Here is a 54505-nt window from a genome sequence, read left to right as displayed (position 1 = left end):
GGCTGACGCCGCCGGTCGGAATCCGAGCGGTGTCGGTGTCGCCGAGTGTGCCCGAATCGAGCGGTCCCGGTTCGTTGTTGACGATGATCGCGGCGGCCGCTCCCAGTTCCGCTGCAACAGTTTGCTTCACACCGAACGGGCACACTCGGCGACACCGACACCGCTCGGATTCCGACCGGCGGCGTCAGCCAGGAGGACGCGGCGGCCGTTCTGGCCGCACCCGAGGTGACGCTGACCCTCGTCACCGAGACCGAAACGACCACCAGCCGCAACATCATTGCGCAGACCACCACCGGTTCGACCGAGAACGTGGTGGTCACCGGTGCACATCTGGACAGCGTCCCCGAGGGTCCAGGCATCAACGACAACGGAACCGGTACCGCGGCAGTACTCGAGACCGCACTGCAGATGGGTAGCGCCCCCGAGGTGACCAACGCGGTGCGCTTCGCGTTCTGGGGTGCCGAGGAGAACGGACTCGTCGGTTCCACCGAGTACGTCGAGGGCCTGTCCGACGAGGACAAGCGAAACATCGCGCTGTACTTGAACTTCGACATGATCGGCTCGAACAATGCCGGTTACCTCGCCTACGACGGAGACGACTCCGACCAGGTGGGTGAGCCCGCCGGACCGGCCGGATCCGACGCCATCGAGCGCACCTTCGTCGAGCGACTGGCGACCGAGGGCGTAGCCGTCGACGGCACCGATTTCGACGGTCGCTCGGACTACGGCCCGTTCATCGAGGTCGGCATCCCGGCCGGTGGTGTGTTCAGCGGAGCGGACGAGAACAAGACCGCCGAGCAGGCCGAGAAGTGGGGCGGCACCGCGGATCAGACCTTCGACGAGAACTACCACACCGATCAGGACACCCTGGCGAACGTCGACCGCGCAGCATTGGCGAAGAACGGCGCGGCGGTGGCCTATGGAATCGGCGTCTACGCGCAGTCGGTGGAAGGGCCCAACGGGGTTCCGGTGGGTGCCGCGCGCGAGGCCGCTCGCGCCGAAGGATGAGGGTAAGTATGTGTAACCGTGGGTTACGCTCGATGCTGTGAACGCAGTCGTCTCCTCGGTCGTGGAGTGGGTCCGCACCACCAATCGAGCGCCCGCGGTGGTCGGGGCGGTTCGGCGTGTGCGCCGCGCACTACCCGGTGACCCCACGTTCGGCGATCCACTGTCGATCGACGGTCCGGGCAGAGCCATGGCCGTCGCTCGCGTCGCCGACAGGTTTCTGGCTGCGAACGGCCTCGACGACGAACCCGGTGCGTCCCGCGAAGTGGGCCTCGGAGCATTGCAGGTGTGGCAGGCGATCCTCGAACGAGCCGGCCGAGGCTGCGGCGAGCACGACGTCACCATCGTGTTCACCGACCTCGTCGGTTTCTCGTCGTGGTCGCTGCGGGCCGGTGACACCGCCACCCTGACCCTGCTGCGCAAGGTCTCCAAAGCCGTCGAACCCGAGGTCGCATTCCGCGGTGGCCACGTCGTCAAGAGACTGGGCGACGGCATCATGGCCGTGTTCGCCGATCCGGGCAAAGCAGTCGACGCGGTCTTCGCGGCGCGCGAGGCACTGAAAAGCGTCGACGTCGACGGCTACACCCCGACGATGCGCGTCGGCATCCACACCGGCAGCCCGCGGCAGGTGGGATCGGACTGGCTGGGCGTCGACGTCACCGTCGCCGCCCGGGTGATGCAGACCGGCGGCAACGGCAACATCATGATCTCCGCGGCCGCCCTGGAGGGGGTACCGCCGGAGGTGCTCGACGCCTTGCGCGTGGTCTCCAAGCCCTATCGACGCAGCTTCTTCGCTCCGAAGATCAAGGGCGCACCCGACGACCTACGCATCCTCCGACTCGTGCAGTCGCCACAGCGGTGACACCGGTCCGTGGCCCGCGCCCAGATCGTAGGACGCGGCCAAACAGCGGGTGACCCACTCCTTGCCGAACGCCACCGCGTCGGGCATGGAGTATCCGTGCGCCAGCGCCGATGCGATCGATGCGGCGAGGGTGTCGCCGCCGCCGTGATCGTTGCCGGTGTCGATGCGTTCGCTGGTGAATTCGAGGAAGGTGTCGCCGTCGAACAGCAGGTCGGTGCTGTGGGTCGACGTCCGCAGGTGACCGCCCTTGACCAGGGCCCACTGCGCGCCCAACCCGTGCAGGGCCTCGGCGGCGCGGTGCGCGCTGGAGTCGTCGACCACGTCGATGCCGGTGATGAGCCGCACCTCGTCGAGGTTGGGGGTCACCAGCGAGGCGATGGGAAACAGGGTGTGGCGGATGGCGTCGAGGGCCTCGGCGTGCAGCAGAGGATCGCCGTGCATCGACGCGCACACCGGATCGACGACCAACGGAACCGGCTGATCGCGGCCGATACCGACTTCGGTGCAGACTGCCGTGACCGCGTCGATGATCGCGGTGGAGGCCAGCATTCCGGTCTTCGCTGCGCCGACGCCGATGTCGGAGACGACGGAGCGAACCTGCGCGGCGACGACGTCCGGCGGAATCTCGTGGAAGCCCGTCACGCCGACGGTGTTCTGGACCGTGACCGCAGCGACCGCGACACAGGCGTGCACGCCGAGCAGTGCCATCGTTCGGCTGTCCGCCTGGATTCCGGCACCGCCACCGGAGTCGGTTCCGGCGATGGTCAGCGCGCGGACTGGAGTCTCGCCGTTGGGCGTGAGCGGTAGGAACTTCACGAGAGAAGACAGTACCGGCGCGAGGGGAGACGGGGGTCGCGCCCGCGTAATCGGATTGCCGAGTCCGTGGCGAAAACTTGGGCAGGTCTTGAATGTTGTTGTATCACAACGTCGAACAGGGCCACTTATGATCCGTACCAGCATTCGTGTCGGGTTCGACGGACAAACCTACGCATCCGAAGGTTTGTTGGTAGAAAAGGTGACAGAGCTACCGTGCGCATGTTTAATAGTGGTGCACGTCACATCGGTTTCACTCGTTCATCACTCCACACACAGCGAAGGAGGCGTCCCATGCTGGCAAGTTCTCCTAGCGCTGATGTCTCGATCAACAAAGACCAGAACCGATTCGAGCTTCGATTGAACGGTGATCTGGTCGGGATCGTCGGCTTCTACGAGGTCGAGGGAAACGGCACGCGTGCGACGCGTACTCACGTCGTGTCCTTCATGCACACCGTCGTCACCGAGGATTTCGGTCACCAGGGTCTGGCCGGCATTCTGGTGCGCCGCGCACTCGACAGTGCGCGGTCCTACGGCTGGAAGGTCAAGCCGGTCTGCACCTACGTTCAGCGCTTCGCTGCGGCCAATCCTGAATACAACGACATGCTCGTCGCTCTCTGACCTCGGGTTCCTGCGCGCATCGCCCGGTCACATCAAGGCTGGTCACAGTAAGGGCACGACTCGGCGACGATCGGTGCACTCGCCTCGCGTCACATGGACAACACTGGTCTCATAAGTGACATGAGTCACATACTTCCACGGCGGGTCACCGGGCCTGCTCCGGTCGACCGGCCCGTCGTTCGCATCGAGGACGACGTCGATCACAATAGGTTCGACCTCTTCGTCGACGACGAACTCGTCGGCATTCTCGGTTATCGCTTCGGTGAGGGCGACGACGGCGGCGTCGGCCCGGTCGTCGCGCTCATGCACACCGTCGTCAAGGAAGAGTACGGCGACCGCGGATGGGCGGGCGTGCTGGTACGAGCGTCCCTGAACACCGCGCGTGATCGGCAGTGGCGCATCGTTTCGATCTGCACCTACGTGCGGCGATATCTGGCGCAGCACGAAGAATTTCTGGATCTGATCGCTGAATAGAGAGCACTGCTCTTGTCTTGCGTGCCCCTTGGGTGAATACTGCTTCCTATAGAGAGCGCCGCTCTCGAAAGGTTGGCATTCCCCGATGCGTGTATCCCTGTATCTGTTCGTCGGCATCATGTTCGCCGCGTATCCCACACTGCGTCCCTACTCGGACGAGGTGGGCACGGCGGGAGCCGACTCCTTCGCATCCTCGAGCTGGGTGCTCTCGCACACCTTCGCCATGCTCGGCTTCATCGCGCTCGGGCTGACCGTGCTCTACACCGGTGGGCGGTCGGAGCTCGCGGTCGTGACCACGTGGATCGGTGTCGGGTTGGTGCTGCCGTACTACGGCGCGGAAACCTCCGCGCTGCATGTGCTGGGTGTCGATGCCGTACAGAACGCGAACCCCGGCCTGATCGATCTGGCCGACCCGATCAGGTACTCGCTCGTACAGTCCGTCATGTTCGGGCTCGGACTGGTGCTGATCGCCGTCGGGCTGGTGGCATTCGCTCTACGCAACCGCTACGCCGCAGTGCTCGCTGCCGGGTTCGTGCTCTTCCTTCCGCAGTTCTACACCCCGCCTGCCGTGCGAATTGCGCACGGAGTGCTGATCGCCGTCGGGGCGATTCTCGCCGCCAGGGCCGTGGCGGACAGGTCGGCGGACTCTGCTCAGCCGATCTCCACGATCACCGGAGCGTGATCGCTGGCTCCCTTGCCCTTGCGTTCCTCGCGGTCGATAGACGCGCCGGTTACTCGTGCCGCCAGGGCAGGGGAGGTCAACGCCATGTCGATGCGTAGGCCCTGCTTCTTGGGGAACCGCAACTGCGTGTAGTCCCAGTAGGTGTACGTCCTGGGCTCGGGGGTGAACTGCCGCGTCACCTCGGTGAAGCCGGCGTCGCCGAACGCGCTGAAGGCGTCACGCTCGGCTCGGGAGGTGTGGGTCTTGCCCTCGAAGAGCGCGGGATCCCAGACGTCGTCGTCGGTGGGCGCGATGTTCCAGTCGCCTACGAGCGCGATCTGCGCCTGCGGATCCGCCGCCACCCAGGCCTGCGCGTCGGCCTTCAGTGCAGCAAGCCACTCGAGCTTGTAGGTGTAGTGCGGATCGGCGAGTTCCCGGCCGTTGGGCACATACAGGCTCCAGACGCGCACCCCGGCGCACGTGGCACCGATAGCACGGGCCTCCTGAGCGGGATCGATCTCGGGATCCTTGCTGAAGCCGGGCTGATCCTCGAACCCGACCTGCACATCGTCCAGGCCGATGCGCGATGCGATCGCAACGCCGTTCCACTGGCTCAGCCCGACGTGGGCGACCTCGTACCCGATGTCGGTGAAGCGCTGATACGGAAACTGTGCGTCCTTGCACTTGGTTTCCTGCATCGCCAGCACATCGACATCGGATCGCTGCAGCCAATCGACGATTCGATCCTGACGAGAGCGGACGGAGTTCACATTCCAAGTAGCCAAGCGCACGGGAACGAACCTTATCGAACGCCTCCGACAGGCCGGGCATAGCGATACCGATGGTGGTCCTCGAAGCCGAGGTCTCGGTACAGGGCAACGGCTTCGGTGTTGTCGACGGCCACCTGCAGGTACGCGTGTGTCGCTCCGTGGCTGCGTCCCCAGCGCACCAGTTCTCCGCACATCAGTGTGCCGAGGCCGTTGCGGCGATGCTCGGGAGAGACCCAGAGTGAGGTGAGTCCCACCCAGCATCGACCGTCCGGGGCGGTGGTGACGGCCGCGCGACCGACGGCGGCCGCCGACGACGAGTGGGCACCGATCATGCCGAAGCCGAGGGTGCCGCCTCGGACTGCGGCGACCACCTCCGCTGCGCCCGCGGGTGCCTTGCTGCCCTGGTAGTGGAGGGAAGTCAACCACTCGGCTGTCGGCTGCGCGGTGACGTCGATAGCCGATTCGCCTTCGCGCAGAACGAGTTTCGAGATCTCCGCAGCCATGACGGCGCTCTCGTTGTAGGTCCGCCACCCGGCCGGCGCGCTGCCGAGACGGTCGGGGAGCGAGAGCGTCGGCTGCAGTCCGCGAGCGGCGTATCGATCGACGATCTGCGCGAGAGTCTCGGCCGTCGTCGAGGCTCCGGGCTCGAGCGGTGCCGCCGAGTTGGCGCGGCCGGTGAACCCGTGACCGAACCGCAGTTGCCAACCGTCGATCCATTCCCGCTCGACGCCCGGCCAACCGTCGGCGGCAGCGGCCTCGAGCGAGCGGATCTCCGACGTTCGAATCGGCTTGGGCCCCAGAGGTTTCAACGCTACGACTCGTTCGGCGGCGACCTGCACCAGCGCGCCGTCCCGGCCGCGCACCGAGACCGAGCCTGCGTCCATGGCCACCAGTTCGCCGATCACGTCCGTCATCGGGTGGGTGTGGCCGGGTGGCAACCGATAGCGAAGCATCACCCGGGTACCCACCGGGACGGTCAGTCGTCGTCCTCGTCGTCGTGCCCGAACGGGTCGTCCACCGTGCCGGGCGTCCAGCTCAGACCGGGCACGCCCCACCCGGCGCGTTTGATCGCCTTCTTCGCGGCCCGCGCATGTCGACCGATGAGCACGTCCGTGTACAGAAAGCCGTCGAGATGACCCACCTCGTGCTGGAGCATCCGAGCGAAGAAGCCGTGACCCTCGATGTCGACGGGATCACCCTTGGCATCGGTACCGGTCACCCGGGCCCATTCGGCGCGCCCGGTGGGGTGCTGCTCGCCGGGGACGGACAGGCAGCCCTCGTCGTCGTCGTCCGGATCGGGCATCGTCTCCGGAATCTCGGAGGTCTCGAGGACCGGATTGACGACCTCGCCGCGGCGGCGGAAGACCTTGCCGTCCTCGCCTTGATCGGGGCAGTCGTAGATGAACAGACGCTTGCCGACGCCGACCTGATTCGCGGCGAGTCCGACGCCGTTCGCGGCGGCCAACGTCTCGTACATGTCGGCGATCAGCTCGGCGAGCTCGGCGGGTGACTCGGTGACGGGAGCGGTTGCGGTGTGCAGCACCGGATCGCCGACGATCCGGATGGGAAGAATTGCCATGGTCGACAAGGATACCGGGAGTGGAGCCTGCGGAAGGACCCAGTGGTGGGGAGTGGAGCCTGCGGAATGACCCAGTGGTGTGCGTCGCGCATGTGGTCGAGTAGGTGGAACACGCCACGCGCGGGCAGCCCGCAGGAGCCGTGTCCCCGGCGTCGGACATGGTTGAATGATCCCCGAAGTACAACTGTGTAATTCGGTCGGCGCTCCTACGGGTGTCGGCAGTACTGGGGGAAGCAGATTTCTCCGGGTGGGTGATCCTGCCGACCCTGGGAAGTCGAGAAGTCGAGGAGTGGGATGGACGGCGCAGCAGCGCGTAACTCGAACCAGTCTCAGCAACCGGGAAGTTCGGACGGCTCTCAGGATCCGAACGAGGTCGGTGCGGACGGACTGAGTCGACGAGAGCACGACATCCTGTCCTTCGAGCGGCAGTGGTGGAAGTACGCCGGGGCCAAGGAAGAGGCCATCAAGGAACTCTTCTCCATGTCGGCGACCCGCTACTACCAGATCCTGAATGCGTTGGTCGATCGTCCCGAGGCGCTCGCCGCGGATCCGATGTTGGTCAAGCGCCTGCGCCGGTTGCGTGCGAGCAGGCAGAAGGCTCGTGCGGCACGTCGGCTGGGTTTCGACGTCTGAGCAGGTCTTGCGTTCCGTGTGCCGAGTCGCCGTCGACGGTCGGCTAGGGTCGATCAGGTGAGCAGCCCGAACCCGGAACAGACCGGGCCACCACTCCGCGCCCTGGCCATGGTGTTGATTTCGCTCGCGATCCTGTTCGCAGCGATCGGGGCGTTGTCTCTGACGGGTTCCGATTCCGACGATGCGGCCGCCGAACCCGCCGCCGAGACGACGAGCGCACCGGCCGCGGTCGCACCGACCGCACAGGCTCCTGCAGCCCAGGTTCCCGCGGGCGATTCGTCGACCGGTGCCGCGGCACCCACCACCACCTCGGGCGCACCCGCCGACGTCGAAGTGCGGGTACTCAACAACTCCAACGTCTCCGGCCTGGCCGCCGGTACCGCCAGCACGTTGACCGCCGAGGGTTGGAACGTCGCCGAGACGGGCAACTTCAGTGAAGACCAGTTCGCGCAGACCGCGGTGTACTACGGCACGACGGCAGGTGAGGAACAGGCCGCGCAGACCATCGCCACGCAGCTCGGCGTCCCGGCCGAACCCAAGCCGACCTCGCTCGAACCCACTGCAGGCGTCGTCGTCATCGTGACCCAGTAGTCCTGCAGCGGCCAGTTCCACAGCGTCGACTTCCGTGCCCGATTCGGCCGAATCGGTCGGCACGTTATCATTTCCGAGCCCGGCGAAACTGCCTGAAAGAGGAGCGATTTCCGATGGACATGTTCAAGCGACGCACTGCCGCGACCCGATCGTTGCGTTACGTGGCCCCGGTCCTCGCGATCGCAGCTCTCGGGCTCTCCGCCTGTAGCAACGGCGAGGTCCCGTCCGACGTCCCCGGCACCGTCCCGCCGGTGTGGACCGGAGAGGCCGATCCGTCGGCAGAAGCCGTCGCCGGCGACAGCCCGGCCGAGTCGAGCTCCGGCGACATCATCGAGGCCGCACTGCGCGACGCCTCCGGTGCCGAGGTCGGCACGGTGTCGTTCATGTCCGAGGGCGACAAGCTCACCGTCACCGCCGAGGTCGAGGGCATGACCCCGGGCTTCCACGGCTTCCACGTTCACACCGTCGCCGCTTGCGAGCCGAACTCCGTGGCACCGACAGGCGGGGAGCCCGGCGCATTCCTGTCCGCGGGCGGTCACCTGCAGGTCGACGGCCGCACCGAGCACCCGGCCAGCGGTGACCTGACGTCCATCCAGGTCGGCGAGGACGGCACCGGAATGCTCGTCACCACCACCGACGCGATCACACTCGACGATCTGCGTGCCGACGGTGCCGGAACCTCGGTGATCGTGCACGACGGTGCCGACAACTTCGCCAACATCCCGCCGCGGTACACCCTGCCCGACGGTGCCGCCGTGCCGGACATGACGACTCTGATGACCGGCGATGCCGGCTCGCGGGCGGCGTGCGCGGTACTGCAGTAGTTTGAGCGCTCCCCGGATCGACTTCGCGAGTTCACCGCGCCCGACGCTCGGCGTCGAGTGGGAGATCGCGCTGGTCGACAAGAACACGCGAGACCTGGTCAACTCCGCCGAGGCGGTCATGGACGGTGTCCGCGACCTGGCCGGGGACACCCCGCGGGTGACGAAGGAACTGCTCCGCAACACCGTCGAACTCGTCACCGGAGTGTGCGAGAACGTCGGGGAGGCGATGGCAGACCTCGGTGAGTCTCTATCGCTCGTCGAGCGCGCGGCGGATCCGCTGGGGATCGATCTGTTCTCGGCGGGGACCCATCCGTTCGCGGAGTGGTCCACCCAGCAGCTCACCAGTTCCCCGAGTTACGACGAGTTGATCGCTCGGACGCAGTGGTGGGGTCGGCAGATGCTGATCTGGGGTGTGCACGTGCACGTGGGAGTGTCGTCTCCCGACAAGGTCTTTCCCATTCTCAACTCAGTGCTGCTGCAGTACCCGCACCTGCTGGCACTGTCGGCGTCCTCACCGATCTGGGCGGGCAACGACACCGGCTACGCCAGCAATCGTGCGTTGATGTTCCAGCAGCTGCCGACGGCCGGGCTGCCGTTCCAGTTCGAGAACTGGCCGCAGTTCGAGGGATTCGTTCGTGATCAGCTCAAGACCGGCGTCATCGAGCAACTCGGCGGCATGCACTGGGACATCCGGCCCGCCCCCAAGTGGGGAACCATCGAGGTTCGGGTGTGCGACGGGGCGTCGACCAAGCGGGAGCTCGCGGCTCTCGTCGCGTTGACGCACTGCCTCATCGTCCATCTCGACGAACGTCTCGAAGCGGGGGAGACCCTGCCGTCGATACCGCCGTGGCACGTGCAGGAGAACAAGTGGCGGGCTGCCCGGTACGGCCTCGATGCCGAGATCATCCTCGACTCCGACAGCAACGAACGTCTGGTCACCGACGACCTGAACGACCTGCTCGAGAAGCTGACGCCGACGGCCGTCCGGTTGAACTGCGTCGACGAGTTGGCCGCGGTGGCCGACATTCCGCGGCTCGGGGCGTCCTACCAGCGTCAGCGGGCGGTGGCCGCGAAATCCAACGGTGACCTGCGAGCCGTCGTGGAATCGTTGGTCACCGACCTCCGCGCCTGATCCGGCGCGGCTCGCGCTACTCGTCGGGGTCGTTCGGTTCCATCTCGTTGACGATCAGCAGTCCGTCGCGGCCCCGCTGTTCTCGATAGGCGACGCGGCCCACGGTATGCGCGATCACCGGAGCGGTGACCAGCGTGAAGATGCCCACCAGCACGAGCATCCAGATGTCGACGTTGCCGCGAAGGCTGATGATGGCCCCGATCAGCACCATGATCAGACCGACCACCTGCGGCTTGGTGGCCGCGTGCATCCGCGAGAGGGTATCGGGGAAGCGCACGATGCCGACGGCCGCGGTGAAGGCGAGCAGTGCTCCGAACAGGATGAAGGCGGAGGCAATGACCTGGGCTACGGTGCTCATTCGTCCCTCACTGTGTCACTCATTCGTCCCTCACTCTGAATCGCGCGATGCTGACCGACCCGACGAAGCTGACCAAGGACAGCGCGACGATGGCCGGTACGAGGGTGGTGTCGCGGCTGTAGACGGCCCACACACCGAGACCGCACATCGAGACGGCCAGGATCGTGTCCATCGCGACGAGACGGTCGAGCGTGCTCGGTCCGTCGAGCAGTCGGTAGGCGGTGAGAATCGCGGCACCGATCAGAAGGGCTCCGGCTATCGCCAGGACGACGGTCACGACCAGTCCCCCTTCCTCTTGTCGTCGGTCTTCTTGTCGTCCCTCGGGGCGTCGCGGTCCGTCGATGCCGGATCGTCGCCGAGCACTCCGTGGTACTGCTCGTACTCCTGGAAATGCAGCGGGCTCGGCTTCCAGTCGGAGTCTCGCTCGAACGCCGCGATGAAGAGTTTCTCCAGGTTTCGTACGTAGGCGTAGAAGCCGTCGACGGCCTTCTGCGTGCCCATGTCCAGCACGTGCACGTAGAGCAGGCGTCGGGTTCGGTCGATCTCGAGCACCATGGTGCCGGGCACGAGGTTCATCGCGTCGACGAACAGGGTGAGCACCAGATCGGATTTGATCGCGATGCGGCAGCGCAGCACTCCGGTGACCGGCGGTGCTTTCGGGCGGATCGCCAACCAGGCCACATTGACGCTGGATTCCCCTGCGTAGTAGAGAAATACGACGGCCAGCTTGACGAGTGAGAACACGTGGATGCGGCCCTCGACCGGAACGCGAGGCAACGGCAGCAGCACCATGATGAGCAGTCCCACCGCGATGCCGCCCAGGACGTTCGCCGCAGAGACGTTGCCCCACAACAGAACCCAGATTGCCGTCAGCCACGCGAGCGTCCACAGGCGCAGCAGAACGGAGCGGTTCATCTTCATCGGGTGCCCTCCTCGTTCGTGCGCGACTGCTCGTAGGCCTGATCGCCGACCCATTCCGCACCGCGCACCGCATCGATGTACACCGACCGATCGCGAAGATCTGCCGCGGCGCGATCGCTGATGTCGATGATGGGGCCGGCGAACACCGTCATGGCCAGGCCGACGGCGACGAGCCCGATGGTCGGAAGCAACATGAAGGCGGGCATCCGGCCCACGTCCTCGCGGTCACCGAACTGGATGTCGGACGAGTCGTCGAGAAGAGCGGACGGGCTGTTGTCCGCCAGGTCGCCCTCGGGAGCGTCGGCGCGAGCTCGCCAGAACGCCTTGGTCCAGACTCGGGCGACGACGTACAGCGTCAACAGGCTGGTGACGGTTCCACCCGCGACGAGCAACCAGGCCAACACGCTGCCCTGCTCGCTACCGGCCTGCAGCAGTGCGACCTTTCCGATGAAACCCGAGAACGGCGGAATGCCACCGAGATTGAGGGCCGGCACCAGGAACACGATCGCCAGCACCGGGCTGGCCGCAGCCAGACCGCCGAGGCGTCGAAGCGACGACGAACCGGCCTGACGCTCGATGAGACCAACGACGAGGAACAGCGTCGTCTGCACCAGAATGTGGTGGGCGACGTAATAGATCGAGCCGGACAATCCCGATTGTGTCGACAGAGCGACGCCGAAGATCATGTAGCCGATATGGCTGACGAGGGTGAACGACAACAGTCGCTTGATGTCGCTCTGTGCGATGGAGCCGAGGATGCCGACGAGCATCGTCAGCAGGCCGCAGACCATCAGTACGTTGTCGAGTGAGCCGTCGGGGAACAGCAGGGTGTGCGCGCGGATGATCGCGTACACACCGACTTTCGTCAGCAGGCCGGCGAACACGGCGGTGACCGGTGCCGGGGCGGTGGGATACGAGTCGGGCAGCCACGTCGAGAGCGGGAACACCGCGGCCTTGATGCCGAACGCGACCAGTAGAACCGCGAAGATCGCGGTTCTGGTTCCTGGGGTGATGTCGTCCATGCGTACCGCGATGTGGGCCAGGTTCAGCGTCCCGGTGGCTGCGTAGACCAGCGCGATGCCGATCAGGAAGATCAGCGAGGACACCATCGACACCATCACGTAAGACACGCCCGCACGCACGCGGTCGGCACTCGCGCCGAGTGTCAGCAACACGAACGAGGCCGCGAGCAGCACCTCGAAGCCGACGAACAGGTTGAACAGGTCGCCTGCAAGGAACGCGTTGCAGACACCTGCGGTCAACGCGAGGTAGGTCGGCAGGAAGATCGAGACGGGCTGATTCTCGCTACCGTCGCGGATGCCCTGGCCGATCGAGTAGACCATGACGGCCAGCAGCACGATGGACGAGACGACGAGCATCATCGCCGACAGACGGTCCACCACGAGGGAGATGCCGAGCGGGGAATCCCAACCGCCGACCTGCAGTGCGCTGGTGCCGTCGCGATCGGCGAGATAGAGCATCACCGACGAGATCGCGACCACCGCGGTGAGCGCGACGATGGTGATGAATCGCTGAGCGCGAGGCCGTCGCCCCAGCACCAGGGTCGACGCGGCGGCGAGCATCGGAATCAGTACCGGCAGCGGAGTCAGAACGTCGATCACTGCGGGGGAGATCGTCATGCGTGGTCTCCCTTCTCATCTGGGCGGCTGTTGTCCTTCTCGGCGGTGTCGAGTCCGTCCAGCCCGCGCAGCTGCGGATTGTCGTCGTCGTTGTCGAAATCACCGTCGTGCAGATCCTCGTAGCACTCGAGATCCTCGAGGTTTCTGATCTCCTCGAGCGGAATGGGGTTGCCCTTCGAGTCGAATGCGTCGCCGCCGAAGCTCGGCTCGCCCGTCACCGGGTCGTCCGAGCGGTCGCGGTCGGGGGCCTCGGCCATCGAGCGGCGCCGGGACACCTTGGTGTCCTCGGGGTCGTTCTCGACGTCGTCCTTGGTATTGAGGGTGAACGACCGGTAGGCCAGAGCCAGCACGAACGCCGCGATTCCCATCGTGATGACGATTGCCGTCAGGATCACCGCCTGGGCCAGCGGGTCCGCCATCTCCTGGTTCACCGCGTTGTCCCGACCCACGATTGGCGGGGCTCCCGCAGGGCCGGCGATCGTGAGCATGAGCAGGTTGACGCCGTTGCCGACGAGTAGCAGGCCCAGCAGCATCTTGGTGATACTGCGCTCGAGCAGCAGATACACACCCGCCGCGATGAGGACACCGACAATGACGAGCATTCCGAGATCAGCGGTCATGGGGCGCTCACTCGGCCTTGGCTCTGCATTTCCACCTGTGCGTCGAGACGCGCGCCGAGACTACGGAGCACGTCGAGTACCAACCCGACCACGATGAGATACACACCGAGGTCGAAGAACAATGCGGTGACCAACTTGATGTCGCCGAGGATCGGCAACGTCACCTCCAACGTCGCCGAGGACAACGCCGGGGCTCCGAGGAACATCGACGCCACCGCGGTTCCGGCCGCGAAGATCAAGCCGAGTCCGAGGATCTTTCCGGCGTCGATCGGAACTGTCTCACCGAGCTCGTAGCGGCCACCGGCCAAGTACCTCAGCACCAGCGCCAGGCCGGCGGTGAGGCCACCGGCGAAACCGCCTCCGGGAGCGTTGTGACCGGAGAAGAAGAAGTAGATAGAGAGCACCATGATCGTCGGGAAGATCAATCGCGTCGTGACCTCGAGAATCAACGAGCGATGTCGCGGATCGATCAGATCGCCGCCGAGCAGCCACGTCGTCTCCGCCGCGTAGTTCGCATCGGAGGACGACGAGGGGGCGTCGGACACCCGCGGAGCGCTACCGAACCGGCGGTTGCGGAAGACCAGGCTCGCCACGCCAGTAGCCGCGACGAGCAGGACGCAGATCTCGCCGAGAGTGTCCCAGGCGCGGATGTCCACGAGGATCACGTTGATGACGTTCTGGCCGTCGCCCAGGTTGTATGCGGCGTCCGGCAGGAGCAGCGACACCGGGTCTGTGTTTCGGGCGTTCATCGCGAACGCACCCAGGATGCTCACGGTCGCCCCGACGGCGACGGCGAGCACCGCGCGAGGCCCGCGCGATCCGGCCGAACCCCGGTCGTCGACCTCGGCCGGGAGCTTGCGCAGGACGAGCACGAACATCACGAGGGTCAAGGTCTCGACGAGGAACTGGGTCAGCGCCAGGTCCGGGGCACCGTGGATGGCGAAGATGACTCCGCAGCCGTAGCCGGTGAGACCGACGAGAATGACGCTGGCCAAGCGGTTGCGCATCACCGTGGCTCCGAGGCCACCCGCGATCATGATGGCCCCGATGATCAGCTGCAACGGGTTGTTCCACAGGGTGTAGTCCAAGTCCGGTTCTGCGCCGAGGATCAGCACGATCATCGGCAGCAGCACCAGCGTCAGCAGGATCGTGCCCTGAGTGAGAGGGAGCGAACCGCGCTGCGTGGTGCCGGTGAGGCGGATCGACAGGGTGTCCATGGACTTGAGCACGTTGTCGTAGATGCGGTCTGCGTTGCCGAGCGGAGGATGCTCGAACTTGAGCCGGTTGACCACCCGATGCGCGATGAACAACCCGACACCACCGGTGACGACGACGACGGTCAGCGCGAGCGGAAGATTGAAACCGTGCCAGAGGGCCAGGTGGTAGGGCTCCTGGCCGTACGACGGGAGGGTGCGAGCGTAGGGACTGACGATGTGGTCGACGACCGAGGATGCGAACCCGGCGACCAGACCGAGCACCGCAAGGAAGGCGGGTGCGGCGAGGAACAGTGCGGCCGGCGCGTGCATCGCCTTGACCGACGGACTCGCTCGCTTGAGCTGCTTGCGCGCGAACGCGCCCCAGACGAACCGAATGCTGTAGGTGACCGTGAGTATCGAGCCGATCACCAAGCCTGCGACGACGACGGCCGCGACCGTGGGATCGAGCGTCGGCGTGCTGATCACGGCCGATAACGCCGTCTCCTTGCCGACGAACCCGAGCATCGGCGGAAGTCCGGCCATGCTGGCCGCGGCCAGCGCGGCTATCGCGGCGAGCCAGGGAGCCTTCTTGCCCAGGTGAGCAAGTTTGCGGATGTCGCGGGTGCCGGTGGTGTGATCGATGATGCCGACGACCATGAACAGCGCCGCTTTGAACATCGCGTGGGCGATCACCATCGTCAGGCCGGCGAGCATCGCCTTCTCCGAGCCGATGCCGACCAACACCATGAGGAAGCCGAGCTGGCTGACGGTGCCGAACGCGAGGATCAGCTTGAGGTCGAATGCGCGCAGAGCGCGCCACCCGGCCAGGATCATCGACAGCAGTCCGAGGCTGATCACCGTGGCGCGCCACGGGCCGGAATCGGCGAACCCCGGGGCCAGGCGCGCCACCAGGTAGATGCCCGCTTTGACCATGGCAGCGGCGTGAAGGTAGCCGCTGACCGGTGTCGGGGCGGCCATGGCTCCGGGGAGCCAGAAGTGCAGTGGCACGATGGCCGACTTGCTCAGTGCGCCGATGAGGACCAGCACGATCGCGACACCGGGCAACCAGCCGCCCGGCGCGTTCGCGACCAGCTCGGAGAGGTTGTAGGTGCCGGACACCTGGCCGAGGATGATGATGCCGACCAGCATCGCCAGGCCACCCGCGGTGGTGACGAGCAGTGCCTGGGTGGCCGCTCGTCTGCTCGACGCACGCTCGGCGTAGTGGCCGACGAGCAGGAACGACAGGACCGTCGTGATTTCCCAGAAGATGTAGAGCACCAGCATGTTGTCGCTGGTGATGAGGCCGAACATCGCACCGGAGAACGCGACCATTTCGGCGGCGAACAGCCCGAGCCGAGGCTCGTCGTCCTCGAAGTAACGCGCGCAGTAGAGCAGAATCAGTGCGCCGATGCCGAGAACCAGCAGCGACATGATGGCCGCGAGAGAGTCGAACCGCATGTCGATGTTCATCGACAGGCCAGGGACCCATTCGATGTTCAGTTTCTGTTCGGTTCCCCAGTTGCCGAACACCCAGATCAGGCTGAGCAGGGGTACGAGCGCGAGTGGGAAAAAGGCATTGCGACCCCACCAGCGGACGAACAGTGGCGCGAGCAGCGCGGCGGCGGCATGCGCAAGAAGAATGGCGAGCAAAAATCACTCCGTCGTCTCGGTCGCATCGGCGGTGAAACCGAGCGGTGGTCGTAGGGCGGCGATGAGTAGGGTGTGCGAAGTCCGTGTGAAGTTCGATGTGAAGCTTTGAGAAATAATGAACCGGTTGCCGAGCGGCAGCCGCGAGTTGTCGTTGTCCACTTTACTTTGCGAGGTAGGCGGCGTGCCAGGCGGTACAGAACGCTGCGGGTCCGGGAGTGAGGAGAGCGCGTCGGTGACCGATTCGAGGCTCATTCGGACCGCCGGGCTGGCGTACGTCCGCGATCGTCGAATGATTCAGACACGATCGGCCGGAAAGTCCGCGTTCTACATGGCGGGCGGAAAGATCGACCCGGGCGAGACACCCGAGCAAGCACTGCATCGCGAGATCAGGGAAGAGCTCGATGCAGCGGTGACGGACGCCCGGCTCCTCGGGGTGTTCGAGTGTGAGGCCTGGGGGCACCCGGCAGGAACCCCGCTCGAGATCACGTGTTTCCTCGCCGATCTGGCGTCCGAGCCGACGCCGACCAGCGAGATCGCAGAGATCAGGTACTTCACTCGCGACGAGTACGCCGCCATGCCGGACGTTGCTCCGGGGTCGCTGATGGTGTTCGACCGGATGAAAGCGCTCGATTTGATCGACTGAAGCGCGTATGTTGGTCGTAGAGAGAACGTACGTTCTCTCTCGGTCACCGCGAAGGAGTCTCATGACGAACCTGTCCCAGAAAGCCACCACCCTGCTCGAGCTGCACAAGCCGGGCAACCCGGTCGTATTGCCGACGGTGTGGGACGCCTGGTCTGCCAACCTCGCCGTCTCCGCCGGGTTCACCGCGCTGACCGTCGGAAGCCACCCCGTCTCGGACTCCATCGGCAAGCCCGACAACGAGGGCATCACCTTCGACGAACTGCTCACCCGCATCTCGCAGATCTCCGCAGCCGTCGACGTTCCGCTGTCGGTCGACATCGAATCCGGCTACGGCGAGGACCCCAAGCGACTCATCGACGGACTGATCTCTGCCGGAGCCGTCGGCCTCAACATCGAGGACACCGTGCACAGCGAAGGCGGACGCCTCCGCGAAGCGCAGGAACACGCAGACTTCGTCGGAGCACTGCGCGCAGCATCCGACGCCACCGACGTCCACGTGGTCATCAACGCCCGCACCGACCTGTTCGTCAAGGCAATCGGCGACGAGAGTGACCGCGTCGACCGAGCCATCGCCCGGTTGAAGCTGTGCGCCGCAGCCGGTGCCGACTCGCTCTACCCCGTCGGCTTCCACAACGACGCGGACTACAAGCGTCTCGCCGAGGAACTCCCGCTGCCGATCAACGCCATCGCCAACCCGGCCGAAGGCGACCTGTCGCACTTCGCCTCCCTGGGCGTGGGTCGCATCAGCTTCGGCCCGATCTTCCAGATGGAGCTGGCCAAGCGGGCAGAGGAAATCCTCGGCCGCTGGAAGTGAGAGCGGCTTCGCCGCAGGTGAGCGGAAACTCGTAGCCTGCTACGAGTTTCCGCTCACGACCCGTAGGCCCGCAGATGCGCCACCTGCTCGGGATCGAGTGACGGTCTGACCGTCGCCCGAGCGGCGGCGACATCGGCGGCGGTGACGTCGGCCGCATCCATCGACCGACGCATCGCCGTCAGCGCGGCCTCACGCAGCAACGCCGCGCAGTCGGCCGCGGAGTAGCCGTCGAGGTCGCGCGCCAACGACTCGAGATCGACGTCCTCGGCGAGCGGGATGGATTTGCCCGACGCCCTCAGGATGTCAACGCGGGCATCGGAATCCGGCGGCGGCACGAACACGAGCCGCTCGAGCCGGCCGGGCCGGAGCAGTGCGGGATCGATCAGGTCGGGTCGGTTGGTTGCCCCGAGTACGACGACGTCGCGCAACGGTTCGACGCCGTCGAGTTCGGTCAGCAGCGCCGCGACGACTCGATCGCCGACGCCGGAATCCGAGCTCTGGCCGCGTCGGGGCACGAGAGCATCCACTTCGTCCAGGAAGATCAGCGAGGGAGCGGAATCTCGGGCGCGTTGAAAGAGTTCTCGGACAGCCTTTTCCGAGGAGCCGACCCATTTGTCCATCAGCTCTGCGCCCTTGACCGAGTGCACGCTGAGTTGCCCGGAGCTCGCCAGCGCACGCACTAGGAACGTCTTGCCGCAGCCGGGTGGACCGTACAGAAGAACTCCCCGCGGCGGCTCGATTCCCAATCGCGCGAACGAATCCGGGTGACGCAGCGGCCACAGTACCGCCTCGGTGAGTGCCTGCTTGGTCTCCACCATGTCGCCGACGTCGTCGAGCGTGAGACTACCGATCGCCAGTTCTTCGCTTCCCGAACGCGACAGCGGGCGAATGACCTGAAGAGCGCCCACCAGATCGTCCTGCGTCAACGAGGCCGCGGCCGAATCGTTCGATGCGCGCGCCGCTGCCCGCAGCGCCGCCTCCCGCGTCAGGGCGGCCAGATCGGCGACCACGAAACCCGGTGTCCGTGAGGCGATCTCGCCCAGGTCGACGTCGCCCTGCGGAACCTTTCGGAGGAGATGCTCCAGCAATCCCTTGCGGCCTGCCGCGTCGGGCAGGGTCAGGGTGAGTTCACGATCGCACAGGTCCTGACCGCGCAGTCTGGGATCGGTCGCCTCCGGATGGGCCGTCGTCGCGATCAGGGCGAGACCCGGAGTGTCGACGGCCCGGCGCAGTACATCGAGGACGAACGTGGACGCCGGTTCGGGCTCGGAGGGCAACAACGCGTCGACGTCGGTGATGAGCAGAACCCCGGAACCGGCGAGTTCGTCCACTGCCGCGGTGACGCGATCGACCCGGGCCGACGCCTCGAGCGCGCCGATCGACGGTCCGTCCAGCACGACGCATGCGCGTTCACCGACGACCGCGCGCGCCAACGTCGCCTTGCCGACCCCACCCGGTCCGGTGATCAACACCCCCAGATGCGGCGATGCGCCGAGCGTTGCCAGCAACTCCGACTCGTCCAACGCCAGCCGCAGCCACTCGGTCAGCTTGGCCGCCTGCGCGCTCACTCCCACCAGATCGGCTGCGCTCACTCTGGCCGCCGTGGCTTTCTGTGGCGCTGACACAGGTGCGGATGCCGAGGCAGCGACGGTGCCGGAGCCCCACCCGACCGCCGAATTGGGTTGCACACTGACCGGCTCATTCGACGGGTCGACGGCCGAGACCGTCAACAGTTCGGTGGTCCACGCGACCCCGAATGTCCTCGACAGCGCCTGCGTCGCAGATGTCGTCGAGGTTCCGGGGCCGAGATCACGGGGGAGGAGTGAGACCGTGTCGCCCACCGTCAGTACCTTGCCGAGCAACGCTTGTCGCAGGGTGGCGTCGGAGATGGAACCGGTGGCGAGCGCGGAGCCGGTCACAGTGACGGCCTTGGCCCCGTAGACGGTGACGGGTCCGACTGCGACAGAAGCATTTTCGCGAAGGCCGGTGTTGGAGAGCGTCACGTCGTCCAGCAACGCGGTGCCCTGAGGTGATCCCTCGGGAGCCGAGGCGACGACGGCGGCTGTGCGACGAGAACCGATGAGCGACACCGCATCCCATTCCCGCAGGCCCAGCGCCGCAAGGACTTCCGGATGCAGGCGCACGACGCCGCGTCGGGCATCGGCCGCCGAGGTGTTGAGGCGGGCAGTGAGAACGAGCTCAGGCGTCGTCGAGCGAGATTCGGTCACCACAGCCACACTAACGGGTCGGCTGCGCGCGGATCAGCTGCGAGGCCGACGCAGTCCCAGACGAGCCTGCGACCGGCGATTGTTACCCGGCGCTCGTCGGATGGCGCGACGCTCGGCGCGGCGCTCGGCCGGCTTGGCGTCCCAGGTGTACGGGCGCGCGGCGGTCCACCGCTGCGAGCGCACCGCGAACGGGATGTGCACCAGGTAGGCCAGCACCAGGCCCATCAGCAGGATCAGCGGGAAGGTGATGAGCGCGGCTGCGAGCAGTGCGACGAGCACCAGCAGGATCGCGGCCAGTCGCGGCGGCACCGAGACCGTCTTGAGCGCGAGCGTGGGGATGCGGCTGACGATGAGACCGGCGGTGAGGATCGCCCATCCGGCGACGACGTAGAACGAGGCCCACCAGCCGTCGCCGAACTGCTCGAAACCCGCGATCGGTGCCATGGCGATGAGCGCTCCGGCCGGTGCGGGAACACCGGTGAAGTACTCGCGCGCGTAAGCGGGAGTGTCGTCCTCGTCGAGCAGAGTGTTGAAGCGCGCGAGGCGGAGCACGATGCTCACCGCGTAGACCAGCGCCACGATCCAGCCGCCGCTGCTGCCCTCGAGCAGTGTCACGTACAGCACCAGCGCCGGGGCGACACCGAACGAGATGGCGTCGGACAGCGAATCCAGTTCGGCACCGATCTTGCTGGTGGCGTCGAGCAATCGGGCGATGCGACCGTCCAACGCATCGAGGATCGCAGCGGCACCGATCATGGCGAGCGCGGTACCGAGCTGGCCGTCGAGGGCGAACTTGACCGCGGACAGGCCGGAGCACAGCGCGAGAATCGTGACGACGGACGGCAGCAGACGAATGGCAGCAGGTGGCTTGGCGCGTCTGGTGATCATGTCGGTTTCTACTGCGAGAGCTCGGCGAGCACTGTTTCGGCACCGACGGCCCGCTGGCCGCGTTCGACCAGCAGGGTGGTGCCCGCCGGGAAGTAGGTGTCCACGCGGGATCCGAATCGGATCAGTCCGTAGGTGTCGCCGATCGACAAGGTGTCGCCGACCTTGGCGTTGTTGATGATGCGTCGCGCAATCAGGCCGGCGATCTGCACGACGGCGACATCCTGACCGGAAGCGGTTCTGATGTGCATGCTGTTGCGCTCGTTGACCTCGCTGGCCTCGGCGAGGTCGGCGGATTTGAACTGACCGCGACGGTGCACCACTTCCACGACTTTTCCGGCGACGGGAACACGCTGTACGTGGACGTCGAGGACGGAGAGGAAGATGCTGACGCGCGGGACCGGCTCGGAGCCGAGAGCGAGCTCGGCCGGAGGAACGGCAGTGTCGACGAGTGTGACCAGGCCGTCGGCGGGAGCGACGACGACGCCGGGGCGATTCGGCGGCACTCGCGACGGGTGGCGGAAGAAGGTGGCGCAGGCTCCGGCGGCAACGAGGCCGGCGTTGCGGACCCACTTGGAGCGTCGACCGAGAACGGCGACGGCCAGCGGACCGCCGACGAACGGCAGCCCTGCGGGGTGTAGCGGTGGAATCGTTTCACGGACCAAGTCGACGATGTGAGCCGCTCCGGTGCGGGGCGGTTGACCAATCGGGGCGGGACGGCGTGCCACGGTCTCCTCTAACTTTTGTCGGACAGGTGTCGGTAGGTCGTGGTGCTGCGAGCGAATCGTGCGTCAACACGCGACTGCCGGAGCCATCACAGCGTACGTGAGGGCCCCGGCAGTCGAGAGGTGCGAGTGAGATCAGACGCGGCTGCGGCCCGTCACGAGCTTGACCAGGAACAGCAGGATGCACGCGCCGAGCAGGCAGGTGATGAAGCTGAAGATGATTCCGCCGCCCTCGACGTCGAGGAACGTGCTGAGCAGGAAGCCGCCCAGGAGGCCGCCGACGATGCCGACGACGATGTTCAGGATGATGCCCATCTGAGCATCCGTCTTCATGATCTTGCTACCGATCCAGCCGGCGAGTCCGCCGATGATGATCCAGCCTACAAATCCGAGTCCCAACATAGGGTGCCCCCACTTTCCGTTCGTGTTTGTTGCTTGTCGAAACGACGGATGCCCGCGGGAAACAAACCTGAAACATTCCTGAGAAAAGTTATTTCTGGCTGGACTTCTCGCTCTCGGCCTTGATTCGACGCAGGGTCTTGTTCATGCCCTCGACGAGTTCGACGTCGAACTCGTCGATGCCCCCGAGGATGCGCTTGACCAGCAGTGACGACACTGCCGTGGTGCCCGTCGGTGCCTCCCGCTTCTCGACGACGGTTGTTCCGGTCGCGGTGGGAGTGAGCGTGTAGGACCAGATCGTCTTGTTCTCCACGACGCGGAACGCGAGTTCGCGGTTGGGTTCGAAGGTGACGACCTTGGCGGTGGTCGGCCAGACGAGCATCCCCTTGCGGTTGACGTTGAGCGTCTTGGTGCCCTTGCCGACCGGTCCGCCGAAGACCTTCATCTTCTTGCACTGCGGGCTCCACTCGCCCATGCGCTGCAGATCGGACACGATCGACCAGACGGTCTCGGGGCTCGCGGCGATGTCGATCGTGGCTTCGAGAGTCTTGCTCAACGTGGGCCTCCAGGTATGTGTGACTGAACGTTACGACAAATCGGTCACAGCATATGTGTGTCCGAGCTCATAGCGAAACGGGGCGACGGGGAATGTAAGAGAAGTTTGACATCGGAATCGAATGGGGGTGAGATATGTCAAAGAACTCGTACACGCACGGGAGGTTGTCATGAGGGTCGGACTGTCACGAGTGTCCGCAACAGTTCTCGGAACTGCCCTCGCCGCCGGTGTCGGGATCGTCGCCGCATCGGTGCGAGAAGAAGGCGGGTGGCAGGTAGGTCTGGTGTTCGCCGCGGCGGTGGCCCCTGCCCTCGTCGGCGCGATGTGGACATTGGTTCCGCAACGATCACCGAAGATGCCGGAGAATCCGGAGGATTCCGTCGAGTTCCAGTGGTTGCAGCACGCGTCGTCCGGTGCCTTCTTCGACCTGATGATCGCACTCGGCCTCGCGTCGGCTGCCTCGGCGATACTCGACACGGAGTTGGTTCCGGTAGTCGCGTTTCTGGTGTTGGCCATGGCCGACGTGGCCGTGCGGTACCTGGTCGTCTCGCGTACGCAGCGGTGACTTCGAATCACGTGCACCGGCTGCGCACTGCTGCCGGTTTGTCACAACAGCAGTGCGCCGACGCGGTCGGCGTCAGCAGGCAGACGATCATCTCGATCGAGAAGGGCCACTTCGACCCGCGGCTCTCTCTCGCGTTCCGCCTGGCCCGGCTGTTCGAGGTCAGCGTCGACGAGTTGTTCGATCCACGGTGATCGAGCAACCTTCCACAGGTGAACGGAAACTCGTAGCAGGCTACGAAGTTTCGCTCACATGCGAGCGAAGCGAGCCAATACGAAGGCGTAGAGCCCGTAGAGCGCGATGCCCACGCCGGCGAGGATCAACAGGACCTGACCGTACGGCTGCGAGCCGAGAGTCTTGAGAGCACCGTCGATGCCGGTGGCCTTGGACGGATCGGACTGCAGAACTGCCACCACGACGAGGAGTCCGGCTCCGACGAGGGCAGCGCCCTTGGCTGCGTATCCGGCGATGCCGAGTTTGACGACGGCCCCGCTCTGGTGTCCTTCGAGATCGTCGAGGAAGTTCTTCGAGACGCCCTTGTAGACGTGGTATCCGCCCACTCCGATGACGACCAGCGCGACGGCGATGAGCACGAGCTTGCCGCCGCCGGATTCCATCAGTCGGGCCGACCAGCCCGCGTTCTGTTGTCCGCTGGACTTGCCCGAGCCGGTGGCGAAGCCGTAGGTCGAGAAGGCGAACGCGATGTAGACGACGGCCAGCGCGCCTGCTTTGAGACGATCCATGGCACTACCGGCGTCGGCGTCGGATTTCTTGCCGACGATCGCTTCGGCGATGCGCCACAGCGCCAGCGCCACGAACGCCACCACCGCCACCCAGAGCGCGATCTTTCCGCCGGGCTTCTCGGCCAGCTCGGCGAGTGCACCGGACTGGTCTGCGTTGCCGGCCTGGCCGAACGCCAACCGAACGGCGATGTATCCGATCAGAATGTGCAGCACTCCGCTGACGAAGTGACCGGCGCGCGCCGCTTTTTCGAATGCTCCGTTGTTCTGCACGGAACTGGCCACAGAATTTCCCGACGTGTTCACGAACGTTCCCCGATCAGTTGATTTGGGCAGCCGTTTACCCCGACCGTAGGCGCAGGAAACTGTCTCGACCTGCGAAACGCCGAACAAGATCCCACCGAGGCGTTAACACCGGGCGGACACTGATCGATGTAGCAAGCGGAGTGTCGGGACCAACGAAGAAATTGTTCGGAGTGATCCACCGTGAAATTACAGTCGATAATGCGTCGTACCAGCAGTGATCTCCCCCTGTTGAAAACCGCCAGGATGAGCGGCAGCCCGCGTACGTGGCCCGCCGAGAAGCTCGAACGGCTCCTCACCCCACAGGAACTCGACCTGATTCGACGCGGCCGAATCTGACCCCGCTGTTTCCAGGCCCGCTTGCCTCCCATTCGGGGTGACGCGGTGGCATGCTCATGTCGTTGATGAGCACCAGTTCTGGAGGGTCATGAAACCGGTCATTCTCAGCGTCGACGACGACCCAGGAGTGTCGAGGTCGGTCGCCCGCGACCTACGTCGGCGCTACGGGGAGCAGTACCGCATCGTGCGGGCGGAGTCCGGTGCAGGCGCTCTCGACGCGTTGAAAGAACTCGCGTTGCGCGGTACCCCCGTCGCCATTCTGTTGGCCGACTACCGCATGCCGCAGATGAGCGGCATGGAATTTCTCGAGCAGGCCATGGACATCTTTCCGACGGCCCGTCGCATTCTTCTCACCGCATACGCGGACACCGACGCCGCGATCGACGCGATCAACGTCGTCGATCTCGACTACTACCTGCTCAAGCCGTGGGATCCGCCCGAGGAAAAGCTCTACCCCGTGCTCGACGCCCAGCTCGAGGCCTGGTGTGCGTACGACCACCGAGCCGTCGAGGACACCAAGATCGTCGGCCACCGCTGGTCGGCGCGCTCGTCGGAGATCCGCGAGTTCCTCGCTCGCAATCAGCTGCCGTATCGCTGGTACATGTCCGACGAGTCCGAGGGGGCGCGGCTGTTGGCCGCGGCGGGCGTGGACGACGGACGGCTGCCGGTGGTCATCACCACCGAGGGTGCCGCGTTGATCGAGCCGTCCGATGCCGAACTCGGTGATCGGCTCGGTCTGACCGTTGCGCCGTCGGAGGAGTTCTACGATCTGGTCGTCATCGGTGGCGGTCCGGCCGGACTCGGAGCCGCGCTGTACGGCGCGTCCGAAGGCCTGCGGACCACCCTGATCGAGCGGACCGCGACGGGCGGTCAGGCCGGACAGAGTTCACGGATCGAGAACTACCTGGGTTTTCCCGACGGGGTCTCGGGAGCCCAGCTCGCCGAGCGGGCTCGTCGTCAGGCACTGAAGTTCGGTGCCGAGGTGGTCACCACCCAGGACGTCGTCGGCCTCGAAGCAAACGGTGCTGCGCGAACAGTGCGATTCGCGGACGGCCGCAGCATCAGCGCGCAGACGATCATCCTGTCCACCGGTGTCGCCTACAGGCGGTTGGACGCACCCGGAATCGACGACTTCACCGGACGCGGCGTGTTCTACGGATCGGCGATGACGGAGGCCGCGCGCTGCGCCGAGCAGGACGTCTACATCGTGGGAGGGGCGAACTCGGCCGGTCAGGCGGCGGTGTATCTCTCGCGCGGGGCCAAGTCGGTCACCATTCTGATCCGGGCCACCTCGCTCGAAGCGTCGATGTCGTACTACCTGATCAAGCAGATCGAGGAGAACCCGAAGATCAGCGTGCGGCCGTGCACCGAGGTCGTCGGCGTATCGGGAGACGGACACCTCGAGTCGATCACGCTGCACAACCGAGCGACCGAGGAGACGACGACGGTCGACGCGCAGTACCTGTTCCTGTTCATCGGCGCGGCACCGCGCACCGAGTGGCTCGACGGGGTCCTCGTGCGGGACGAGCATGGATTCGTGGTCACCGGGCCGGATCTCGTCGTCGACGGGCGCGGGCCTGCCGGGTGGACGCCCGCCCGTCTCCCACACCACCTCGAAACGAGTGTGCCCGGTGTGTTCGCTGCCGGTGACGTGCGATCCGACTCGGCCAAACGCGTCGCGTCGGCGGTGGGAGAGGGAGCGATGGCCGTGATGTTGGTGCACAGATATCTGGCGAACCCATGACCGAACAGACGCAGAACACGCCCGCATGTGACCCGGAGGAGTTACGGACGCTGTTCCTGTTCGAGCAGCTCACCGACGCGCAGCTGGTGGAGCTGTGCCGAGACGGGCGCATCGAAACGATCGAGCCGGGGCCGGTGTATGCGGAAGGTGATCCCGCGACGTGCTTCTACGTTCTGATGGAGGGGGCCGTCGTCCTCTCGAAGCTTTCCGGTGGCGAGGACCTGGTGGTCAATCGCACCTCGCAACGCGGGGTGTACGCGGGTGCGTGGCAGGCGTACCTGGGCGATCGGGTGCCGCAGACGTACCAGGGTTCGATGCGGGTGACCGAGCGCTCCCGGTTCTTCGTGCTCGACGCCGAGTGCTTCGCGTCCATCGTGCGGGAGTGGTTCCCGATGGCGTTACATCTGCTCGAGGGATTGTTCTTCGGCAATCAGAACACCAAGCAGATAGTGGAACAGCGAGAACGCTTGTTGGCGTTGGGTTCTCTGTCGGCCGGGTTGACGCACGAGCTGAACAATCCCGCGGCGGCTGCGGTGCGGGCGACGTCGGCGTTGCGAAATCGGGTGGCGCACATGCGGCAGAAGTTGGCGATGATCGCCGGTGGCACTCTCGATCGCGGCAGCTTGGCGCATCTGGTCGGACTGCAGAACGAGGCCGTGGAGCTGGTCGCCAAGGCCCCGAAGCTGACCGCGATGGAGGCGTCGGACCGTGAGGACGAACTGGGAGAGTGGTTCGAGGACAAGGGTATCGGTGACGGTTGGGATCTGGCTCCGACATTCGTCTCGGCCGGTCTCGACGTGCCGTGGCTCGATCGGGTTTCCGCGACGGTCGACGATCCAGCGTTGCTCGAGGGCGCAATTCGGTGGCTCAACTACACCGTCGAAACCGAGTTGTTGATGAACGAGATCTCGGATTCGACCACCCGCATCTCCACGCTCGTCGGTGCCGCGAAGCAGTATTCGCAGATGGATCGTGCGCCGTATCGAACGGTGGATGTGCGCGAACTACTGGACAGCACCCTGATCATGTTGGGCCGCAAGATCGGTGACGACATCACGGTGGTCAAGGACTACGACCCCGCGGTGCCGCCGATCCCGGCCTACGCCGCCGAACTCAACCAGGTGTGGACCAATCTGATCGACAATGCCGTGCAGGCGATGGCGGCTACCCCCGAGGAGAAGGGGGTGCTGACGGTGCGGACGTCGTTGGACGAGGATCAGGTCCAGATCGAGATCTGCGACACCGGACCCGGTGTGCCGCAGGAGATTCGGTCGCGCATTTTCGAGCCTTTCTTCACCACCAAGCCGGTCGGCGAGGGCACGGGGCTCGGCCTGGACATCTCGTGGCGCATCGTGGTGAACAAGCATCAGGGTGAGCTGCGGTTGGTGTCCGAACCCGGTGACACACGATTCGTCGTGCGGTTGCCCGTCGACCCTGCAATCGAGGAGGAACCATGACCATCGAAGGCATCGACCCGAAGATTCCGCCGTCGGGACCGGGTTGTGTGGAGTGCACGCAGACGCAGGGGTGGTGGGTACATCTGCGGCGGTGCGCGCAGTGCGGGCACATCGGATGTTGCGATTCCTCGCCGTCGCAGCATGCCAGCAAACATGCAGAGTCCACCCGGCACCAGTTCGTGCGCAGCTACGAGCCCGGCGAGGAATGGTTCTACAACTACGAGGACGAGCAGATGTACGACGGGCCGGAACTGGCTCCGCCGCAGCATCGTCCACTCGATCAGACGGTTCCCGGTCCGCGCGAGCGGGTGCCGTCGAACTGGCAGGCCCTGATCAATTGAACGAGAACCTGACGCGACCCACCGACGTATCGGCCGAGGATTTCCTGGCGGCTGTGGAGCACCCGGTTCGCCGTGCGGACGGGTTCGCGCTCGCCGAGATCATGGGCCGCGTCACCGGGCAACCGGCGGTGATGTGGGGTCCGACGATGGTGGGTTTCGGAAGCTATCGATACACGACGGGCAGTGGCCGCCGGGGAGAGTACTTCGTCGTCGGGTTCTCACCGCGCAAGGCGAATCTGTCGGTGTACGGCGCCACGTACGCCCCGGAGTCGGAGAGCTTGCTCGAACGGCTGGGAAAGCACAAGCGAGGAGCGGGTTGCCTGTACGTGAACAAGCTCGTCGATGTGGACATAGCGATTCTCGAACAACTGCTGGCATACAACTACCCGTACATTCTGAGTAGCCTCGCGTCATGACCTTGATCGCGGAGGACCTGCTGTTGCTGTTGCTCGACGACGACTCGGGCAAGCCGCTGGCCGACAGCACGAAGTTGCCACGGGTACTGGCAGGTGCGCTGGTCGTCGAGCTCGCCATGACCGGGTCGCTGCGCATCACCGGCCTGGACGAGCAGATCAAGAAGGATCACGTGGTCGTCGCAGGCTCGAGGCCGGAAGATGAGTTTTTGCGTCGAGTGTTCGATCTGGTCGCGTCGGCGTCGCGGCCGATGAAGCCGCAGAAGGTGATCGAGAAGTCGCAGAAGAATCTGGCGAAGGAACTGGCTGCGCGACTCGTCGCACAGGGTTTCGTCACGGAGAAGAAGGACAAGGTGTTGGGGCTGTTCCCGACGACGACGTGGCCTGCCCAGGACACCTCGCGTGAGAAGGTGCTGCGAGACGCGCTACGCAGCGCACTGGTGGACGGGACGACGCCGTCGCCGCACACGGCTGCGTTGATCTCGTTGATCTCGGCGGTGGATCTGACACACAAGGTGATCGAGGATGCGGACAAGAAGCTGCTGAAGCGGCGCGCGAAGGAGATCGCCGAGGGGGAGTGGGCCGGCGCGGCTGTGCGCAAGGCCGTCTCGGACGTCAATGCCGCAGTGATGGCCGCGGTCATGGTGCCCGTCATCGTCTCCACCACGAGCAGTTGAGGAAGAAAATGACCAGAAGCATTGCCATTCTGTTGTTCGACGATGTCGAGGTACTCGACGCGTGCGGACCGTTCGAGGTGTTCTCGGTGGCCAACCGGGTGGCCGAACGTGCAGGCAGCGCAGCGCCGTTCGAGGTGACGCTCGTCGGGATCGACGACAGGGCAGCTGTTGCTCGGGGCGGAATGAGGATCGGCGTCGACACCACGATCGACGACCCACGGCCCTACGACCTCGTCCTGGTTCCCGGTGGCGTCGTGGACGCAGTCGAGGCGAACGGCAGCGTTCTGCAGTGGCTGCAGGGTCTTCGGCCCACCGCCGAGTTGGTCGCGTCGGTGTGCACCGGTGCGTTCGTGCTCGCGGCTGCGGGACTGCTCGACGGTCGTCCGGTCACCACGCACTGGGAGGACTTGGAACTTCTGCGCGAACGGTGGCCCGCGCTCGTCGTTCACGAGGGTGTTCGGTACATCGATCACGGCGACCTGGCGACGTCGGCTGGTATCAGTGCCGGTCTGGATCTGGCGCTGCATCTGGTCGCGCGGTGGTCGGGAGCCGATCATGCTCTCGCCACCGCGGGCCAGATGGATTACGACTGGTCAGGCGCTGAGCACCCGTAGAACCAGCGCGACGACGGAGAACACGGCCAGTCCGGCGGCGGGTGCGAAGTCTTTGTCCCCGGCGCGCAGGTGCGCGACGACGGCTCCGACGAAGTAGAGGATGACGCCGACGGCGGCAGCGACGCCGATCGGCCAGACGACCAAGCCGACCAGGAGGCCGACGGCACCAAGGATCTCGAGGTAGGCGAGCCACGGGATCTTGTCGGCGGGAACCCCGACCTGCTCGAGCATCGGGACGACGGAGGGATTCTTCGTCAGTTTTCCGATCGCGGAGAACGTGAGTGCGACAGCGAGCAGAACCGAGACGACGAGGGTGGCGATGAACATGTGCCCTGCTTTCATTTCTGAGGTCACTAGTAATTGCGAAGTAGCAAGGCGGACTCTAGCACCTCGGTAGGGTGGAGGCATGGTCTCGAACGAGCAGCCTCACGACCCTCGTGCCTGTGATGGAGCGCTGACCAAAGCATTCGGCTTTCTCGGCAAGAGATGGAACGGCCTGCTGCTGGCGACTCTGATGAACGGGCCGATGGGATTCTCGGACCTGCGCCGCGCCGTCGGCGGGATCAGTGACTCGGTGCTGTCCGAGCGCCTCGGTGAGCTCGGCAGAGCAGGGCTGGTGGCACGGGCCGTCACGGAGGGTCCGCCCATCTCGGTGGAATACAGCCTGACGCCGTCGGGAGAGGCACTGCTGCCGTCGCTGGAGGCTCTCACCGACTGGGCTTCGAAAAACCTCTGACCCCCGCGAAAGTTCGCGAGGGTCAGAGAGTGGTGAAAACGGCTCAGCTGGGGTTGTTCTGGTTCTGCCCCTCGGCCGATTCGGCGAACTCCTGAGTGTCGAAGACCTCTCCACCCAGGGGGTCGACCGGAGCGTTGTCGCTCGAGTACTCGACGGCTCCCGTCTCGGGATGGACTTCGAGCTGCTCGGTGGAGACCTCGTGCACTGCGAGTACGACGGTTCCGCCGGAAGCAGCCGAGGTCAGCCCCTCCTGCGACGGCGTCAGGCCGGAGAACGTGCTCGAGATACCCGACGTCGCCTTCTTGCGTGGCGTCGGCCGGGCGGGGGTGTCCGCGTCGTCCCCGGTGACCTCCGAGGTGGTGGTCACCCGCACGTATCGCGGGGTGGTGGCGACGTCGTAGCGGAACGCCTTGAGCATCGACACACACGCCAGCGCCAACACCACGGAGAACGGCACGGCCGTCGCAATCGACATCGTCTGCAACGCTGTCAGAGAGCTGGTCCCGCCGACGAGCAGCAGTACCGCTGCGGCGATGCCCTGCAGCACGGCCCAGTAGACGCGGGTGATCTTCGGGGTTTCCAGTTGGCCACCCGTCGAGAGGATGTCGATCACCAGCGAGCCCGAGTCCGAGGACGTCACGAAGAAGAACACGATGACCGCGATGGCGATGACACTGGTGATCGCGGCGATCGGGAGGCCGTCGAGCACCTGGAACAGGCTCGTGTTGGTGTTCACTGCCCCTTCGGCGTCGAGCAGGTCTCCCTCGTTGCGCTGCCGCAGGATGCCGGTGTCACCGAAGATGGTGAACCACAGCGATCCGACGATGGTCGGTGCCAGCAGCACGCCGAACACGAATTCACGGATGGTGCGGCCACGGGAGATACGCGCGATGAACATGCCGACGAACGGTGCCCAGCTCATCCACCAGCCCCAGTAGAAGATGGTCCAGCCGCCGGCCCAGCCGTCGTCGGAGAACGGCGAGGTACGCAGGGCGAGCTCGGGCAGAGCCTGGACGTAGCCGCCGAGGTTCTGCACCCAGGACTGCATCAGGAACAGTGTCGGTCCCAGGAGCAGCACGAACAGGGCGAGCGCAGCCGCCAGCCCCATGTTGATGTTCGAGAGCCACTTGAGTCCCTTGGAAACTCCACTGACCACCGAGAAGGTGGCGATGCCGGTGATCACGGCGATGAGCACGATCACGAACAGGTTGGTGGTCTCGACCCAACCGAGGTAGTCGAGGCCGGCCGAGATCTGCTGAACGCCGAAGCCGAGCGACGTTGCGACACCGAACAGGGTGCCCACGATCGCGACGGTGTCGATGGCGTGGCCGATCGGACCTTCGATGCGCTTGCGACCGAGCAGCGGCTCGAGCAGCCAGCGGACGGTCAGCGGGCGACCCTTGCGGTAGGTCATGTACGCCATGCCGAGTCCGACGACGACGTAGATGGCCCAGGCGTGCAGGCCCCAGTGGAAGAGGGTGAGCTCCATCGCCTGGCGAGCAGCGGGGTCGGTGCTACCGGGAACGCCGCCCGCCTCGGGTGGCGTCACGTAGTGCGAGAGCGGCTCGGCGACGCCGTAGAACACCAGGCCGATGCCCATGCCGGCGCTGAACAGCATGGCGAACCAGGACAGGACGCCGAACTCGGGCTTCTCGTCGTCGCGGCCGAGGCGGATGTTGCCCACTCGGCTCAGGCCGCAGTACAGGGCGAACAGCACGAAGCCGGTCGCGGCCAGGATGTACCACCAGCCGACGCCTGCGGTGATGGCTTCGTTGAGCGTCTCGAACGAATCCGCCGCCGTGCTCGCATAGACCACGGAGAAGGCGATCATCACGAAGATGATGATCGATGCGGGGATGAAAACCGGCTTGAGCAGGCCACCCCAGGCTTCTTTTATTGCTTTCACTTAACTTGACTTCCTTACAACTCGAGTCACCGTAATCGGCTGACCACTATCGGCTTGCCGTTCTTTTTCTCTTGTTTCGGTCAAGTACCGGTAATCACCATAAACGACATCGGCCCAGGTGGCGAAACGTGCGAGGGCGGCCGAACTGGGAAACGGGCGTGGGTGCGCACTCTGTCGAGTCGCCTCGAACAGTCGAACGGACTACAGTTCTGCCGATGCTGCGGACGTGTCCGATTGTGTCACCCCTCGTATTTCGCGGCGTGAAAAATGTTGTGCAGCAGGTGATTCGGTGACCAGTCGATTGCAGCCGGGTTCGGAGTTCGCCGGATTCCGGGTCCAGCGCCGCCTCGGGGTCGGCGGTATGAGCGAGGTGTATCTGGTTCTCGGCCGGGGCCACGATCGGTACGAGGCCCTCAAGATTCTGGACCGGGATGCGTCGCGATCTCCGAGGTTGCGCAACAAGTTTCGGATGGAAGCGGCCGTCGCGGCACAGTTGGTGCACCCGAACATCGTGTCGGTGCACGAGCACGGTGAGTTCGAGCACCAGCTGTGGATGTCCATGCACTACGTGGACGGCTACAGTGCTGCGCGGCTAGTCGCCCGCGGACAGATCGCCCTCGACGTCTCTCGGGTGGCGCGCATCGTCGCCGAGGTGGCCAAGGGACTCGACTACGCCCACTCGCAGGGCGTCGTGCATCGGGACGTCAAGCCCGCCAACATTCTCATCTCCACCGTGCGATTCGACGGATACGAGCAGGTGTTGTTGTCGGACTGGGGAATTGCGCGCCTGCTCGATGATTCCACGCCGCTGGTGGCAGGCGGGACGGTGATGGCATCCATCCCGTACGCGGCACCGGAACTGCTGCGCGGGGGAGTGCTGAGCGCGCAGACCGACGTCTACGGCCTGGGGGCGACGCTCGTCGAACTGGCGACCGGCCGCACTCCGTATCCACTGGCCACGCCGTTGGCCATCACCGCCGCGCATCTCACGGCCGAGCCGCCGTCGGTGACCCGTCGTCGACGGTCGTTGCCGCGGGGGCTCGACGCGGTGGTCGCGAGGGCGTTGGCGAAGGATCCATCGGACCGTTTCCGAACCTGCGTAGAGCTCAGCGACGCCGTCGCGGCTGCAGTGGAAGCTGGAGTTCCGGAACCGCCGCCGCGACGCTCGCCGTTCACGAGGTCGCGGTGGCTCAAGTTTTCTTGACCGATCGTTCTTGACCGATCGGTCATCAATCTGTCATGCTCGATGAATGGGACGTACCAGAAGCTTCGACGAGGCGACCGTCGTCGCGTCGGCCGCCGAGCAGTTTCGATCCAACGGCTACGAAGGAACGTCCCTGGACGATCTGCTGCGCGTCACGGGACTGCATCGCGGCAGCCTCTACCAGGCGTTCGGCAGCAAGCGAGGATTGTTTCTCGCTGCGTTGACCAGTACCCGATGGGACGTGGATCTGCTACTGGTGGCGTTGTTGGAACTTGCGCCGTTCGACGACCATGTTCGCGAAATCTGCGCGAGCAGCCTTGCTTCCGGTGCCACCGAGGACGTCGCGCGCGCCCTCGGCGAACGGTTACTGGTGCGCGCCGGTATCGACTCGACCATTGCAATCGAAGGAGAACTCAGATGAATTCCGTGACCGTCGTCGACGGCACCCTGGTGGTGGAGCCGCAGGGGCTGGACAAGGTGTGGTCGTTCACTCGGAAGCTCGAGATCCCGCTGAGCAGCGTACGCGGAGCTACCCACGATCCGGGAGCAAGCAAGGAGCCCAAAGGAATTCGAGCACCGGGGCTCGGTCTGCCGGGAAAGACCGCGGGCACGTTTCACCGCGACGGCGTCAAGACGTTCTACAACGTCACCGGCAGTGCCGACACGATCGTCATAGAGCTCGAGCAGCAGGAGTATCAGCGGCTGATTCTGACGGTGGAGGATCCGCGTGCGGTGGTGCAGCTGATCAACAACGCCGCCGCGGCCGCGTGACGGGGCACCGGTCCTCGGGCCCCGTCACGCGAATCGGCTACTCCTCCGGTTCGGTCGGGCGGTTGGCCACCACCGGGTACTGGCCGGTGTAGCCGAGGCGTTCCTCTGCCACCGCGAGCACCTTGGTGCGCACCAGGAACCAACCACCGATCAGTGCGGGGACGATGACCACAAGAGTGGCGATGGTCCAGCTGCCGATCGGGGCGTCGAAGGCCATCAGCACCAGCACTCCGAAGAGGAACACCAGGGTCGCATAGCTGGTGTACGGCGCTCCGAACAGCCGAAACTTGGGCCGCTCCACGATGCCCTTCTGGGACCATCGGAACAGCTGGATCTGGCACAGCACGATGGTGGCCCAGCTGGCGATGATGCCCAGTGCCGACATGTTCAGCACGATCTCGAAGGCCTCGCCGGGGGCGATGGCGTTGAGCGCGACACCGAACAGCGTGATGAAGCAGGTGAGCAGAATGCCGCCGAACGGAACGCCGCCCTTGGTCATCTTCTTGGTGAACTCCGGCGCACTGCCGTTCATCGCCATCGACCGCAGGATGCGGCCCGTGGAGTACAGGCCGGCGTTGAGGCTCGACAGTGCCGCGGTGAGCACGACGATGTTCATGATGGTGCCCGCGCCGCCGAGGCCGATGCTCGAGAAGAACGTCACGAACGGCGACGTCCCGGACTGGTACGCGGTGTACGGCATCAGCAGGGCCAGCAGCACCAGCGAGCCGACATAGAACAGTGCGATACGGGCGATGACCGAGTTGATCGCCCGCGGCATGATCTTCTCCGGGTTCTCGGTCTCACCCGCTGCGGTACCCACCAATTCGACTGCTGCATAGGCGAACACGACACCCGAGATGACGATGACCAGCGGCCATGCGCCGGATGGGAACAAGCCGCCGTTGTCGGTGATGAGACTGATGCCCGGCATCTGGGTGCCGACGGGGATTCGGCCCGCGAGGAACACCACGCCCACGATCAGGAACGTCACCAACGCGATGACTTTGATGATGGCGGCCCAGAATTCCATCTCACCGAACCACTTGACCGACACGAGATTCAGGCTCATGACGATGACCAGCGCGATCAACGCGATGACCCACTGCGGAATCACCTCGAAACTGCCCCAGTAGTGCATGTACGTCGCAATGGCGGTGACGTCCACGATGGCCGTCATCGCCCAGTTCAGGAAGTACATCCAGCCCGCGACGAAAGCTGCCTTCTCGCCGAAGAACTCGCGCGCGTACGAGACGAAGCTGCCCGACGACGGACGGTGCAGCACCAGTTCGCCGAGGGCCCGCAGGATGAAGAATACGAAAATTCCGCAGAGCGCGTAGGCAAGGAACAGGCCGGGTCCGGCGCTGGCGAGGCGTCCACCCGCGCCGAGGAACAGGCCGGTGCCGATTGCCCCGCCGATGGCGATCATCTGCAACTGCCGAGGTTTCAGGCCCTTGTGGTAGCCCTCCTCCTCGTGGTCCATCGCCGAGTTGTCGTACGAGGTGTCGACCGTATCGGACATGTTTCGATCCTTCTTGTCGTTTTTGTAGGGTTTTGTCCGAATTTTTTGGCGTCGAAGCTGTTGTCGCTCAACGGTATTAGCGCCGATGGTTCGAAGCACAGTATTCGGATGTTAACAACGCGTACGGATGTGAACAGTGCGTGAAGGACCCTCGCGAAGGTGAGCATCCGCTCGCGGCTGTCGCCGCGCGGTGGCGTCGGGCATGGGGGTGGCGGTGGTTCGCCCCTCGGCTTGCATGAATGGTCGACCTTGCACTCGCCATGGTCGAGTGCTAGAAATGCAGTTGGCACTCTCGACACGTGAGTGCCAGGTCGGGACACGGTGAGGCCGGGGAATCAACGACACCCCTGGTCGTCCGTCGCGGGCACCGAGCTCGGCCAGCAATGTGTCACCCCCAATCCGGAGGATCACTTCGCAATGGCCAAGATCATCGCGTTCGACGAAGAGGCACGCCGTGGCCTCGAGCGAGGCCTCAATGCCCTCGCCGACGCAGTAAAGGTGACGTTGGGCCCCAAGGGTCGCAACGTCGTACTCGAGAAGAAGTGGGGAGCTCCCACGATCACCAACGATGGTGTTTCCATCGCCAAGGAGATCGAGCTCGAAGATCCCTACGAGAAGATCGGCGCCGAGCTCGTCAAGGAGGTCGCCAAGAAGACCGACGACGTCGCAGGCGACGGCACCACCACCGCTACCGTTCTCGCTCAGGCACTCGTCCGTGAAGGCCTGCGCAACGTCGCAGCCGGCGCGAACCCGCTCGGCCTCAAGCGCGGAATCGAGAAGGCTGTTGCAGCCGTCACCGAAGCCCTGCTCGCGTCCGCCAAGGAGATCGACACCAAGGAGCAGATCGCTGCTACCGCTGGCATCTCCGCAGGCGACCCGTCCATCGGCGAGCTCATCGCCGAGGCAATGGACAAGGTCGGCAAGGAAGGCGTCATCACGGTCGAGGAGTCCAACACCTTCGGCCTGCAGCTCGAGCTCACCGAGGGCATGCGCTTCGACAAGGGCTACATCTCGGCGTACTTCGCCACCGATGCAGAGCGCCAGGAAGCCGTCCTCGAAGACGCGTACATCCTGCTCGTCAGCTCCAAGATCAGCACCGTCAAGGACCTGCTGCCGCTGCTGGAGAAGGTCATCCAGTCCGGCAAGCCGCTCGTCATCATCGCCGAGGACGTCGAGGGCGAAGCTCTCTCCACCCTCGTGGTGAACAAGATCCGTGGCACCTTCAAGTCCGTTGCCGTCAAGGCACCCGGATTCGGTGACCGTCGCAAGGCGCAGCTCGCCGACATCGCCATCCTCACCGGTGGCGAGGTCATCAGCGAAGAGGTCGGCCTCTCCCTGGAGACCGCCGGACTCGAGCTGCTCGGTCAGGCACGCAAGGTCGTCATCACCAAGGACGAGACCACCATCGTCGAGGGCTCGGGAGATTCCGACGCCATCGCCGGTCGCGTCAACCAGATCCGCGCCGAGATCGAGAACTCCGATTCCGACTACGACCGCGAGAAGCTGCAGGAGCGCCTGGCCAAGCTGGCCGGTGGCGTTGCAGTCATCAAGGCCGGAGCGGCAACCGAGGTCGAGCTCAAGGAGCGCAAGCACCGCATCGAAGATGCCGTGCGCAACGCCAAGGCAGCCGTCGAAGAAGGCATCGTCGCCGGTGGCGGCGTGGCACTGCTCCAGGCAGCGCCCGCACTCGACAACCTCAAGCTCGACGGTGACGAGGCAACCGGCGTGAACATCGTTCGCGTCGCACTGTCCGCCCCGCTCAAGCAGATCGCATTCAACGCAGGCCTCGAGCCCGGCGTCGTTGCGGACAAGGTCTCCAACCTGCCCGCAGGCCACGGCCTCAACGCCGCGACCAACGAGTACGAGGACCTGCTCGCTGCAGGCATCAACGACCCGGTCAAGGTCACCCGCTCGGCACTGCAGAACGCAGCGTCCATCGCGGCTCTGTTCCTCACCACCGAGGCCGTCGTCGCCGACAAGCCCGAGAAGGCCGGAGCGCCCGCCGGCGATCCGACCGGTGGCATGGGCGGCATGGACTTCTGAGTCCCTTGTTGCACTGAAGAAGCCCGGCACCTTTCGAGGTGCCGGGCTTTTTCGTGCGGCGGAGCTTCGAATCGGGTGCAACCAGCCGCGCTCAGCGCGGTCGGCTGCACCCGATTCGATGCAGTCAGTCCCGGTGATACGCGATGTTTATGACGTTGCCGTCGGGAGCGCGAACGAAGAACCGGCGCACGCCCCACGGCTCGGTGGTCAACGGATACACGATCTCGAAACCCAACTTCTGGGCTTCGGCGTATGCGCCGTCGACATCGTCGGTGAGCACCGACATCACCGAGTCTTCCGGTGCGCTCTGGTCGCCCGTCACCAACTGAACGCTGACCGGGCGATCGGGCGACGTCAGCCGCGCAACCCAGCCCATGTCGAACTCCTCCGAACGCAGTCCGAGAAACTCGGTGTAGAACGACTTGGCCGCGTCCACGTTCGGTACCCGCAGATTGGTGATGATGTTCCTCGTTCTCATCGAACTCTCCTCCAATTCGTGGACGGCAGGAAACCTGGACGTTCGACGCTAGCAGCGGAGTCGCCGGATGTGCGGTGGTTGAGTGAGCGGCCGCGTTGTGTTTAGTGTGGGTAATGGCTTGTATTCGCTCGATGACCGTCGCGTTGGCCGTGACCGTGGTCCTCGCGGGTTGCTCCACCTCGGGAACTGCAACGCCGGAGCCCGCACCTCCCGCTACCGCGGCGACGACGGTGAGCGTCGAGCCGACCGCGACAGCAGCGCCCGAGCCCACCGAGGAGCCGGACGCCGCCGAGCCGTACGTTCTGGGCAGCACCCGCGTCGCCGGTTCCACGGGGAATGCGACGTACGACGTGGCCATTCCGCAGCTCAGTGGTGGGGACTCCGCCGTGACGGCGGAGTTCAACGAGTCGATGCGCGCGGCGCTCCAGGATCAGATCGATGGTGACTACGGGAACGACTTCGCTCTCAGCGACGGCTACTCGACGGGGACGACCCACGTGGGGAGCCGCGTGATCAGTGCCGAGCAGATCACCGGGTGGATCGCCGTCCCGCCCGGAGCGCATGGCAACTCTCTGATTGCGACCGTGACGATCGGCACCGACACCGCGCAACCGATCTCCCTCGACGATGCGTTCACCGATCTCGACGCAGGTCTGGCTCGGCTCTCCGATCAGGCAGCGAGGATTCTTCCGACCACCCGGGCCGGCGAGAGCTTCGAGCGCTCGGGGATCGAACCGACGGTGGCCAACTTCGGAAACTGGACGGCGTCACCGGAAGGTATGAACATTCACTTCGGTGACTACCAGGTCGGGGCCTACGGCATCGGCCTCATCACGATCACCGTTCCATGGACGGATCTGTCCGATGTCCTCGCTCCCGGCATGCAGGATGTGCTGAGCAGCTGACCCTCTGCCCGACAATGCGAACATGGACCCATGATGATTCGCGCAGGGGTGCAGGACGTCGCCTTCGACCGATTCGGTGATCCGTCCGGTCGTTCGGTGGTGCTGCTGCACGGGTTTCCGTACGACCCGCGCGGTTACGATGACGTCGCGAGGCTGCTCGCCGATTCCGGTTACGACGTGGTGGTGCCGTACCTGCGCGGTTTCGGTCCGACCCGGTTCGTCGACGCGGCCACGATGCGCTCCGGTGAACAGGCTGCGATCGGCCACGATCTTCGCGAGCTGATCCTTGCGCTCGAACTCGACAAGCCCATCGTTGCCGGTTACGACTGGGGTGGGCGAGCGGCCTGCGTCGTTGCCGCGATGTGGCCGGAGCTGGTGTCGGGCTTGGTGAGCGTCTCCGGCTATCTGATCCAGGACATCGCCGCGGCGGTGTCGACGCCGGTGGCCCCCCACCTGGAGAAGCGGTTCTGGTACCAGTACTACCTGCACTCCGAGCGGGGTCGGGCCGGGCTCGCGGAGTACCGCGCAGAGATCGCACAGACACTGTGGACGGACTGGTCGCCCACCTGGCGGTTCGGGGACTCAGAATTCGCGGCCACCGCACCGTCGTTCGACAACCCCGACTTCGTGAACGTCTCCGTGCATTCCTACCGGCACCGCTACGGCATCGAGGTGGGGGACGCGGCCTACGCAGCGACCCAGGAGTTGCTGACCGAGCAACCGAGGATCACGGTGCCCACGGTCGTGATCGATCCGACCGAGGACACCGTCGCCTCGCTGTACGGCCGCCCGGACCACGCGGCACACTTCGACGATCTGATCGACGTTCGTCAGGTCGATTGTGGCCACAACCCGCCTCAGGAACTACCTGGGCAGTTCGCCGACGCCATCGTGACGCTGGGCCAGGTGGTCCGGGATCGCGGCTCGAACTAGTCGACCGCGAGCTCGCCCAGTTCGTTCCAGTCGGTGCCGTCCACTTCCTGGCTGATGATCTTCGGCGTCTCCTGCAGGTACGGCGGGAGATCCTTCTGTGCCTGCTTGAAGTGATCCGAATTCACGTGCGTCGCACCGGCATCGGGGTCCTTGAAGGCCTCCACCAGGACGTACTCGGTGGGGTCGTCGAGAGTGCGCGACCAGAAGTACCAGAGGCACCCTTCCTCGGCCTGGCACGCTTCGGTGAAGTCGCGTGAGATCTCGGGCCAGTTGTCGGCGTGCTCGGGCTTGATCTTGAACTTGGCGGTGATGAAGATCAACGGTGCTCCTCGTGGTCGAAGTGATGGTTCTTGCTACTACCCGTTTTCACGGTACGAGAATCGCGCGTCCGCGAACACGTCCGTTGTCGAGGTCGTCGATGGCGCTCTGGAAGTCGTCCAACGCATAGGTCTGCGTATGCAGGTTCACCGCGCCTCGCGCGGCGAGCGACATCAGATCGCACAGGTCGTTGTACGACCCGACGAGGTTGCCGACGATGTTCTTCTCCTCGGAGATCAGGTCGATCGTCGGGACGTCGATGTTCTCGCCGTATCCGACGACGTGGTAGTCGCCGGCCCGTCTGGTCATCGCCAATCCTTCTGCGGTGGAACCACCTTCGCCGACGAAGTCGAGCACCACCTCGGCACCGAACCCGCCGGTGAGCTCCATGATCTGGTCCACCTGACTGCCGTCGGCGACCACCGCGTGATCGGCACCGAGGGTCAGCGCAAGCTTGACCGCGTCGGCGTTGCGGTCGATGACGATGAGTTCGGCGGGGGAGAGTGCCTCGAGAACCTGAATGCCGATGTGGCCCAGACCGCCCGCGCCGATGACGACACACTTGTCGCGGGGTGTGAGCCGTCGGGCCGCTTTCGCCGCCGCGTGATAGGCGGTCAGGCCGGCGTCGGCGAGTGCGGCCACCGCGGACGGCTCGAGCGAGTCGTCGATCTTCACCACTGTCCTGGCATTGGTCCGCAGGTAATCCGCGTACCCACCGTTGGTGTCGATTCCCGGGAAATCGCTTGTCTCGCAGTGAACGTCGTCGCCGGATCGGCAGGCGCGGCACAGTCCACACGTGACCAGCGGATGCAGAATCACCTTGTCGCCCTCGGTGACGTTGGTGACGGCCGATCCCACCGCATGCACCCAGCCAGCGTTCTCGTGGCCGATCGTGTACGGCAATGTGACACCGGACTTTTCGGCCCACTGGCCTTCGAGAATGTGCAGATCGGTGCGGCACACGCCTGCTCCGCCGATCTTCACGATCACGTCGAGGGGGCCTTGCACTTCGGGAATCGGGACCTCGGTCATCTCCAGCTTCCGGTGGTAGCCGACAACCTGGACGGCGCGCATCGTGCTCATCGTGAATGCTCCTGTGTAGTGCGTTGTGGGACAGCGACAGTGGTCAGGGGAATGAATGCGCCCTCTGCGCGTGGGACTTGCTGTTCCTCGGCGCCGGGGTATCGGGTCTGCAGCAGTCCGCGGCAGAAGTGCGCGTTGCCGTCGATCGACACGCGGGTGGCGCGGGCTCGCCGCATCACCATCGTCAGGTCCCCGGTGTGCGGGCGACCGGCGTGATCGACCAGAGCCGAGGCGGCCGGATCCGTGCGAAGTCCGAGTGCCTCACGGCGGCGGAGCAATGCGTTCGACGTTCGGTCGTCCGCAAGATCCCCGAGCACGACCGTCGACAGATCGTTCTCGGTCGCATGGGGATTCGCCCGCAACCATGCTTTGAGCGAGCGTTCCATCGCAGCTACGTACGCTTTGCGGCGGAACGTCGCTCGTAGCTCGTCGAGGTTCTCCTCGGCTTCGTGTCCGAAAGTGCCGCGGTAGCCGGCGTCGGCGGCAAGGCCGGCGTTGATCTTGTCCGAGTCGTGGTGATCGTCGAGTTCGACCAGCACTCGCTCGGTCCACGGCAATGCCGTCAGCACGTCCTTGGAGTCTCCCGCCATCAGATACGCGAAGTTCGGCGAACAGAACGACGTCGGCAGCCGGAGATGAACATGCACGACGCCGTCGTCGACCTCGAGGGATCGGACGAATCCGAGATCGGTGATGGGCTCGTCCAATTCGGGATCGAGGACGAGTCCGAGTGCGGCGAACGCCTCGTCGTGCCTCGACAGGGTTGCAACTACCGACACGTCACACCCCCGCGAGGTCGGCGCGTTCGGGTTGACGCGGTCCGGTCTCGGTCTCGTCGGCGTCGGGCAACTGCAGTTCGGCCGGGACCGGGATGTCGTAGAGCTTGGCGGCGTTGAGCCCGAGCACCTTTTTCTTCTGCTCGATGGTGATGGGCGCGTATTCGTCGAGGGACTCGTGGATCTGGAAGTCGACGAATCCTTCGACCAACCACTTGGGCGTCCACAGCGCGTAGTCGGAGGAGAAGAAGATGCGGTCCTCGCCCAGCCAGTACAGCAGCTCGCCCATGATCTGCCCGAAGTACTTCGGACGCGTGTGCATGAACGGAATGGCCACGGCAAGTCCGGCATACACGTTCGGTTCCTGGGTGGCGATCCAGCAGAAGTCTTCGAGGCGCGGCAGTCCGCAGTGCTCGACGACGAAGTTCAGGTCCGTGAAATCAGTGGCCACGTGGTCGACGTCCGCGACGTCGAACGCGTCGCGGTCGAGCGGACGAATGGTCGGCCCCTTGTGCACGTGAATGTTCTTGATGCCGACCTCGCGGCACACCTCGAGGTAACGCCGCGTCCAGTCGTCGTCGAGCTTGTAGCCGCGGGAGTCGCCGTGCCATTCGGCGGTGTAGAGCTTGACGCCTTTCAGCCCGAAGCGTTCTGCGTCGGCCCGCAGTTGGTCGAGGCCACGCTCGCCGTTACGCGGGTCGAAGTGGTGGTTGTAGGTCAGCTTGTCCGGGTGAGCTGCCGCGAGTGCAGAGGCCTCCTCGGTCTGGCCGAAGCCGGTCTTGTAGAACTCCCCGAGGTGAGCGGGCTGGAAGATGGCGTGATCGACGTATCCGATCTCGAACAGGTCGTGCATCAGCCGCTCGCCGCCCTGGTAGAGGTACTCGTCGTACGTCCACAGCTCGCTCTCGGGCGAAAGATTGCGGTGGTAGTCGTAGAAGCAGTCGATGAACTGCTTGCCGTGGATGTTGCGCTGGTTCTGCTCCCGCGCATCCCACAGGGCGATGTGGGCGTCGACGATGAAGTAGTTCTCGCCGTTTTTCGTGTACATGCGGTGGGCCTCCCGAATTGCAGTGCGTGACGTGGGTCACGTTGATCTGTGCACGACGGTAGGGCTGTGGGGCCGCCTCGAGGGCCCCGCGACGTCTCAATTCGAGACGATCGGCGGGGTGAGATTGCGACATGCGAATGTAACGTGGGTCACATGGCTGAACCGGAGGGTCTCGTGCGAGCCCGACTCCACTCCGAGCCCCTCGCTGCCGTCTCCCACCGCCTTCTGGCGTCGTGGCATCGCAGCCAGCGGTACGGGGTCTCGCTCGACGAGGTTGCTCCCGTCTTCTCCGGAACGTACGACGGCGAATCCCTGTTCTATCGCTGCGGCCGGGAGGTGCTCGACGGTCTGCGCGACACGCTGGCGAACGAGCCGGTATCGATGATGCTGACCGACGCCGACGGTCTCGTACTGGATCGCGTCAGCGCGGACCGCGAGTTGCTGGCCGCGCTCGATCGCGTGCACCTGGCACCCGGGTTCTCCTACGCCGAGGATCAGACCGGCACCAACGGACTCGCACTCGCGCTGGCGGATCGGGTACCTGCGGTGGTGAAGGCGGACGAACACTACTCGCTCTCGTTGGCCGGGTACACGTGTGCGGCCGCTCCCGTTCTCGATCCACTGACCGGCCGGGTGGAGGGGTGTGTGAATCTCACGACGTGGTCGCAGTCGTCGTCGGATCTGCTTCTGGCCCTTGCTCAATCGGCGGCCGGAAACACCTCGGCGATGATGCTCGCACGGTCGCAGGGTCAGCAGCCCAGGCCCGCACCGCGCGGTGAGGTCTTCCGAGTCGAGACCGCGCACAGCGGAGCAGGATCCGGCGTCGTCGACGACCTCTCGCCGGCCTGGCGCAGTGCACTGGGCTCGGCGACATCGGCGCTGGCCGATCACGGTTCGGTGCTGATGGTCGGCGAGGCGGGATCAGGACGAGCTACCGTCCTGGCCCGAGCGCTGCGGACATCTCGGCCCCGCGGCCGCATCCTCAGCGCCGGTGCGCCCGCTGCCCGTGACGTCGAGGCCTGGCTCGACCTGTGGACCCCCGAATTGCCGAAACCCGATACCGCCGTGGTCATCCGCGACGTCGACAGGCTGCCCGCCCGTGCGGCGGACACGTTGGCGGAACTGCTGCGTCGTGCAGGGGCAGGCGTGCCGGTGACCGTCACGGCATCGAACTACGACGACGTACCGCACGCACTCGCCGGATTGCTGCGCACAGTCGTCGAATTGCCTTCCCTGCGACATCGGCCCGACGACATCGCGCCGCTCGCCCTGCACCTCGCGGGCCGGGTACGCGGCCGGGTCGTCACGCTGACCACCGCCGCCGAGCGGGCGCTGCGGGAGTACGCCTGGCCGGGAAACGTCGCGGAACTGGCGACGGTCATGCATCGGGCCGCGATCCGCGCAGACGTCATCGGCATCGAACACCTGCCGCCGGAGGTGCTGTCGCACACCACCCATCGACTCACCCGCATCGAGACATTCGAGCGGGACGAGATGATTCGCGTGCTGTCGCAACCCGGCATCACGATGAACGACGCGGCCGAGGAACTCGGCATGAGCCGCGCGACCATCTACCGCAAGCGAGACCGATACGGCATCACGCTGCGTTCGTGATCGCCTACGCTCGATCTCATGGCCAGTAGCTCACCGTCGATCGAGTTGCCGGTCGGCGACCGCATCGTACGAATCTCCAACCCCGATCGGGTGTACTTCCCCGAGAGCGGTGCCACCAAGCTGGATTTGGTGAACTACTACCTGAGCGTCGGCGACGGCATCGTGCGGGCACTGAGGGAGCGGCCCTGCATGATGCACCGCTTCCCCAAGGGTCTCGCCGGAGACAAGGTGCACCAGAAGCGTGTGCCCAACGGAGCGCCGCCGTGGCTGGAGACGGTGCAGGTGACGTTTCCCCGCTACAACCGCACTGCCGACGAGCTGTGCGTGACCGAACTGGCTCACGTGGCCTGGGCAGTGCAGATGTCCACCGTCGAATTTCATCCGTGGAACAGCCGCCGCGCCGATGTCGAGATGCCCGACGAGTGGCGCATCGACCTCGACCCGATGCCCGACTGCCCCTTCGACCGAGTGCGACGCGTCGCCGGGGTCGTTCAGGAGGTGTTGGAAGACCTCGGTGCCGTCGGCTGGCCCAAGACCTCCGGCGGGCACGGGCTGCACATCTACGTGCGCATCGACCCGGCCTACGGATTCAAGGATCTACGAAGGGCAGCACTGGCTTTCGCGCGTGAGGTCGAGCGTCGCGCCCCCGAGGACGTGACGACGACGTGGTGGCGCAAGGACCGCGACCCGTCGAAACTGTTCGTGGACTACAACCAGAATGCCCGCGATCACACGATCGCCAGCGCGTATTCGGTGCGGGGGAATCAACAGGCGACGGTCTCGACGCCGATCTCCTGGGACGAGGTCGCGAGCGTGGATCCGCGCGAGTTCACGATGTTCACGGTGCCTGCCAGATTCGCCGAGCTGGGTGACCTGCACGCGGGCATCGACGACGCGGTGTTCGCGATCGACGAGTTACTCGAGTGGGCTGAGCGGGACGAGCATCAGGGCTTGGTCGAGCCTGCAGAAGACTGACTGCTCCGAACTCGCAGTTATGTACGGAAATCGGCGGAAATCCGTGCATAACTGCGAGTTCGGCAAGCAGTTCTAGTCGGTGCCGGACTCGATGGCGGCGTGGTCGAGTGCCGAGGAGTCGACGGAGCTGTCGGGGCCGCTTGCTGCGATGGCGTCGGCTCCGCCTGCGGGCAGTTCGCCGATCAGGTCGCCCCAGGCGGTGAGTTGATTCTGCGCGGCGTATTGCTCGAGTTTGCTGCGTGAATCGGCGATGTCGAGGTTGCGCATGGTGAGCTGACCGATGCGGTCGCCGGGGAAGAACGCCTGGCCCTGGCTGCGCTCCATCGACAGCTTCTCGGGGTGGTAGCTGAAGTTGCTGCCCTGGGTGTCGACGATGGTGAAGTCCTGGCCGCGGCGCAGTCGCAGTGTCACGCTGCCGCTGACGACGTTGCCGACCCACCGCTGCAGGCCCTCACGGAGCATCAGCGCCTGCGGATCGAACCAGCGTCCCTCGTACAGCAGGCGTCCGAGTCGACGGCCCTCGTTGTGGTAAGAGGCGACGGTGTCCTCGTTGTGGACGGCGTTGACGAGGCGTTCGTAGGTGATGTGCAGCAGCGCCATGCCGGGGGCCTCGTAGATGCCGCGACTCTTGGCTTCGATGATGCGGTTCTCGATCTGGTCGCTCATGCCGAGACCATGGCGACCGCCGATGGAGTTGGCCTCCATGACGAGGTCGACAGCGCTGTCGAAGGTCTTGCCGTTGATGCGGACCGGGCGGCCGCGCTCGAACTCGACGGTGACCTCTTCGGCGGCGATCTCCACCTCGGGGTCCCAGAACTTAACGCCCATGATGGGGTTGACGATCTCGAGCGAGGTGTCGAGGTATTCGAGACTCTTGGCCTCGTGGGTGGCACCCCAGATGTTGGCGTCGGTGGAGTACGCCTTCTCGGCGGAGTCGCGGTAGGGGAGCGTGCGCTGGCTGAGCCACTGCGACATCTCGTGCCGGCCGCCGAGCTCGGCGACGAATGCCTCGTCGAGCCAGGGCTTGTAGATACGCAGCTGCGGATTGGCGAGCAGGCCGTAGCGGTAGAACCGCTCGATGTCGTTGCCCTTGTACGTCGATCCGTCGCCCCAGATCGAGACGCCGTCTTCCTGCATGGCGCGGACCAGCATCGTGCCGGTGACCGCGCGGCCGAGCGGGGTGGTGTTGAAGTACGTCTGCAGCGACGAGCGGATATGGAATGCCCCGCAGGTCAGTGCAGCCAGGCCCTCCTCGACGAGAGGCTCGCGGCAGTCGATGAGCCGCGCTTGCTCGGCCCCGTAGGCCAGGCCGCGCTCGGGCACATCGGACAGATCCGGTTCGTCGTACTGACCGATGTCGGCGGTGTAGGCGTACGGCACTGCGCCGTGCTCGCGCATCCATGCCACGGCCACCGAGGTGTCGAGACCGCCGGAGAATGCAATGCCGATTCGTTCACCGACCGGGAGAGAGTTCAATACCTTCGTCACGGCAGCAGCCTAGTAGGGGTCGTTCCGCAGGCTCCACTCCCGGCCTAGTAGGGGTCGTTCCGCAGGCTCCACTCCCGGCCTAGTAGGGGTAGTTCCGCAGGCTCCACTCCCGGCCTAGTCGTCTTACTGATCCGGCCGATCGGCGAGCGACTCCACTGCACCCCGGACCGCATCGAGATGCACGGTCATGGCGCGGGCTGCCGCGTCGTATTCGCCGGATCTGATGCCGTCGACGATCGCGTCGTGTTCGACGTTGGATTGCTGCTGCCGATGTGCGACGAGGTTGAGGGTCTCGGACTGCCGGGTCAACGCATCCCGAATATCGACGATGATCGCCTCGAATACGCGGTTCTTGCTCGCTCGCGCGATCGCCGTGTGGAACTGCGCGTCCAGCAGTACCCAGGCCTCGTGGTCGTCCTCGGAGCGCATCTCGTCGGCCAGACCGGCGAGCACCGTCAACTCCTCGTCGGTACGACGCTCCGCGGCCCAGCCTGCAGCGGGAATCTCCACGTGAGGGCGGGCCTCCATGAGCTCGCGGGCCGCGTAGTTGCCGATGTCGAGGTCGTTTCCGACGCGGTCGCGAACGACGAAAGTGCCCAGGCCCGTTTTGGTTTCGGTCAGGCCGAGGGCATGGCAGGAACGCAGCGCCTCACGGATGACCGAGCGGCTGACGCTGTGCCGGGTGGCGAGCGCGGCCTCGGAAGGCAACTTCTGCCCTACGGGTAGATCACCCGACGCGATCGCCGAGCGGAGGTCGGCGAACACCGCCTCGGCTGCGCTCATTCGGGCATTCGTGGGCGCACTGACTGCCCAGCTGTCCGACAGGTTCATGACGCAATCCTAGCCTGGGGTTGACCGATGAGGTGTTCTGCGCCACACTCTACCTGTCAGACAGCCGGACAGCTGGACACCCCATCAAGGAGCGCAACCGTGGCCGATACCCGCATCGAGAAGGATCTTCTCGGCGAACGCGACATCCCGAAGACTGCGTACTGGGGGATCCACACCCTGCGCGCTCTCGAGAACTTCCCCATCACCGGGCGTCCGATCTCCACCAACGCGCACCTCGTTCGCGGACTCGCAGCGGTGAAGTGGGCGGCTGCGTCGGCCAATCAGGATCTCGGAATTCTCGACGCCACCCGCGGGGAAGCAATCCGCACGGCGTGCCAGGAAATTCTCGACGGCCAGTGGCACGAGGAGTTCGTCGTCGACGTCATCCAGGGTGGTGCGGGCACCTCGACCAACATGAACGCCAACGAGGTCATCGCCAACCGTGCGCTGGAGATCCTCGGGCACGCCCACGGCGACTACAGCATGTTGCACCCCAACGAGCACGTGAACGCGTCGCAGTCCACCAACGACGTGTATCCGACGTCGGTGAACATCGCGACCATCTTCGCGGTGCACGAGCTCATCGCCTCGATGAAGGTGTTGCGGGACTCGTTCGGCCGCAAAGCAAGCGAGTTCGCCACCGTCGTCAAGATGGGCCGCACGCAGCTGCAGGACGCGGTGCCGATGACTCTCGGTCAGGAGTTCGGCACCTACGCGATCATGATCGACGAGGACTGCTCGCGGCTCGAGGAAGCTGCACTGCTGGTGCACGAGATCAACCTCGGAGCCACCGCCATCGGCACCGGACTCAACGCCCCCGCCGGATACACCGAATCGGCTGTCGCACATCTGCGGACCATCACCGGTCTGCCGCTGGTGACGGCAACGGACCTGATCGAGGCAACGCAGGACGTCGGTCAGTTCGTCCACCTGTCCGGTGTGCTCAAGCGGGTTGCGGTGAAACTGTCGAAGATCTGCAACGATCTGCGGTTGCTGTCCTCCGGTCCGCGGGCGGGCTTCAACGAGATCAATCTGCCTCCGATGCAGGCGGGTTCGTCGATCATGCCCGGCAAGGTCAACCCCGTCATCCCCGAGGTGCTCAATCAGGTCGCCTACGAGGTGATCGGCCACGACGTCACGATCACGATGGCGGCCGAGGCAGGACAGTTGCAGCTCAACGCATTCGAGCCGATCATCGTCAAGTCCCTGTCCGACGGTATGGCGCATCTGAGTGCCGCGTGCCGCACCGTCGCGCATCGCTGTGTGGACGGCATCACCGCCAACGTCGATCTGCTGCGTGAGCGCGTCGAGAACTCCATCGGCCTGATCACCGCGCTGAGCCCGTATCTCGGATACGTGGAATCGACTGCGATTGCCCAGGAAGCGTTGGTCAGCGGGCGCAATGTGGTCGACCTCGTACTCGAGAAGGGGCTGCTGGCCCGGGACGAGCTCGATCGGCTCCTGAGTCCCGAGCACCTCGCCAACCTTCGAGTGGCGCCGGTCGAGCATGCAGATGCTCCCGAGACGTCGACGAGGTGACGCGATGAGCACCGAGAACAGGAGTGTCGATACCCGCAAGGCCTTCACCGAGGAAGACCCCGGTTATCGAAAAGAGCTGGCCCCACGTCAGATTCAGATGATCGCCATCGGCGGTGCCATCGGAACCGGGCTGTTCATGGGAGCCGGTGGCCGCCTCCGCGACGCAGGTCCGGCGCTGGTACTGGTGTATGCGCTGTGCGGATTCTTCGCCTTCCTGATCCTGCGCGCACTGGGCGAACTGGTGATGCACCGGCCGACCTCGGGCTCGTTCGTCTCGTACTCCCGCGAATTCTTCGGGGAGAAGGTCGCTTTCGCGGCCGGCTGGCTGTACTGGATGAACTGGGCGATGACGGCGGTCGTCGACGTGACGGCCGTGGCGTTGTACATGAACTTCTTCAAGAAGTACTGGGCACCGCTCGGCGACATCGACCAGTGGGTGTTCGCACTCGGGGGCCTGCTGCTCGTTCTCGGGCTGAACCTGGTGTCGGTGAAGGTGTTCGGTGAGCTCGAGTTCTGGTTCGCGCTCATCAAAGTCGTTGCACTGGTGACGTTCCTGTTGATCGGTACCTACTTCGTCATCTTCGGAACGCCCATCGACGGGCAGGAGCCGGGGTTGAGTGTGCTGACCGACAACGGCGGACTGATCCCCAACGGGCTGCTGCCTGCGATCGTGGTGATCCAGGGCGTGGTGTTCGCGTACGCCTCGATCGAGCTGGTCGGTACCGCTGCCGGCGAGACGCAGAACCCCGAGAAGGTCATTCCCAAGGCGATCAACACCGTCATCATCCGTATCGTCGTGTTCTACGTCGGCTCGGTGCTGCTGCTCTCGTTGTTGTTGCCGTACACCAGTTATCAGGCCGGTGAGAGTCCGTTCGTGACGTTCTTCGGAGCCATCGACGTCGAGGGTGCCGACGCGATCATGAACCTCGTGGTCCTCACTGCGGCACTGTCCTCGCTCAACGCCGGCCTCTACTCCACCGGACGCATCCTGCATTCGATGGCGATCGCCGGTTCGGCTCCCGCATTCGCTGCGCGGATGAACAAATCGGGTGTGCCGTACGGCGGAATCGCACTGACGTCGGTGGTGACGCTGCTCGGCGTCGTGCTCAACGCAGTGGTCCCGGCGCAGGCATTCGAGATCGTGCTCAACCTCGCCGCTCTCGGCATCATCAGCGCCTGGGCCGTCATCGTGGCGTGTCAGCTGAAGTTCTGGTCGCTGTCCAAGACCGGCGCGGTCACTCGACCTGCGTTCCGATTGTTCGGTGCCCCGTACACCGGATACGCAACGCTAGGCTTCTTGGCGTGTGTACTCATGCTGATGGCCTTCGACAAACCGGTCGGTACCTGGACGGTGGCGTCGATCCTGCTCATCGCGCCGATGCTCGTCGGTGGTTGGTTCCTGTGCCGCAAACGAATTCGAGAGGTGGCGGCGCGCAGTGAATAAGTTTGTCGCCCTGTTGACCACCGGCGGCACCATCGCCAGTAGTCGCGACGAGCACGGGGTTTCTCGTCCGGTCGCCGGTGTCGGGGTGGATGTCGACGGCGTCGCGGTGCGCGAGGTGATGTCGAAGGACAGCTCGGCCTTGGACTTCGCGGATCTCGACACCATTCGTACGGCGGTGGCGGACGCGCTCGCCGAGGACGGATGCGTCGGAGTGGTGGTGCTGCACGGGACGGACACCATGGAGGAGTCGGCGTTGTACGTCGATCTGTTCCACGACGACGAGCGTCCGGTGGTGTTCACCGGCGCGCAGCGCACTGCCGATCATGCCGATCCGGACGGCCCCGGCAACATTGCCGCGGCAGTGGCAGCAGCGCAGTCCGAGCGCGGTGTGCTGATCGCTTTCGGCGGGCGCTTGCTGCCCGCACGGGGTGCGATCAAGAAACACACCACCGAGCTCGACGCGTTCCGCTCAGCCGCATTGCCGCGACCGAAACCGTTGCCGTGGAAGCCCATTGCCGGGGTCCGCGTGGACATCGTTGCGTTGTATCCCGGTGCCGACGGCCTGCAGATCGATGCGTGCCGCCAGGCGGGGGCGTCGGGCATCGTGCTTCAGGCTCTCGGCTCGGGCAACACCAACGCCGCCGTGGTGCATGCGGTGAAAGAAGCAGTGGCGGCTGGGGTGCACGTGGTCGTCACGACGCGGGTGCCGTTCGGTGAGACCTCGCCGACGTACGGCGGCGGCGGGGGTGGACACGATCTGATCGATGCGGGTGCGGTGTTCTCCCGGGAACTGCGGGCGGGGCAGGCACGGATTCAGTTGGCGGCGCTCGTTGCCACCGGAGCGAGTGACGTGGCTGTCCACAATTCCTTCTCGTAGGCGGGAAACCGTGCGCGGAGGCGAACAGTGGACAACGGCGGCAGTGCCGTTCGAGCTACAGCTCCGACTCGCCCCAACTCTCGACGTGTAGTTCGTCGCCGACGGTCACCGTGCCGTTCTGCAGCACGGAGAATTTCGACCCGAAAGCGACACCCTTCTGTCGGCTGCGGCGGTAGTCACCCAGGGTGCGCAGCGGCTCGGGCCCGCTGCGCTCACCGGTTGTCTGCTCGACGGTGGTGACGGCGCACCGGATCGCCAGCTTGGTGTACGCGAGACGCGTGGATCCGATGGTCACTTCCCGCACCTCGTCTTCCCGATGCGGTTCGTCCCAGCCGTCGACGACGATATTGGGACGAAATCGATTCATCGGCAATGCGGCGTCGAGTCGGGAATTGAGCCCGGCGAGCGTGGCGGTCGAGAGAATGTGGACTGCCGCGCTGTCGGCGAATTGTGCTGAGCCGGGCGATATTCCGTCGGTGATCCGGCCGAGGTCGCGCGGCGCGGCGACGAGCCTCGACGGTTCTCCGATCACTTCGGTCAGCCAGCCCGCGACCTCGTCGCCCTGATCGATGCCCCGCATCGGCGTGCGGAACATGGTGATGTCACGCGACTCGGAATCGCGGTCGATGGCCACGGTCACCGAACCCATCGCTGCGTGGTCGAGCGTCAGCGACCCGTCCGTCACCGAGCATCGAACGACCGCGAGGCCGGGGTCGCTCCGTTGGCTGCGAAATGCGCCGTCGGCGTCGACGATCATGAATGCGCGATCGTGCTCGAGGCCGGTAGCGCTCACGTGGGCAGAATCCAACAATGCACCTGCGCATCCCTTGACTGGGTAGGTCAGCAGAGACGACACGCGCACTCGTCGAGGATACTGGGATCCATGACTCGTGCGCTGTTGGTTGTGGATGTGCAGAACGATTTCACCGAGGGTGGCGCGCTGGCGGTGGCCGGCGGGGCGGAGGTCGCGCGCAGGATCAGCGCGTACCTGGCGCGCCAGGGCGACGACTACGACCTCGTGGTGTCCTCGCGGGATTGGCACGACGCAGAGGGCGACAACGGCGGGCATTTCGCCACCGATGCCGCACCGGATTTCGTCACCACGTGGCCGGTGCATTGCGTGGCAGGCACGGTCGGTGCCGAGTACCACCCCGATTACGCGACCGGTTCGGTGGACGTGCACGTCTACAAGGGGCAGGGCAAGCCGTCGTACTCGGCGTTCGAGGGCGTCACCGAGGACGGGACACCCCTGGCCGAGATACTCGCTGCCAACGAGGTCACCGACATCGACGTCGTCGGGCTTGCGACCGACTACTGTGTGCTGGCCTCGGCCAAGGATGCCGTCGCCGAGAAATTCGACGTCCGCGTCCTCACCGACCTCGTCGCCGGGGTTGCTCCCGAGACCTCCGCGGCGGCCCTCGACGAGCTGAGAGCATCCGGCGCTTCGGTGGTCTAGGCCGACGCGACCACCGTCGTCAGCAGCACGGCCGCGTCTGTCATGGCTCGCAAGGAGTGCGGTGCTTCGGGGACGATCAAGAAATCTCCGGACATTCCGCACCACACATTGCTGCCGCTGACCAATTCGACCCGACCGGACAGGACATGCACGGTGGCCTCTCCTGGGTTGCTGTGCTCGGACAGTTCGGCACCGGCAGCGAGCGCGATCAGTGTTTGTCGGAGAGCGTGGTCGTGGCCCCCGTACACCGCCACCGCCGCCCGACGCGACGAGGCGGCGGTGGCCGTCGCGATCTGCGTGCCGACGAGTGCGTCGAGCGAAACCTTCTTCATTCGGTCACGGTGACGGGAGACCACAGGTCCGGCCCGAACACCTCGTAGGAGATGCGGTCCGGCGGTACGCCGCGCTGAAGGGCCGCGAGCCGGACGGCGCGCAGGAACGGCAACGGTCCGCAGCTGAGCACGTGGGTGTCCGCGGTGAAGGCGATCCGGTCGAAATCCATCAATCCGGTGAACGACGTCGAATCGTCCGCGTCGACGGTCTCGTACCAGGCTTGATCGACGACGTCGTCGAGTGCTTCGGCCGCGGTGGCGATCGCCTGTCGCAATGCATGGTCGGCGCGGCTGCGGTCGGCGTGGGCCAGTATCAGTGGTCGGCCGGGCTGAGTTCGAGCGAGATGCTCGACGAGCGGCAGCACCGTGGTGATTCCGGCACCGGCCGTGGCGATCAGCAGCGGTCCTTCGCCGGTAGGTACTCCGAAATCGCCTGCAG

60 protein-coding genes and 2 pseudogenes are annotated in these 54505 nt (G+C 65.2%); 32 read left to right on the top strand and 30 right to left on the bottom strand.

Annotated elements, in window-relative coordinates; genetic code table 11:
* A partial coding sequence (locus tag CH256_RS21440) for a PA domain-containing protein (protein ID WP_306438725.1) occupies positions 1–130 on the bottom strand: 130 nt, incomplete at its 3' end.
* Between the two features lie 8 nt (positions 131–138).
* Here CH256_RS21440 and CH256_RS21435 point away from each other — a divergent pair.
* Together CH256_RS21435 and CH256_RS21430 are read left to right on the top strand one after the other, a co-directional pair.
* Positions 139–1008 (top strand): annotated as a pseudogene (locus CH256_RS21435) (M20/M25/M40 family metallo-hydrolase); the annotation flags it as partial.
* A 37-nt stretch (positions 1009–1045) separates the two neighbouring features.
* Positions 1046–1867, top strand: a complete 822-nt coding sequence (locus CH256_RS21430) for an adenylate/guanylate cyclase domain-containing protein (RefSeq protein ID WP_094670537.1) — start codon at positions 1046–1048, stop codon at positions 1865–1867.
* Here the strand turns inward: CH256_RS21430 and thiD are convergent.
* The gene (thiD, locus tag CH256_RS21425; RefSeq protein ID WP_068048074.1) at positions 1829–2683 is read right to left on the bottom strand and encodes a bifunctional hydroxymethylpyrimidine kinase/phosphomethylpyrimidine kinase; all 855 of its coding nucleotides are present in this window, start codon (positions 2681–2683) and stop codon (positions 1829–1831) included. The genes CH256_RS21430 and thiD overlap by 39 nt on opposite strands.
* A 291-nt stretch (positions 2684–2974) precedes the next feature.
* On the opposite strand from thiD, the gene CH256_RS21420 reads away from it, so the two are divergent.
* The 3 genes from CH256_RS21420 to CH256_RS21410 all read left to right on the top strand — a co-directional run bounded on the left by CH256_RS21420 (position 2975) and on the right by CH256_RS21410 (position 4457).
* The gene (locus CH256_RS21420; protein ID WP_068048077.1) at positions 2975–3301 is read left to right on the top strand and encodes a GNAT family N-acetyltransferase; all 327 of its coding nucleotides are present in this window, start codon (positions 2975–2977) and stop codon (positions 3299–3301) included.
* Between the two features lie 120 nt (positions 3302–3421).
* Positions 3422–3775: a GNAT family N-acetyltransferase gene (locus CH256_RS21415; RefSeq protein WP_094670539.1), complete on the top strand. Its 354-nt coding sequence runs from the start codon at positions 3422–3424 to the stop codon at positions 3773–3775.
* Positions 3776–3860: 85 nt separating this feature from the next.
* The gene (locus CH256_RS21410; protein WP_094670536.1) at positions 3861–4457 is read left to right on the top strand and encodes a hypothetical protein; all 597 of its coding nucleotides are present in this window, start codon (positions 3861–3863) and stop codon (positions 4455–4457) included.
* Here the strand turns inward: CH256_RS21410 and CH256_RS21405 are convergent.
* The 3 genes from CH256_RS21405 to CH256_RS21395 are packed head-to-tail and all read right to left on the bottom strand — an operon-like array spanning position 4427 to position 6785.
* Positions 4427–5227, bottom strand: a complete 801-nt coding sequence (locus CH256_RS21405; protein WP_094640992.1) for an exodeoxyribonuclease III — start codon at positions 5225–5227, stop codon at positions 4427–4429. The two genes, CH256_RS21410 and CH256_RS21405, sit on opposite strands and share 31 nt — an antisense overlap.
* Before the next feature lie 11 nt (positions 5228–5238).
* Positions 5239–6186 carry an N-acetylglutamate synthase, CG3035 family gene (locus CH256_RS21400; RefSeq protein WP_441344181.1) on the bottom strand — a complete coding sequence of 316 codons (948 nt, stop codon included), beginning with the start codon at positions 6184–6186 and terminating at the stop codon, positions 5239–5241.
* A complete protein-coding gene (locus CH256_RS21395; protein WP_094640994.1) occupies positions 6183–6785 on the bottom strand; it encodes a peptide deformylase in 603 nt (200 codons plus the stop codon). Before CH256_RS21395 ends, CH256_RS21400 begins: the two co-directional genes overlap by 4 nt.
* Before the next feature lie 294 nt (positions 6786–7079).
* On the opposite strand from CH256_RS21395, the gene CH256_RS21390 reads away from it, so the two are divergent.
* From CH256_RS21390 to CH256_RS21375, 4 genes are all read left to right on the top strand, one after another.
* Positions 7080–7418, top strand: a complete 339-nt coding sequence (locus CH256_RS21390; protein WP_094670534.1) for a DUF3263 domain-containing protein — start codon at positions 7080–7082, stop codon at positions 7416–7418.
* A gap of 57 nt (positions 7419–7475) precedes the next feature.
* A complete protein-coding gene (locus CH256_RS21385; RefSeq protein ID WP_256989507.1) occupies positions 7476–8009 on the top strand; it encodes a LytR C-terminal domain-containing protein in 534 nt (177 codons plus the stop codon).
* A 113-nt stretch (positions 8010–8122) separates the two neighbouring features.
* Positions 8123–8833, top strand: coding sequence for a superoxide dismutase[Cu-Zn] (gene sodC / locus CH256_RS21380; RefSeq protein WP_068048094.1), 711 nt, complete (start codon positions 8123–8125; stop codon positions 8831–8833).
* The gene (locus CH256_RS21375) at positions 8796–9965 is read left to right on the top strand and encodes a glutamate--cysteine ligase (protein ID WP_094670533.1); all 1170 of its coding nucleotides are present in this window, start codon (positions 8796–8798) and stop codon (positions 9963–9965) included. Before sodC ends, CH256_RS21375 begins: the two co-directional genes overlap by 38 nt.
* 16 nt (positions 9966–9981) lie before the next feature.
* On the opposite strand, the gene mnhG is transcribed toward CH256_RS21375, so the two are convergent.
* From mnhG to CH256_RS21345, 6 genes are read right to left on the bottom strand one after another with little or no spacing between them, the layout of a single operon-like run.
* Positions 9982–10323: a monovalent cation/H(+) antiporter subunit G gene (gene mnhG, locus CH256_RS21370; RefSeq protein WP_068048100.1), complete on the bottom strand. Its 342-nt coding sequence runs from the start codon at positions 10321–10323 to the stop codon at positions 9982–9984.
* A 19-nt stretch (positions 10324–10342) separates the two neighbouring features.
* A complete protein-coding gene (locus tag CH256_RS21365) occupies positions 10343–10600 on the bottom strand; it encodes a monovalent cation/H+ antiporter complex subunit F (protein WP_032393772.1) in 258 nt (85 codons plus the stop codon).
* Positions 10597–11238, bottom strand: a complete 642-nt coding sequence (locus tag CH256_RS21360; protein WP_373454856.1) for a Na+/H+ antiporter subunit E — start codon at positions 11236–11238, stop codon at positions 10597–10599. The genes CH256_RS21365 and CH256_RS21360 overlap by 4 nt, the downstream gene beginning before the upstream one ends.
* Before the next feature lie 2 nt (positions 11239–11240).
* On the bottom strand, positions 11241–12884 hold the full coding sequence (locus CH256_RS21355; protein ID WP_094640997.1) for a Na+/H+ antiporter subunit D: 1644 nt from the start codon (positions 12882–12884) through the stop codon (positions 11241–11243).
* On the bottom strand, positions 12881–13504 hold the full coding sequence (locus tag CH256_RS21350) for a Na(+)/H(+) antiporter subunit C (protein ID WP_094640998.1): 624 nt from the start codon (positions 13502–13504) through the stop codon (positions 12881–12883). Before CH256_RS21350 ends, CH256_RS21355 begins: the two co-directional genes overlap by 4 nt.
* Entirely contained in the window at positions 13501–16350 is a 2850-nt protein-coding gene (locus CH256_RS21345; RefSeq protein ID WP_094640999.1) for a Na+/H+ antiporter subunit A, read from the bottom strand. Before CH256_RS21345 ends, CH256_RS21350 begins: the two co-directional genes overlap by 4 nt.
* Positions 16351–16582: 232 nt before the next feature.
* Between CH256_RS21345 and CH256_RS21340 the strand changes: the two genes are divergently transcribed.
* Both CH256_RS21340 and CH256_RS21335 read left to right on the top strand, forming a co-directional pair.
* The gene (locus tag CH256_RS21340) at positions 16583–16993 is read left to right on the top strand and encodes an NUDIX hydrolase (RefSeq protein ID WP_369597663.1); all 411 of its coding nucleotides are present in this window, start codon (positions 16583–16585) and stop codon (positions 16991–16993) included.
* Between the two features lie 61 nt (positions 16994–17054).
* Positions 17055–17807 carry an isocitrate lyase/PEP mutase family protein gene (locus tag CH256_RS21335; protein ID WP_094641000.1) on the top strand — a complete coding sequence of 251 codons (753 nt, stop codon included), beginning with the start codon at positions 17055–17057 and terminating at the stop codon, positions 17805–17807.
* A 53-nt stretch (positions 17808–17860) separates the two neighbouring features.
* On the opposite strand, the gene CH256_RS21330 is transcribed toward CH256_RS21335, so the two are convergent.
* The 5 genes from CH256_RS21330 to CH256_RS21310 form a co-directional block, all read right to left on the bottom strand.
* A complete protein-coding gene (locus tag CH256_RS21330; protein ID WP_094641426.1) occupies positions 17861–20035 on the bottom strand; it encodes an AAA family ATPase in 2175 nt (724 codons plus the stop codon).
* A gap of 33 nt (positions 20036–20068) precedes the next feature.
* Positions 20069–20923 (bottom strand): CDP-diacylglycerol--serine O-phosphatidyltransferase, encoded by an 855-nt coding sequence (gene pssA / locus CH256_RS21325; protein ID WP_037186737.1) that lies wholly within the window; start codon positions 20921–20923, stop codon positions 20069–20071.
* Positions 20924–20931: 8 nt separating this feature from the next.
* A complete protein-coding gene (locus CH256_RS21320; protein WP_068048123.1) occupies positions 20932–21648 on the bottom strand; it encodes a phosphatidylserine decarboxylase in 717 nt (238 codons plus the stop codon).
* A gap of 132 nt (positions 21649–21780) precedes the next feature.
* Entirely contained in the window at positions 21781–22047 is a 267-nt protein-coding gene (locus tag CH256_RS21315) for a GlsB/YeaQ/YmgE family stress response membrane protein (protein ID WP_068048126.1), read from the bottom strand.
* A gap of 88 nt (positions 22048–22135) precedes the next feature.
* The gene (locus tag CH256_RS21310; protein WP_068048129.1) at positions 22136–22600 is read right to left on the bottom strand and encodes an SRPBCC family protein; all 465 of its coding nucleotides are present in this window, start codon (positions 22598–22600) and stop codon (positions 22136–22138) included.
* 169 nt (positions 22601–22769) lie between these two features.
* On the opposite strand from CH256_RS21310, the gene CH256_RS21305 reads away from it, so the two are divergent.
* Both CH256_RS21305 and CH256_RS21300 read left to right on the top strand, forming a co-directional pair.
* Positions 22770–23165, top strand: a complete 396-nt coding sequence (locus CH256_RS21305; RefSeq protein WP_141215320.1) for a hypothetical protein — start codon at positions 22770–22772, stop codon at positions 23163–23165.
* The gene (locus CH256_RS21300; RefSeq protein WP_068048135.1) at positions 23162–23356 is read left to right on the top strand and encodes a helix-turn-helix transcriptional regulator; all 195 of its coding nucleotides are present in this window, start codon (positions 23162–23164) and stop codon (positions 23354–23356) included. Before CH256_RS21305 ends, CH256_RS21300 begins: the two co-directional genes overlap by 4 nt.
* A 54-nt stretch (positions 23357–23410) precedes the next feature.
* On the opposite strand, the gene CH256_RS21295 is transcribed toward CH256_RS21300, so the two are convergent.
* A complete protein-coding gene (locus CH256_RS21295; RefSeq protein WP_094641002.1) occupies positions 23411–24208 on the bottom strand; it encodes a DUF1206 domain-containing protein in 798 nt (265 codons plus the stop codon).
* A 424-nt stretch (positions 24209–24632) separates the two neighbouring features.
* On the opposite strand from CH256_RS21295, the gene CH256_RS21290 reads away from it, so the two are divergent.
* From CH256_RS21290 to CH256_RS21265, 6 genes are read left to right on the top strand one after another with little or no spacing between them, the layout of a single operon-like run.
* Entirely contained in the window at positions 24633–26288 is a 1656-nt protein-coding gene (locus CH256_RS21290; RefSeq protein WP_094641003.1) for an FAD-dependent oxidoreductase, read from the top strand.
* Positions 26285–27745 (top strand): ATP-binding protein, encoded by a 1461-nt coding sequence (locus tag CH256_RS28900; protein WP_094641004.1) that lies wholly within the window; start codon positions 26285–26287, stop codon positions 27743–27745. The genes CH256_RS21290 and CH256_RS28900 overlap by 4 nt, the downstream gene beginning before the upstream one ends.
* On the top strand, positions 27742–28086 hold the full coding sequence (locus CH256_RS21280) for a UBP-type zinc finger domain-containing protein (protein ID WP_094641005.1): 345 nt from the start codon (positions 27742–27744) through the stop codon (positions 28084–28086). The genes CH256_RS28900 and CH256_RS21280 overlap by 4 nt, the downstream gene beginning before the upstream one ends.
* A complete protein-coding gene (locus tag CH256_RS21275; RefSeq protein WP_094641006.1) occupies positions 28083–28502 on the top strand; it encodes a DUF1801 domain-containing protein in 420 nt (139 codons plus the stop codon). Before CH256_RS21280 ends, CH256_RS21275 begins: the two co-directional genes overlap by 4 nt.
* Positions 28499–29176, top strand: coding sequence for a GOLPH3/VPS74 family protein (locus CH256_RS21270; protein ID WP_094641007.1), 678 nt, complete (start codon positions 28499–28501; stop codon positions 29174–29176). Before CH256_RS21275 ends, CH256_RS21270 begins: the two co-directional genes overlap by 4 nt.
* 8 nt (positions 29177–29184) lie before the next feature.
* Positions 29185–29790 carry a DJ-1/PfpI family protein gene (locus CH256_RS21265; RefSeq protein WP_068048154.1) on the top strand — a complete coding sequence of 202 codons (606 nt, stop codon included), beginning with the start codon at positions 29185–29187 and terminating at the stop codon, positions 29788–29790.
* Here CH256_RS21265 and CH256_RS21260 read toward each other — a convergent pair.
* The gene (locus CH256_RS21260; protein ID WP_094641008.1) at positions 29770–30117 is read right to left on the bottom strand and encodes a DoxX family protein; all 348 of its coding nucleotides are present in this window, start codon (positions 30115–30117) and stop codon (positions 29770–29772) included. The genes CH256_RS21265 and CH256_RS21260 overlap by 21 nt on opposite strands.
* Positions 30118–30196: 79 nt before the next feature.
* Here CH256_RS21260 and CH256_RS21255 point away from each other — a divergent pair, with 79 nt between their 5' ends.
* A complete protein-coding gene (locus tag CH256_RS21255; RefSeq protein ID WP_094641009.1) occupies positions 30197–30526 on the top strand; it encodes a winged helix-turn-helix transcriptional regulator in 330 nt (109 codons plus the stop codon).
* 43 nt (positions 30527–30569) lie between these two features.
* On the opposite strand, the gene CH256_RS21250 is transcribed toward CH256_RS21255, so the two are convergent.
* On the bottom strand, positions 30570–32432 hold the full coding sequence (locus CH256_RS21250; protein ID WP_176460416.1) for a BCCT family transporter: 1863 nt from the start codon (positions 32430–32432) through the stop codon (positions 30570–30572).
* 289 nt (positions 32433–32721) lie between these two features.
* On the opposite strand from CH256_RS21250, the gene CH256_RS21245 reads away from it, so the two are divergent.
* Genes CH256_RS21245 through CH256_RS21235 form a run of 3 tightly spaced genes read left to right on the top strand, consistent with a single transcriptional unit; the run spans position 32722 to position 34407 of the window.
* Entirely contained in the window at positions 32722–33636 is a 915-nt protein-coding gene (locus tag CH256_RS21245; RefSeq protein WP_094641010.1) for a serine/threonine-protein kinase, read from the top strand.
* Between the two features lie 46 nt (positions 33637–33682).
* Positions 33683–34057 (top strand): TetR/AcrR family transcriptional regulator, encoded by a 375-nt coding sequence (locus CH256_RS21240; protein ID WP_094641011.1) that lies wholly within the window; start codon positions 33683–33685, stop codon positions 34055–34057.
* Complete coding sequence (locus CH256_RS21235; RefSeq protein WP_068048169.1) at positions 34054–34407, top strand: PH domain-containing protein; 354 nt, start codon at positions 34054–34056, stop codon at positions 34405–34407. Before CH256_RS21240 ends, CH256_RS21235 begins: the two co-directional genes overlap by 4 nt.
* Before the next feature lie 37 nt (positions 34408–34444).
* Here the strand turns inward: CH256_RS21235 and CH256_RS21230 are convergent, their stop codons facing one another.
* Positions 34445–35926 carry an amino acid permease gene (locus CH256_RS21230; RefSeq protein ID WP_068048170.1) on the bottom strand — a complete coding sequence of 494 codons (1482 nt, stop codon included), beginning with the start codon at positions 35924–35926 and terminating at the stop codon, positions 34445–34447.
* Positions 35927–36343: 417 nt separating this feature from the next.
* Here CH256_RS21230 and groL point away from each other — a divergent pair, with 417 nt between their 5' ends.
* Positions 36344–37969: a chaperonin GroEL gene (gene groL, locus CH256_RS21225; RefSeq protein WP_094641012.1), complete on the top strand. Its 1626-nt coding sequence runs from the start codon at positions 36344–36346 to the stop codon at positions 37967–37969.
* 124 nt (positions 37970–38093) lie between these two features.
* Here the strand turns inward: groL and CH256_RS21220 are convergent, their stop codons facing one another.
* A complete protein-coding gene (locus tag CH256_RS21220; protein WP_094641430.1) occupies positions 38094–38447 on the bottom strand; it encodes a VOC family protein in 354 nt (117 codons plus the stop codon).
* A gap of 131 nt (positions 38448–38578) precedes the next feature.
* Between CH256_RS21220 and CH256_RS21215 the strand changes: the two genes are divergently transcribed.
* Positions 38579–39352, top strand: a complete 774-nt coding sequence (locus CH256_RS21215; protein WP_255183040.1) for an RsiV family protein — start codon at positions 38579–38581, stop codon at positions 39350–39352.
* Between the two features lie 30 nt (positions 39353–39382).
* Entirely contained in the window at positions 39383–40285 is a 903-nt protein-coding gene (locus CH256_RS21210) for an alpha/beta fold hydrolase (protein WP_094670532.1), read from the top strand.
* Here CH256_RS21210 and CH256_RS21205 read toward each other — a convergent pair.
* From CH256_RS21205 to CH256_RS21190, 4 genes are read right to left on the bottom strand one after another with little or no spacing between them, the layout of a single operon-like run.
* Complete coding sequence (locus CH256_RS21205; RefSeq protein ID WP_068048178.1) at positions 40282–40605, bottom strand: putative quinol monooxygenase; 324 nt, start codon at positions 40603–40605, stop codon at positions 40282–40284. The two genes, CH256_RS21210 and CH256_RS21205, sit on opposite strands and share 4 nt — an antisense overlap.
* Positions 40606–40651: 46 nt before the next feature.
* Complete coding sequence (locus tag CH256_RS21200) at positions 40652–41677, bottom strand: NAD(P)-dependent alcohol dehydrogenase (protein ID WP_094641432.1); 1026 nt, start codon at positions 41675–41677, stop codon at positions 40652–40654.
* A gap of 5 nt (positions 41678–41682) precedes the next feature.
* Positions 41683–42465 (bottom strand): iron-sulfur cluster assembly protein, encoded by a 783-nt coding sequence (locus tag CH256_RS21195; RefSeq protein WP_255183041.1) that lies wholly within the window; start codon positions 42463–42465, stop codon positions 41683–41685.
* 1 nt (position 42466) lies between these two features.
* On the bottom strand, positions 42467–43510 hold the full coding sequence (locus tag CH256_RS21190; RefSeq protein WP_068048183.1) for an amidohydrolase family protein: 1044 nt from the start codon (positions 43508–43510) through the stop codon (positions 42467–42469).
* Between the two features lie 153 nt (positions 43511–43663).
* Here CH256_RS21190 and CH256_RS21185 point away from each other — a divergent pair, with 153 nt between their 5' ends.
* Both CH256_RS21185 and ligD read left to right on the top strand, forming a co-directional pair.
* Positions 43664–45124: a helix-turn-helix domain-containing protein gene (locus CH256_RS21185; protein WP_094641434.1), complete on the top strand. Its 1461-nt coding sequence runs from the start codon at positions 43664–43666 to the stop codon at positions 45122–45124.
* 18 nt (positions 45125–45142) lie between these two features.
* Complete coding sequence (gene ligD, locus CH256_RS21180; RefSeq protein ID WP_094641014.1) at positions 45143–46099, top strand: non-homologous end-joining DNA ligase; 957 nt, start codon at positions 45143–45145, stop codon at positions 46097–46099.
* Positions 46100–46171: 72 nt separating this feature from the next.
* On the opposite strand, the gene argG is transcribed toward ligD, so the two are convergent.
* A complete protein-coding gene (gene argG, locus CH256_RS21175; protein ID WP_068048189.1) occupies positions 46172–47587 on the bottom strand; it encodes an argininosuccinate synthase in 1416 nt (471 codons plus the stop codon).
* Between the two features lie 123 nt (positions 47588–47710).
* A complete protein-coding gene (locus tag CH256_RS21170; RefSeq protein ID WP_068048192.1) occupies positions 47711–48418 on the bottom strand; it encodes a FadR/GntR family transcriptional regulator in 708 nt (235 codons plus the stop codon).
* A 99-nt stretch (positions 48419–48517) separates the two neighbouring features.
* On the opposite strand from CH256_RS21170, the gene aspA reads away from it, so the two are divergent.
* The 3 genes from aspA to CH256_RS21155 are packed head-to-tail and all read left to right on the top strand — an operon-like array spanning position 48518 to position 52278.
* The gene (aspA, locus tag CH256_RS21165; RefSeq protein ID WP_094641015.1) at positions 48518–49957 is read left to right on the top strand and encodes an aspartate ammonia-lyase; all 1440 of its coding nucleotides are present in this window, start codon (positions 48518–48520) and stop codon (positions 49955–49957) included.
* A 4-nt stretch (positions 49958–49961) separates the two neighbouring features.
* On the top strand, positions 49962–51401 hold the full coding sequence (locus CH256_RS21160) for an amino acid permease (RefSeq protein WP_094641016.1): 1440 nt from the start codon (positions 49962–49964) through the stop codon (positions 51399–51401).
* Complete coding sequence (locus CH256_RS21155; protein WP_094670531.1) at positions 51394–52278, top strand: asparaginase; 885 nt, start codon at positions 51394–51396, stop codon at positions 52276–52278. The genes CH256_RS21160 and CH256_RS21155 overlap by 8 nt, the downstream gene beginning before the upstream one ends.
* Before the next feature lie 55 nt (positions 52279–52333).
* On the opposite strand, the gene CH256_RS21150 is transcribed toward CH256_RS21155, so the two are convergent.
* Positions 52334–53140, bottom strand: a complete 807-nt coding sequence (locus tag CH256_RS21150) for an MOSC domain-containing protein (RefSeq protein WP_094670530.1) — start codon at positions 53138–53140, stop codon at positions 52334–52336.
* A 21-nt stretch (positions 53141–53161) separates the two neighbouring features.
* Here CH256_RS21150 and CH256_RS21145 point away from each other — a divergent pair, with 21 nt between their 5' ends.
* A complete protein-coding gene (locus CH256_RS21145) occupies positions 53162–53734 on the top strand; it encodes an isochorismatase family protein (RefSeq protein WP_068048205.1) in 573 nt (190 codons plus the stop codon).
* On the opposite strand, the gene CH256_RS21140 is transcribed toward CH256_RS21145, so the two are convergent.
* Together CH256_RS21140 and CH256_RS21135 are read right to left on the bottom strand one after the other, a co-directional pair.
* Positions 53731–54066 carry a cupin domain-containing protein gene (locus tag CH256_RS21140; RefSeq protein ID WP_094641020.1) on the bottom strand — a complete coding sequence of 112 codons (336 nt, stop codon included), beginning with the start codon at positions 54064–54066 and terminating at the stop codon, positions 53731–53733. The two genes, CH256_RS21145 and CH256_RS21140, sit on opposite strands and share 4 nt — an antisense overlap.
* Positions 54063–54505: pseudogene (locus CH256_RS21135) on the bottom strand (hemin transporter); the annotation flags it as partial. The pseudogene CH256_RS21135 and the gene CH256_RS21140, both read right to left, overlap by 4 nt.

Origin of the sequence: Rhodococcus sp. 05-2254-6 (genome assembly GCF_002258565.1) — a bacterium.
In the GTDB taxonomy this organism is placed as follows: domain Bacteria; phylum Actinomycetota; class Actinomycetes; order Mycobacteriales; family Mycobacteriaceae; genus Rhodococcoides.
Note: the sequence above shows the minus strand (reverse complement) of the source record. Positions and strands in the feature narration are given on the sequence as shown.

Coding starts and splice junctions, on each gene's coding strand:
- CH256_RS21350 (WP_094640998.1), bottom strand. CDS start 13,504: ATGACCGCTGATCTCGGAATGCTCGTCATTGTCGGTGTCCTCATCGCG.
- CH256_RS21415 (WP_094670539.1), top strand. CDS start 3,422: ATGAGTCACATACTTCCACGGCGGGTCACCGGGCCTGCTCCGGTCGAC.
- CH256_RS21410 (WP_094670536.1), top strand. CDS start 3,861: ATGCGTGTATCCCTGTATCTGTTCGTCGGCATCATGTTCGCCGCGTAT.
- CH256_RS21140 (WP_094641020.1), bottom strand. CDS start 54,066: ATGAAGAAGGTTTCGCTCGACGCACTCGTCGGCACGCAGATCGCGACG.
- groL (WP_094641012.1), top strand. CDS start 36,344: ATGGCCAAGATCATCGCGTTCGACGAAGAGGCACGCCGTGGCCTCGAG.
- CH256_RS21200 (WP_094641432.1), bottom strand. CDS start 41,677: ATGCGCGCCGTCCAGGTTGTCGGCTACCACCGGAAGCTGGAGATGACC.
- ligD (WP_094641014.1), top strand. CDS start 45,143: ATGGCCAGTAGCTCACCGTCGATCGAGTTGCCGGTCGGCGACCGCATC.
- CH256_RS21280 (WP_094641005.1), top strand. CDS start 27,742: ATGACCATCGAAGGCATCGACCCGAAGATTCCGCCGTCGGGACCGGGT.
- pssA (WP_037186737.1), bottom strand. CDS start 20,923: ATGATCACCAGACGCGCCAAGCCACCTGCTGCCATTCGTCTGCTGCCG.
- CH256_RS21390 (WP_094670534.1), top strand. CDS start 7,080: ATGGACGGCGCAGCAGCGCGTAACTCGAACCAGTCTCAGCAACCGGGA.
- CH256_RS21215 (WP_255183040.1), top strand. CDS start 38,579: ATGACCGTCGCGTTGGCCGTGACCGTGGTCCTCGCGGGTTGCTCCACC.
- mnhG (WP_068048100.1), bottom strand. CDS start 10,323: ATGAGCACCGTAGCCCAGGTCATTGCCTCCGCCTTCATCCTGTTCGGA.
- CH256_RS21255 (WP_094641009.1), top strand. CDS start 30,197: ATGGTCTCGAACGAGCAGCCTCACGACCCTCGTGCCTGTGATGGAGCG.
- CH256_RS21290 (WP_094641003.1), top strand. CDS start 24,633: ATGAAACCGGTCATTCTCAGCGTCGACGACGACCCAGGAGTGTCGAGG.
- CH256_RS21170 (WP_068048192.1), bottom strand. CDS start 48,418: ATGAACCTGTCGGACAGCTGGGCAGTCAGTGCGCCCACGAATGCCCGA.
- CH256_RS21185 (WP_094641434.1), top strand. CDS start 43,664: ATGGCTGAACCGGAGGGTCTCGTGCGAGCCCGACTCCACTCCGAGCCC.
- CH256_RS21160 (WP_094641016.1), top strand. CDS start 49,962: ATGAGCACCGAGAACAGGAGTGTCGATACCCGCAAGGCCTTCACCGAG.
- CH256_RS21265 (WP_068048154.1), top strand. CDS start 29,185: ATGACCAGAAGCATTGCCATTCTGTTGTTCGACGATGTCGAGGTACTC.
- CH256_RS21270 (WP_094641007.1), top strand. CDS start 28,499: ATGACCTTGATCGCGGAGGACCTGCTGTTGCTGTTGCTCGACGACGAC.
- CH256_RS21220 (WP_094641430.1), bottom strand. CDS start 38,447: ATGAGAACGAGGAACATCATCACCAATCTGCGGGTACCGAACGTGGAC.
- CH256_RS21145 (WP_068048205.1), top strand. CDS start 53,162: ATGACTCGTGCGCTGTTGGTTGTGGATGTGCAGAACGATTTCACCGAG.
- CH256_RS21335 (WP_094641000.1), top strand. CDS start 17,055: ATGACGAACCTGTCCCAGAAAGCCACCACCCTGCTCGAGCTGCACAAG.
- CH256_RS21395 (WP_094640994.1), bottom strand. CDS start 6,785: ATGGCAATTCTTCCCATCCGGATCGTCGGCGATCCGGTGCTGCACACC.
- CH256_RS21375 (WP_094670533.1), top strand. CDS start 8,796: ATGCCGGCTCGCGGGCGGCGTGCGCGGTACTGCAGTAGTTTGAGCGCT.
- CH256_RS21190 (WP_068048183.1), bottom strand. CDS start 43,510: ATGTACACGAAAAACGGCGAGAACTACTTCATCGTCGACGCCCACATC.
- CH256_RS21315 (WP_068048126.1), bottom strand. CDS start 22,047: ATGTTGGGACTCGGATTTGTAGGCTGGATCATCATCGGCGGACTCGCC.
- CH256_RS21305 (WP_141215320.1), top strand. CDS start 22,770: ATGAGGGTCGGACTGTCACGAGTGTCCGCAACAGTTCTCGGAACTGCC.
- CH256_RS21230 (WP_068048170.1), bottom strand. CDS start 35,926: ATGTCCGATACGGTCGACACCTCGTACGACAACTCGGCGATGGACCAC.
- CH256_RS28900 (WP_094641004.1), top strand. CDS start 26,285: ATGACCGAACAGACGCAGAACACGCCCGCATGTGACCCGGAGGAGTTA.
- sodC (WP_068048094.1), top strand. CDS start 8,123: ATGGACATGTTCAAGCGACGCACTGCCGCGACCCGATCGTTGCGTTAC.
- CH256_RS21240 (WP_094641011.1), top strand. CDS start 33,683: ATGGGACGTACCAGAAGCTTCGACGAGGCGACCGTCGTCGCGTCGGCC.
- CH256_RS21360 (WP_373454856.1), bottom strand. CDS start 11,238: ATGAACCGCTCCGTTCTGCTGCGCCTGTGGACGCTCGCGTGGCTGACG.
- CH256_RS21420 (WP_068048077.1), top strand. CDS start 2,975: ATGCTGGCAAGTTCTCCTAGCGCTGATGTCTCGATCAACAAAGACCAG.
- CH256_RS21235 (WP_068048169.1), top strand. CDS start 34,054: ATGAATTCCGTGACCGTCGTCGACGGCACCCTGGTGGTGGAGCCGCAG.
- CH256_RS21210 (WP_094670532.1), top strand. CDS start 39,383: ATGATGATTCGCGCAGGGGTGCAGGACGTCGCCTTCGACCGATTCGGT.
- CH256_RS21355 (WP_094640997.1), bottom strand. CDS start 12,884: ATGACGATCTCCCCCGCAGTGATCGACGTTCTGACTCCGCTGCCGGTA.
- CH256_RS21260 (WP_094641008.1), bottom strand. CDS start 30,117: ATGTTCATCGCCACCCTCGTCGTCTCGGTTCTGCTCGCTGTCGCACTC.